Consider the following 56,530-nt stretch of genomic DNA (forward strand, 5'->3'; position numbering starts at 1 on the left):
CGTCATCTATGATATAATAACTTCATACGCACCCGTAGCTCAGCGGATTAGAGTACTTGGCTTCGAACCAAGGGGTCGCAAGTTCGAATCTTGCCGGGTGTACCAAAATAGCTCGTCATTATGACGGGTTTTTATTTATGATGATCATAAAAACACTAGTCGAGCGACTGAGCTAGCTATTCAATGGCGGATTCTGAATTCCCGGCGGCATTTGCGCAGATTGCGAACCTAAAATTTGGCGAATTTGATCAGCGGTGATAATTGTAGTTGAGCCAGGTGCGACAGTTCCCGCCAGCATTTGCTTGGCGACGGTATTCTCGACAGCTCGCTGGACAACGCGGCGCATCGGACGAGCTCCCAATCTTGGATCATAGCCAGCCTCGACCAACAATTTCTTACCTTCTTCCTCGACCGCAACTTGAATTTTTTGCGGCGCCAAAGTCTTATTAACTCCTGCCAAAATCAAATTGACAACCTGCAGCAACTCATCTTTTCCTAGCGGACGGAATAGAACAATTTCATCAAAACGGTTCAAGAATTCTGGACGGAATAAATTGGCATTAATCAACTCGTTAATAAATGTCTGCTCGAATTGTTCCAATTGATAGCCCCGCTCAATATATTCACGAATTCTATCCGCGCCAGCATTTGACGTCGCAATTACAATCGTATCGCGAAAACTAATTTCTCGGTTATTTTCATCGCGAAGTATTCCTTCATCCAAAAGCTGCAAAAGCGTCGTCAAAACCTGCGGATGGGCCTTTTCAATTTCATCCAAAAGCACGACAGAGAACGGACGCTTCTGAACTTGAGCGGTCAAACTTCCTGGATCTCTCGCGCCATCCGCAATTAACCTAGCCACGTCATCTGGTCTAACAAATTCGTTCAAATCCAAGCGAATCATATTGCCTTCGCCGCCAAAATAAACATCCGCCAAAGCTTTAGAAAGCTCCGTTTTACCAACACCAGTCGGACCAAGAAACAGGAACGCGCCAATCGGTCGATTCTGATTTCTAACACCTGTGCGCGCGCGGCGAATAGCATCAGAAACAACTGTCACGGCTCGCGTTTGATTGATCATTCGCTGATGAATTAATGACTCCAAGTTTAACAATTTTTCCTTTTCGTCACTCAAAGATGCTACCGAAATTTTTATACCAAGAGTTTTTTCGATCGCATCGTCCACAGATTGCGCAGTCACTAGCCCGCCGCTGGCGTAACTTGCCGCCGCTTCCAAAATTTTCAACGCCTTACCTGGCATCACCAAATCTTGAACATAACGATCACCAACACGATATGCCTCCGCCAGCGCCTGATACATATATGTCACTTTGTGCTGTGCCTCAAATAAAACCAATTGATCGCGCATAATTTTCATAGTTTCAGGTTCGTTTGACGGCTGAATTGCAATTGTATTCAAAGCGTGAGCAAGCTGTGGCTTAGTCTGAGAAATTTGCAAAAATCGCTGATCGTCCATCGTTAAAATCATCCTAAGTCTACCCGCCTCCAGAATTGGCAATAACACATTACTCAAGTCAACCGAACCAACGCCTTCTTCGAAGAATAATTGCGCATTGTCCAAGCATAAAATCACGTTTTTCGACAAGAAAGCTTCGTTCAAAATCATCGTGACTAGATTTTCCAATTCCCCGCGACCCGACGCCACACTAATCAACGACGACGCGTCAAGCATAAAAACTTGCTGATACATCAGAGAACCAGGAACGCCTCGATGTCCGTCAATCAGCATTTCCGCAAACGCCGACACGACAGTACTTTTTCCTGCACCATCAGCTCCAACTAGCGTAATATTCTGCCGCCCGCCAGAACTAAACGTTTTAAGCATCTGTCCCAACGCTTCCTCGTGTGCAGCCAACTTAGTTGTAAACGCGCCGCCAGATACACTGACGCTAACATTCTGAGCAAATCGACTCAGCAGTGACGTATAACCAAAAGACCAATCCCTAGCAATTCCGCCCGTATTTAGCGGCTTCTCTTTATATTGATCAATCAGCGCCTTTATTCGCTCGTACCATCGAATAGCCTCCTCGATATCATGAAAATCGATCTTCATATTCGCCAGCAAAGAATCGTGCTGTGGCAATTGCTTTACTATCGCCGCCGCCAAAACCGCGCTAGTAATCTTCGGACTTTCCGTGCTCTGCCAGATTTCAATCGCCGCCTTCCAAATCAGCTCCGTTCGATTCGGATCGTCGACGGAAATATTACGCAAGAAATTCGGCGTCAATCCCAGTCGCACTGCCAAAAATTGCCCGGCTCGCGTACCTGTAATCGCCTCAGCAATATCAATCGGCGTCGGTCTGCGCGGCAATTTGCCCAAAACGTCTGCCGCCATCACATCGTCAATTGTCTTAGGATTTTTACTAATCTCCGCCGTCTTAAGATCTTTTTCCCACCAAATCGACACCATAATCATTGGACCGCTCAGACCAAATAGCAGCCAGCCAATCGCCCCGTGTTCAATCAACGACCACAGACCAAGTAGCACCATCATAATGCCGACAGCTATCGCCACGATATGCCAAGCATTGCCGAACCTTACAGAGAATCGTGCCTTCTGAGCTCGTAAACTATCGTAATTAAATCTCGGCTCTATTTCCATACAGAAACTCCCATTTGCCATAAAATAATTCCGATAAACGGCATCAGCGGCAGCGCCAGCCACATAATAATTCCTACAATCATCCACAAAAATCGTAGCAATATCATCAATATCCCAATAATTATCACCATAGAGCGCACCACCGCACCAATTGCTCGCGAGAACATTTTGTCAAAAAACGCAGATAGTTGCACGGATAAGTCGCCGCCAACTGGAGCGGCTGAAATCTGGCGAAACGGATTGAATAAGGTTTTCAAAAGTAGCCCGACTGAGAAAAAATCTGCGGTTCGTAAAACACCCAGAAAACTTTGTCGGATATATTGCAACAAGCCATTGCCATACCACCACTGAAAGATACCCACCAAAAACATATTGATATTGTAGCACATCGGCCCGGCAGAGTATAATAGACAATATGGCAAGACAGATGATTAGTACTATTATTGGCAAAAGCGTCAAGAAAGTCGCTAAATTACGCGGTGGCGGTTCAGCCTTGCCGGGTTTGGTGATTGAAAAAATTGACCCAAAATTTATTCAGAGAACGTTGGCAGATTTGCCGCAAGGCGTGGTGATTATCAGCGGAACGAATGGAAAAACGACGACGACAAAAATTGTCGTAGAACTGTTGGAATCGGTCGGGTTAAAAGTCTTCACGAATCGCACTGGTAGCAATTTTTCCCGAGGCGTGGCAGCAGCGCTACTTGATGAGGTTAATATTCGCGGCAAGCTGGACGCTGACATTGCGGTTCTGGAACTAGACGAGGCTTGGGCGGTCAAGTTTGTGCAAATTGTTCGTCCGCGCTTTTCCCTGCTTCTGAATGTTATGCGCGATCAATTGGACAGATTTGGAGAAATTGACAATACAGCCGCATTGCTTCAAAAAATAGCTGAAGCCACCAGCGACACTGTCGTTCTCAATCGTGACGATCCACGGATTTTTAAGATTAGCGAACATATTCAGGCTAAAAAAGTTTTCTTCGGCACAACCAGCGAATTGCTTCAATTGATGCCGACAGACGACACTCTAAAATACGGAACCGCAACCGCAAATCAAAGCGTAGCCGCTGATGTTTTATTGAAAAAGATTAACGCTCAACAGGCGACTTTTCAAATTGACAATAAAGAAATTGACGTATATCTACAACTCACTGGAGTTTACAATCTTCTCAATGCGGCGGCGGCGGTTGCCCTGGCTCGACAAATCGCGGGACCGGAAATTACCGCTACGATTTTATCTGCGCTGGAAAACATAAAGCCGGCGTTTGGTCGTGGCGAAACGATTTATCTAAACGGCACGCCGATTGAGCTTATTTTGGTGAAAAATCCGAGCGGCTTTCGGTTGGCACTTCTGTCGTTCGCCAAAAATAATAGTGCTACGATGATCGCCGTTAATGACAATTACGCCGACGGACGAGATGTAAGTTGGTTCTGGGACGTCGATTTTTCGCTATTAAAAAACGTAGCAATGATCAGCGGTGCGCGTGCTTACGATATGGCTTTGCGACTTCAATATGACGACATTCCAATTGGGAAAATTGACACCAATATTTCGAAAGCCCTGGAAGATTTCATTAATACTAATCCCGATGAGCCAAAACAGATTTTTTGTAGCTACACAGCCATGACAGCAATTCGTCGCTTGCTGAGCGAAAAAACCGACGTGGAGGAAATATCATAATGAAAATAACAATTGCACAACTTTATCCACGAGATATGAATCTTTATGGCGACTGGGGCAACACGCTAGTCATGAAAAAACGGCTAGAGCGACGCGGCTTCGAAATTGAGATTATCGACCACAATCCGGGCGATTCAACGGATTTTTCTAAAGTTGATATTTTTGTTGGTGGCGGCGGACAAGATTCTGGGCAGACGATTATCCAAAACGATCTTCTGGCACGAGCTGACGAACTACGACAATTAGCAAAAGACGGCGTGCCGATGTTGATGATTTGCGGAATGTACCAATTATTTGGTCGATTTTTCCGAACGCTCAAGGGCGAGGAAATTGTTGGCGCTAACATTCTGCCAATTGAAACGATTGCTGGCGACGAGCGGATGATTGGTAACATTGTCATTAAAAGTCAGGAATTTGGAGATATCGTTGGCTATGAAAATCACAGCGGACAAACTTTCTTAGATAAGACCGCCAAACCTCTTGGGCAAGTTATTAAAGGCGCCGGCAACAATATGACCGACGCAAACGAAGGTGTTCGCTACAACAACATCATTGCCACTTATCTCCACGGTCCGATTCTACCTAAAAACCCGCAAATTGCAGACTTTCTTATTGGCGAGGCGCTAGAGCGACGCGGCGTAAGTTCAGACTCGGGATTGGGAAAAATTGACGATACTTTAGCGAATAAAGCGAGAGAGATAGCGTTAAAATTATCCAGATAATTCATGAAAAAAATCCGTATATATCTTAAAAAGCTATATGCATTTTTTCATCAAATGCCCGGCTGGGTTTGGCTAATTCCAATCTTAATCTTAGCCATCAACGTTCGACTTACCTATTTAACAAAAGCCGACATTTGGCATGACGAAGGATATACGGCGGCCATCATTCAGCAGCCAATCAGAGAAATTATCGCCATTACGACCACGGACGTCCACCCGCCGCTTTATTACGTTATTATGCACGTTTGGCAATTGATTTTCGGCAATTCCGTAGCTTCGCTCAGAGGATTTAGCGTTACGTGTGGAGTTCTGACGATTGCTCTATTATTTCTATTACTCCAAAAACTTTTTTCTAAAAGAATCGCCGTATTTGGAAGTTTTTTAGCAGCGCTAGGACCGTTCTTAATTCGCTATAGCGACGAAGCCCGAATGTATGCACTGGCGGCACTTTTGGCCGTAGCAATGACATACGCATTTGTCGTGGCAGTCGAGCACAAAAATAAGAAGTTTTGGTGGGCGCTATATGGAATTTTAGTAGCGCTCGGTCTTTATACACAATATTTTCTAGCATTAATACTACCCGCGCATTTCGTATATATTTGGCTAAAACTTGGCGGAAATCACACTGCCATAAAAAATATATTTAAGGATAAAAACGTTTGGCTGGCCGCAGGAACATGCTTTTTACTATTCCTTCCCTGGTTACCAGTTATGATCTCCCAAACCAGCCGAGTAAGTGGCGGCTTCTGGATCCCCGAAGTCACCAAATTCACCATCCCGACAACACTATCGATGTTCTTAACTTATGACGACAGAATTGTCTGCTATTTTGGGTTGCTACTGCTGCCAATTATAATCGCAATTTCATTCATCCTAGCCAAAAAATGCCCAAAATACCAAGCAGCAATTTGGATTTTAACAATTTGGCTGCTGCTGCCGATGATCATCGTTTACATACTCAGCCAGGGTCGACCAGTTTACTTAGATCGATATTTCACTTATTCAGCGCCGGCGTTTTACGGCTTGACCGCAGTATTCATCGGGCTTATTTTTTCTAATAAAAAACGGTGGTCTATTGGAATATCTATCATTCTGACGTTGTTTATCGGTCATTACATGTGGCATATCGGCGGTAAAAACATTGTAGAATCGTCTTGGAATAACACCAACACAGCCATGAACCATATAAATGGAAATATCCGGAGTAGTGATGCTATTATCTCTGGCGAGATCTACACTTATTTTCACACTTCCTATTACAACCGCACAAATAAAGAAATTATACTTCTGAAGCCGAAAGAAGAGCTGGGCTGGGTTGGCGAATGGGGATTAATTAAAAAATTGAATACTCCAGAAATTAGTTCTTTAGAGTCAGTAAAATCTCCAAGAATCTGGCTCATTCTTCGCGAAAAAACATATGACGAATATAAAAAACAAGTTCCACCCTATTGGCAATTAAAGCAAGAATTCCATGATGGCGACTTGATTATTGGATTATACGAAAATAAAAAATAACTGGTTAAATGCCAGTTATTTTAATACATTGAACGATTTCAATTGGTCGGGGTGAAAGGACTCGAACCTTCGACCTCACGGTCCCAAACCGCGCGCGCTAGCCAACTGCGCCACACCCCGAAGATATCTCTATCATTCGTTCTGATCTATCTTAACATATATCACTAAATAAGTACAGAATAAATTTGCAAACAAACTTTTATATCTCATGAAGCATAAAAATAACTTGGCAAGTAGCCTACTTCAGGATAAGATATATTGTATGAATTACACAAAACCGTATACACCTCCAACGCTAACCGTGGACGCAGTAATTTTTCAAGTAAACAACATTACCCTGGAAGTGTTACTATTAAAACGACCAAACGAACCTTTTAAAGGAGAATGGGCCCTCCCTGGAGGGTATAACGCCAAGGGCGAGACAACTACAGACGCGCTCGAACGCGTAATTTTCCAAAAGACAGGCGTAAAAATCAAAGACGACCTACGATATATTGAACAGCTTTACACTTTCGATACGATTAATCGTGATCCACGAGGACATGCAGTGTCTGTAACCTACATGGGCTGTGGACGCAATATTACATACAATGAAGATTTAGAAGTGGCATTTTTTGATGTAAATAAATTGCCAAAACTGGCATACGACCACGCCAACATCATTAAATACGCCAAAGAACGCCTAATTGCCAAAATGACATACACCAATTCGGCATTTGCTTTTCTGGATCGAAGATTTACCTTAACACAACTGCAAACAGTTTACGAGATAGTTTTTGGTCGTGAATTTGACAAGCGTAATTTTCGAAAAAAATTCCTCAGCTTAAACTTAATTCATGAAACTAATGAGTTGTGGCGAGACGGCGCGCATCGTCCAGCAAAATTATATGAGTTCAATTCAAGTAAACTCGAGAATTTAGATCGTAGCTTAGACTAACCTCCCTGTAAAAATCTAGAAAATTTATATTTTTTATAAATTAGTGTTGACAATACAATAACTGGCTATTAGACTAGATAGTAAGTGTAAGCTATACATTAAGTAAGGAGGATCTTAACATTATGGAAAAGTCTAACTATATATTTGTCGGGGTTGACCCACAAAATGATTTTATCGATGGGAGTCTTGCCGTTGCCGAAGCAGAGCAAATCATCAAACCTATCAACTCCATTGCCGACGAGATACGAAAACACGACGGCACGGTTGTATTCACCCGAGACTGGCACCCCGAAAAAACACCGCATTTTGACAAATGGCCAGTTCACTGCGTAGCCAACACCAGAGGAGCTGATTTTCACGAAGACCTAAATATTCAGCCTAGTGATATTATCATCAATAAAGGCGTCGGTCAGACAGACGGATATTCTGGATGGGAGGGTAAAAGCGAAACAAACAAAACGTTAGAATCTATCATAACGCCAAAAACACCCCATGAAAAAGTTAAAATATTTCTCGGCGGGTTAGCAACAGATTTTTGTGTAAAATCTACCGCCCTAGATATCGCCGAACATTTCAAAGATGACAGGCGTGTTACTACATACCTACTTATAGACGCCATCCGTGCTGTAGGATTAACCCCAACAGCCGAAGAAGAAGCATTATCCGCAATGAAGGAGGCTGGAATATTAGCAATATCAACCGAAGAAGCAAAGAAGATAATTCAGGAGGCAATTTAAATGGAGAAGAGTTCAAAAATATCACAAGGATTAGATTACTACAAAGCAACTATGGGGATGAACGAGTTCTTTAAACATCCTGAAGCGGAAGTTACTTTCACACTGAAAAATCGCTCCCCTAATTTACTGTCAGAGTTTGTAACTCCAGATGAATTGCAAAACAGCCTAAACAATCTAGCTGAAGGATGGCAGCCCAGTGAGATTGCCTACTTAGCCGGACTACAAAGCCAAGACGGCAAAGCGACATTTTCTCAAGAATACCTTGATTTCCTAATAAGTAACCCCTTGCCTCCGGTCAATATCGAATATGATAAACGCGGCGATCTAGCGGTTGAGGCTACGGGAAAATGGCCCCTAGTTACATTCTGGGAAACCGTTATCATGAGCGAGATAAATGAAATATATTTTCGTAACAAACTCGCACGTGAAGGTTACTCTTTGGAAGAAGTGTATGCCGAAGGAGATCGCCGGTTAGACGAAAAGATCAAATTATTAAAAAGCCGCCCAGACATTAAGTTTTCCGATTTCGGCACAAGACGACGCTTTAGCTTTAATTGGCATAGGCACGTAATTGAACGAGTTGCAAATGAACTCCCTGATAATTTTGTCGGAACTTCAAATATATACTTGGCGCATAAACTAGGATTAAAACCAATTGGAACTTTTGCGCACGAAATGCCAATGGTCTACGCTGCACTGGCAGATAAAGCCGGAAACAACCCACTAAGTGGTCACAATCAGGCACTAAGAGACTGGCAAAGCACATACGGCAACGAGCTATCAATTGCCCTAACAGATACATTTACAACCGACTTCTTCTTTGCCGACTTTACGCCCGAACAAATGACTTCGTGGAAAGGATTACGCCACGATTCCGGCGACCCAATAGAATTTGGAAATAAGGCTATTGAAATTTACAAAAAGAACGGAATTGATCCTTTGGAGAAAACTATCGTCTTTAGTGACGGACTTGATGTGGGCGAAATTATTAGGATAGCTGATTACTTTAAGGGAAAGATAAATGTAACATTTGGCTGGGGTACAACTTTGACTAACGACCTTGGAATTACACCAAATAACTTTGTTATGAAAGCTACAGAGGTTGATGGGGTATCTACGGTCAAATTGAGCGACACCCCTGGCAAACATACAGGTTCAGGTGATAAAATTAGAGAGTATAGTGAACGTGTAAAAGCAGCTCTGGCGGAAAATGCACTGAATAATACTCTAATTACTGTATGAAAAACAATGCCAATATCTATAAATCGTAAATTATGGTATAACGGTCCAAATTACACTGCAGACAGCGTAATAATCAGCCCAATCGCACAAAAAATTCTTTTGATAAAACGATCTAGCGGTGAATGGGCGTTACCTGGAGGATTCATCAATTCCAAAGAAGATTCCTTTACCGCAGCAATTCGCGAAACAAAAGAAGAAACTGGAACAATAATTAGCGACAGTCCAATATTAATATACAAAGGGCTGGTTAATGATCCACGCAACAGCCAGACGTCATGGATCGAAACCAGTGCGTACTTGTTCATAGTCAACGAACTATCAGAGGTGTCAGGACGAGACGATGCTATCGACGCAGCCTGGCTACCCCTCAATAATTTGCCTAAATTATACGCATCGCATGATGAAATAGTAGCTAGGGCTATTGATTATTTGTCTTGTCGGTCGCTAGTTAAGATAGCAGAGTTTTCCGAAAATGATCGCAATATTAACGGCGGTCATATGCAATACGACAAAATTATCGCCACAAAAAATGGTCATTCGGTATTTATTAAACAAACATCGACTAAATATGGCGACGTAAAACGAAATAGACTGCGCCAATATCTGAGAAAAGAAGCGTTCACAATATCCTATCTGCGATGCCATGGATATAGTGGAATTCCATCCAGATCAATACTGCGAGACGATGACACTTTCATCATGGAGACAATGACGCCCAACGAAGGTTGGCTATGGCGAGCAAAGAGCGAAACGCTAGACGCTTATATCAAATCAGCGAAGGAAAAATTTGACGAGTTGGAAAATATACCATTGCCGCCTGATACTTTTGACATCGAATCGTCACGCGATAGTTTTATTAAAGAAGGATGGGGCTCGTTAGACGAGCAGAAAATAGCTAAATTGAGAGAGTTGTCATTAGGATTCTTGGACAGATTAACGCCCCATAGCCAAAATATAGCTAAGAAATTATTAGCAGACTTACCCACCTTACTAAATGCTGGAGGTCGACATAGCGATATAAAAAAATTAGTTTTTTGTCATCATGACATTCGACAATCAAATATGGCTTGGCACCCCAAACGCGGCACTAAGTTGATCGACTGGAGTTGGTCTGGACCTGGAAAATCCGGTAGCGACATCACTAGCCTACTAATCGACCTACATAAAAGCGGTCATAATATTTCAAACTATTACAAAGAAATAAATTTAGATCATTGTCTAACCTTAATGGGTTTCTGGCTAAACCATGCAACGTGGCCATATCGCGGCGACGACACTCTTAGATTTCAACAATTTTTATCGGCGTTAAGTGCATACGAAATATATACAACTATTTAAGCATTCACAGCCTCAATCTCAACCGACAGTACTTCTTTTTTGATTGGCAAAGATTGACCGGGCTCGAACGTATAAACCAATAATTGACCGAATGACATCTCTACATTCGCCATCTCAGCCTCTGGAACTTGATCAAGATGTTTAATTAAGGCCCGAATAGAATTGCCGTGAGCCACCAATAAAATATTCTCTCCATTCTGCAATTTCGGCAAAATCTCTTGCTCGAAATATGGAACAACTCGTGCATAAACATCTTTCAAAGTTTCGCCGCCCGGCACTGGATAATCCCAACCGCGCCGAATGCCATTAAAAGCCTCTTCGCCAATCTCCGCTTTAACTTCCCATTTATTTTTTCCAGTTAAATCACCATAATCACGCTCGTTTAACTCAGTTGCATGCGTTGTTGGTAGATTTTCGACTCCGCACCCTTCGAGTAGCGCCGCCAAAGTTTGTTGTGTACGTTTTAATGACGAAGTGTAAGCCTCATTAAATGACAGACCTTTCAATAAAGCGCCCAATCGCACGGTGTCATTATGACCCTTTTCCGTCAAATTAACATCTGTCCAGCCAGTCCACTTACCGAGCAGATTCCACTCGCTCTCACCGTGCCGACTAATAACTAATATTCCCATTATTTCCCTCCAATCATCGGCGCAAAAAATTCTACAACTTCTTTTTTCACGCCGTCATTATCAATAATTTTCGTATTTACGTAACCGAATTTATCAATTGCCCAAAATCTGATTGCCCAGAGCAGCGACATGTCTTCAAAATCAACCTCATTTTTGGCAATAAATTTACTAGCCACAATTTCCGATTCCTGCAATTTTATCTCAGAAAAGGCATCGTTTTCTAACTTCGTAAAAAACACAAATTGATGTGTCAAAAACTCATCAGAATGACGCGAAGCAACCATTGCAAGCTTCAAATCCTTAGGATCGACTTGAATGTCAACTTCTTCTTTCACCTCGCGCACCGCCGCTTCCAGCGGAGATTCTCCAGTGTCAACAATGCCGCCGGGCAGCGACCAATGGTCTTTATAACCAGCCTTGACGATCAATAGTTCGCCCTGCTCATTTTCAATTAGCACCGCCGCACTAGAAAAACGCCTATCCAAACTTGCCAGCCAAGCCCGTCGCTCTTCATCTGTAAATTTCATTATTTAGCAAACTCAATTGCTCGCGTTTCGCGAATCACGTTAACCTTAATCGTGCCAGGATATTGCATTGTCGACTCAATTTTCGTCGCAATATCTCGCGCCAATTTAATCGCCGACAAATCATCAATCGTCTGAGGTTTCACAATCACACGAACTTCACGGCCGGCAGAAATCGCGTAAGCCTTATCAATTCCCTCAAAGCTGGTAGCGACATTTTCCAAATCGCGCATTCGCTCCGCAAAATTCTCAGCAGAAACGTTACGCGCACCTGGACGCGCAGCCGAAGCCGCGTCGCAAACTCGAACAATAATCGCTTCCGGTGTCGTTGCCTCGATATCATCGTGGTGTGCTTCGATCGCGTGGACAATTCTCTCGTCCATACCATATTTACGAGCCAATTCCGCACCAATGTGATGATGTTTGCCCTCAATTTTATGCGACACAGCCTTACCAACGTCATGAAGAAGTGTAGCAATTTTCGTAATGCGCACGTCCGCACCAATTTCCTCAGCAATCATCCCCGCAATTTGCGCCATCTCAGTCGAATGCTTCAAAACGTTCTGCCCAAAGCTGGTACGAAACTTCAGCTCACCAAGCAGCAACAACATTTCCTTCGGAATTCCAACTACGCCAGTTTCACGCATAGCATCTTCACCAGCTTGTCGAACTTCTTTTTCAATCTGTTTTTTAGCCTTAGCGACCACTTCTTCAATGCGCGCAGGATGAATACGACCATCCTTCATCAGCATCTCAAGACTCAAGCGAGCGACTTGTCGGCGAACAGGATCAAAACTCGACAAAATAATCATACCAGGCGTATCGTCAACTAAAATATCGACGCCAGTTTCGCGCTGCAGCGCCTGAATATTACGCCCCTCCTTACCAATAATTCGACCTTTCATCTCGTCATCGGTCAGTTTGACAGCAGTCACCGTGCGCTCGGCAGTCACCTCACTACTCATTCGCTCCATCGCAGTCACCAAAATCATTTGTGCCCGCTCTTCAGCGTCATCCATTGCATCATGTTGTAGTTTCGACACCAAACCGACCAAGTCTTGCTTAATGTCGCGCTCAGTCATCTGCATTAACTTATCAGCAGCGTCTTTTTTCTTCAATCCAGCGATTTTTTCCAATTTCTCTTGCTGTCTGGAGCGGATGTCGCGAATTTCATTTTTAAGATTATCAACTTCATCCTCATGCGCGCGCAATTTTTCTGCTCGTCGATCAAGCTCTTCCAGCTTATTGTCCAGGGTCTTCTCGCGATCCGCCAAACGATTTTCGGTCTTTTGCCACTCCTTGCGACGTTCATTTTCAATCTTAAGCGCCTCGTCCTTAGCCTTAAGGACGATATCGCTCGCCTTAGTTTTCGCATCTGCCAGATCTCGCTCAATCTGATTTTTACCGTTAATTTGGCGAGTTCGCTGATATCCAACAAGACCAGCAGCACCCGCGCCAGCTCCAATAGCCGCGGCAATAATTACTTCTATCATTATCATTCCTTTCCGATCAGCCGCCCCTGAGTGTTCGTCTCAAGGAAAAATATCAACAGCCAATCAACTTCAAACTATCTAATCCGGCGAATCAAAAATCACAAACCGCCGTAATTTAATTATACACGGTTTTGACGGTTTGGGCGATAAAAATTATTTTCGCGGCGCAGTGATATTCGCAGCAGCACCGTACTCTGGCATAACAATTTTTTCATTCTCGCCAGAACGTAATTTATCCAAAGCCAAATCACGCCAATTGTCACCCATCGCGCCAACAATAGGAATATTCAAGCTGTCCGCCAAAGTATTCACAACCGTCAAACCAATTCTTAGCCCCGTAAAACTTCCTGGTCCTTTCATCACGCCAATGCCGCTTATCAGATGCAAATCGCCAGTTTTTTCTTCCAAAAATTTCAACAAATTCCGCGCCAACGTTCGCCCAGCTTCCCATTCAAAATCCTGACGATTTTCTCCATTGACTATTGTCAAAAAACATGTTGATGTTGAAGTATCCAATAAAATTATCACGCCATATTCTCCTTTATTTTTCCCAAAAGTTCATCAGATTTTTTGCCGCCAGGATAAAATTCCACAAGCCGCCCTTCTTCGCTAATCGCAGTAATTTTTATCACCAACCGATCACTCGGTAATGCATCATCGACAGCGCCAGCCCATTCAACTACAACCACCGAATTAGAAGCCGCCACTTCGCGAATCTCCTCGCTCATAATTCCAGCATTTCCCAATCTATAAAAATCGTAATGCGCCAAACTCAAACCGCGAGGCGAATCGTACACACGCGAAATCGTGAAAGTTGGACTCTGAACTGGCTCGTTGATCTCTAAAGCTTGCGCAATTCCCTTCGTCAACGTGGTTTTCCCTGCGCCAATATCACCAACCAATTCCAAAACTTCTCCACCAGAAACAGCCCGACCAATTGCCGCGCCCAATTCTCGCATTTTCTCTTCACTAGAAATATTCACTCTTTTATTATACTATGCTAGCTTTTTTTTGGCGATGATAGTACAATAACCATAAGAGTTATGCGTGTTTCAGACCAGACAATTGAGAGTATTCTGAAACAAGGTGGGGTTGTTGATGAGCCGCAGCTTGCTGATTTGAAATTGATCGCTGAACGGTCGAAGCAAACATTGCAAGAGACCGCTATTGAACAAAAAGTCATTTCTGAGGAAGATTTGACAAAGTTGATCGGCGATTATATCGGTGTGCCTTTCGTGCGAATTGAGCCAAAGGATATTCCCGAAGATGTATTGAAACGAATTCCTGAACATATCGCGCGCCAGTATAATGTTGTGCTTTTTGAAAAAAACGAGGACGATAGTTTGTCGCTTGCGATGGAAGACCCAGACGACGTGCAGGCGTTGAACTTTATTCAGAAAGAAATTGGCTACAACACTAAGGTTTTCCTAGCAACAAAAAGCAATATTTTGGACTGTTTGGAAAATTATCGCGGCAATATTAACGCCGAGCTTGATGAGGTTATCGCAGTCCAAAAAGACGCTTCCGCCGAAGACCAAAACGTTAGTCAAGATGATTTTGCGGAAAATTCACCAATTGCCCAAACTGTTAATTTACTACTGGAATATGCCATAAAATCCAACGCTTCCGACATTCACATTGAACCGCGCGAAGATTACGTTCAGGTTCGTTATCGAATTGACGGTGTTTTGAAAGAAGTTAACAAATTGCCACGAAACGTTCACGGCGCTTTAGTGAGCCGCATTAAAATTCTTTCCAATCTGAAAATTGACGAACGCCGCGTACCACAAGACGGCCGATTTAAGATAAAAGTTTCAGGAAAACAATACGCGCTTCGCGTTTCGACATTGCCGATCGCTGACGGCGAAAAAGTGGTTATGCGTATTCTGGATGAGTCCAACCAGGCTGTTAAACTGGATCAGCTTGGCTATTGGGGTCTGTCGCTCGCAACCGTAAAAGACGCAATGGCTCAGCCGAACGGAATGATCCTGGTGACTGGACCGACTGGATCGGGAAAGTCAACCAGTTTGTTTAGCGTCTTGTCTGAACTCAATACTCCAGATGTCAATATTTCCACAATTGAAGACCCGGTAGAATATAAAATTCCAGGAGTCAATCAAACCCAAACCAACGCCAAAGCTGGAATGACCTTCGCATCAGGGCTAAGGGCGCTACTTCGCCAAGACCCAAACATCATCATGGTCGGAGAAATTCGCGACGGAGAAACCGCAAACCTTGGTGTTCAAGCGGCGCTGACCGGACACTTGGTGTTCTCTACCCTGCACACCAACAACGCTGCAACGTGTTTGCCACGTCTGCTGGATATGGGAATTGAGCCATTCTTGATCGCTTCAACCGTAAAGGCGGTGATTGGACAACGACTAGTTAGGCGCCTGTGCATGAATTGCCGCCAAGAATACACTCCAAACGAAGAAGAAATAAAGTATATCACCGAGATGTTTAAGATAAACACCGAGTCGATTAAAAAAATTCACAATCTCGAAGAACAGGCTTTTGAGGATAAAATTGGCGGCGACACGCCCATGGGATCAACCGATTCAGGAATTGAACGATTATGGAGGCCGAACCCAGAAGGCTGTGATGAATGTGGACATAATGGATTCAAGGGGCGTGTTGGCATTTACGAGGTTCTTGGCATTTCCATCCCTATCCAAAAAATGATTACCGCCAACGCCACCAGCAACGATATTCAAGATCAAGCGATTTCCGAAGGCATGGTGACGATGCAGATGGACGGACTTATTAAATCACTGCGCGGGATCACCACCGTGGACGAAGTTTTGAGGGCAACAAGGGAGTAACATTATGCCAATTTTTGAATATTTGCTTGTCAATAAAAAGAAAGAGACTGTCTCTTCAACAATTGAAGCAGCCGACAAACTGTCTGCTATTAACAATCTAAGGTCACGCGGACAATTGATAAAAATTGAAGAAAAAGGCGCAAAAAAAGAGCTTAGTTTTTCTTTCGGCAAGAAAAAGAAAGGTGCCAAAACTGAAGAATTGGTGATGTTTACTCGCCAATTAAGCGCCATGGTTTCAGCTGGCGTTCCTATTCTTCGTTCCCTTAACTCTATGGCAAAACACGCCGAAAGCGCCAATTTCCGAGACACGATCAACGCCGTGATTAAAGACATTGAAGGTGGTATGTCTTTTGCGGACGCCCTGAGCAAACATCCAGAGACCTTCAATGATATTTATGTAAACATGGTTGCTGCGGGTGAGACTGGAGGTATTTTGGACGATATTTTAAAGCGCCTGGCTCTACAGCAAGAGAAGAATTCATCCATGAAGAAAAAAATTAAAGGCGCCATGACATACCCGATCGTACTTTTAATCATTACAATTATCGCCTTCTTCATCTTGATGATCTTCATTATTCCAGTCATAGGTAAAACTATTAAAGACATGGGCGGACCCGACGCCAAATTGCCACTTCTTACTGAGATTATGCTCGGAATTAGCGATTTTGTGGTGTCATTTTGGTATATAATCATTCCAATATTTGTCGGAAGCATTTGGCTATTGATTCGCTACATTAAAACCCCAAAAGGTCGCGTAAAATTTCACAATATCATCATCAAGGTTCCAGCTGTCGGTCCAATTGTTAAGAAGGTGGCAATCGCCCGCTTTACTCGAACCTTCTCCGCTCTTATCGGCGCGGGCGTGGCCGTGCTTGAAGCGCTGGACGTAACTTCGCGTGCCGTCGGAAATGTCGCCTACGAAAAATCCCTAAAAGAAGCCACCAGGCGAGTCCAAAACGGTGAAGTCTTGTCAAAAATTATCGCAGAGCAGGACGATTTATATCCGCCAATCGTAGCACAGATGTTGTCTGTTGGTGAAGAAACTGGACAAACAGACAAGGTTCTGGTTAAAGTTGCCGACTTTTACGAGGAAGAAGTTGACACCGCGATTGACGGCGTTAGCTCTATTATCGAGCCAGTGATGATCGTTGCTATGGGTGTCGTTATTGCCCTGGTGGCGGTTAGTGTTATGGGCCCAATTACAAGTATGGCGGGTCAAGTTAAGGAATAATAGTTTTTCAAAAAAGCTTATGTTATAATACCGATATATAGGTGGGAAAATAATAACGTGTCGAGCATATTTTATAGAAAAAAACCAATTATCGGCCTAGATATCAGCCGAACAAGCATAAAAGTAATGTCGATTGATAGAAATCGGATGCTGGTTCATGGATATGGATCGATTAACCTCGATTCTCAAAAAAGCGACGGAAATTCTGCAGACAACACTGAATATTTGGCGCAGAATATCAAAACATTATTGAAGAAAAATGTCGTAGGACAAATTAACAGCAATCGCGTAGCGCTGGGCATACCGACCAACCGAACATTCTCACGGACATTTAGCCTGCCCGTGAAAGAGGAGAGTAATATTCGCAGTGCGGTAAATTTGGAAGCCGAACAATACATTCCAGCGCCATTAGATTCTCTTTATCTAGACTATCGAATCATCAATCGCACGAAAGATGAACTTAGCGTGCTAATGTGTGCTGCACCGAAGAAAATGATCGACAGCATGCTAGATGCCGCCAAGCAATGCGGTTTAGAAGTGGCGATAATTGAACCCAACATCAGCGCAATCGCTAGACTTCTGAAGCGCACAGAAGAAGGAATGCTTCCTACTGTTATTGTCGACATAGGCACGTCAACTACAGATATCGCAATTCTAGATTCTGATATACGCGTGACGGGCGGCTTAAATGTTGGTGGCTATTCACTCACCTTAAATTTAGCTAAAAAAATGAATGTACCGATTGAGACAGCTCATCAATTTAAGGTATTAAACGGATTAAACCCCGGCCCAAGGCAAGCCAGAATCGCAGGAGCCTTGCAACCAAGCCTAGAAAAAATGACCAACGAAGTTAAGCGCGTTATGCGATATTACACAGACCGCTTCCCTGATGAGAAAAAAATCGAGCAAATTCTCATAGTCGGCGGCGGTGGTAACCTTCCAGGAATTGGTGATTTTTTCACAAACGAGCTATTAATGCCAGCGCGCGTGGCAAGCCCGTGGCAAATGCTCAATTTCGATGGACTAGAGCAGCCAGCAAAACAGCTTCGCTCCCAGCTATCACCAGTTGCGGGACTAGCCTTAATCAAGCAGGAGGATATTTATGATTAACCTTCTCCCTCCTCAAGAAAAAAAGCAAATCAGCGCCGGGCGAGTAAACGTCATCTTAAGACGATACTGCATCATATCATTGATATTTGCAGGTTTGCTATTCTTAACTATTGGCGGATTTTATCTATTCTTAGAAAATAGCCGCACCTCAGCTCAAGCTAACATCGACGAAGGAAATGCTAAGCTTGCTCAATACCAATCGACGCAAAAAGAAGTTAGCGAGTTTAAGAAAGATCTCGACTCAGCTAAGGCGATCATTAGCAACGAAGCTCATTACTCTACAATTATTCCAAAAATTGCACAGTACATTCCATCAGGTATGGTTTTGGATTCTCTGGCGCTAGACACTTCAGCGTTAGATAAACCATTGTCATTAACAGCTCTTGGGAAAAATAGGGATGACGCCATCCGAATAAAAACCAGCTTAGAAAAGTCAGAAATATTTAGTGACGTTCACTTGGAGACTGTTGTTTATAGCGATGGAAACCAATCGTCGGACAAGCCTGCAGATTATCCAATCACTATAACAATTAGCGTTACACCAAAGCCAGAGGTCTTAAAGCAATGAAAAAAGTTCTAAATGCCAGTATCGCGCGAATTGTCCTATCGTTATTATTACTCATAATATTATCAGCAATGGTAGGACTAGTTATTTTCGCCTATTCATTCCTAAGTAAAACATCAGAAGAAGTCGGAAAAATGCAGACCGAAGCAACTGCAGTTGATGCAAAAATACAAAGTTTACTAGCATCAAAATCTCAGCTCGACCGCAATTCCGACACAGTTAAAAAAGCAAAAAATATCGTCTCAGAATCGAAACTTTATCAATATCAAAATCAGATTATTCAGGATTTAAATACCTACGCCGACCGCGCTGGCATTCCGATTAAAGCTTTCTCTTTCCAAAACGAACCAACAACTTCTACTAAGACAGCGAGATCTAGCAAGCGAACATCCGCCAGCCCCGCTGGAGTGAAAAGCACTTTCGTATCAATTCAATTGGGAGATCATATAGATTACACGAAATTCCTACATTTCCTTAGCCTTATTGAAAAAAATGTCACTCGAATGCAGCTTTCAGGCGTGTCAATTTCCAGAGGCGCAAATAATCATGAAATATCAATCCAATCACTTGAAGTAAAGGTTTATACACGATGAGTCCATCAATATCAGAACAGCTCGAGCCAATCGTAAAATCACTATCCAAATTCCTGTGGCGATTTCATGTGATAATATATAGTGTTGTCGTAATCGGAGGCGTAGCGATCGCGATATTTCTTTTGAGCGGACTTTTAGCAGTTCCTACCGAAGAACCACAAACCGCATCAATAAGCTTTGATAAAAAAACCATGCAAATTATTAAAGACTTCCGACCGTCAACTTCAGCAAGCGACTCGTTTAGCCTGCCAGCTGGTCGCTCCAATCCGTTTGCCGAATAGAACGTAACCGTTTATAATATAGTCATGCTTATATCCGCAGATCGCTTCCTTAATATTCCCGTCATGAGTCTTCAGACGGGATCCGAACTGGCGCGAACATCGCGGGAAATTATCAATCCGAGGAATCTGTCTATAATCGCATATGAGCTCGAGGGGCGACTTTTGGACCAACACCCTAGTTTACTTCGCATTGACGACGTCAGAGAAATCGGGCCGCTCGGTATGATTATCGATTCAACCGACGAGATTATCGGCATTGATGATGTAATTACTATAAAAGAAATTTATGACATCAATTTTACATTAAAAGACAAGTTGGTTATTGATGAAAAAAATAAGAAAATCGGAAAAGTTATCGGATATACGTTGGCGGCTGGGAATTTTATTATACAACAACTCCGAATTCGACGACCGTTCTTGAAAAGTTTTGGCGACACAGAGCTACTTATTCATCGTTCTCAGATTATAAGAGTAACCGACGATAAAATTGTTGTAAAATCAGCAACTATCTCGCACATAGCCGAAAAAACACCTATTCCGCAGATAAATTCATACGAAAATCCATTCCGCAAGCAGCCTCGTCCGCAACCAGAATCTACAAAAGTCGATTAATCATTTGGGTTTTCAAGAGCCTTCTTAATATCGTCGTAAGAAAAACCCTGCCTAGCCAAATATTGCATTAACTTCTGCTGATCGCTATATCGATAACGTTTTTTAGCAATAACCTTCCGCAATTCCTCGTCATCAGAGCGAATATTCTCTTTAACTAACGACTCAATCGTTGTATTATCAATTCCCTTTTGCGCCAGTTCCAATTTCAAACGACGAATACTAGCACCTTTTTTCATGAACCGCTGCTCAAACCAAAATCGGGCAAATTTTTCATCATCCAAATATTTTTTCTCAATAAGACGATCCAAAACGCGCTCAGCAATCTCCGGCTTTATTCCAGGGCGTTCAATAATTTTTCCAGTTTTCGCTGAACGTCGACGAGTCGCTAGCGTTTTCCGACGTAGATAATCGCGCACTTCTTTGATAGCTCGCGGACGCATTAAGCAGTACTCTATAGACCTAGCATACAACTTGCCAAACTGGCTATCGTCTTCTAGTTTCGAAATTTCCTCTTCCGTATATTCGCGACCAATCTTAATACCCAGCTCGCCGACCTGAAATACGTCCAAGCTAAAACAATATTTCCCGTCAACGCTTACATTGACACGATTTTTATCACGAGCCTGAAGAGAAATATCGGTGATTTTCATAAAACTATTATAGCGCTAAAACTATATGCTAACTACTGGTGGACTATTCGACCACCTCAACCACTTTGCCATGCATGCCGTTATAACAAGCAGCAGCACGCGGCTTAATAATAACCGGCAGTTGGCGCGGAATGACGCTCATATCGACATCACCAAGCGTACCAGCCTCGACGCACCCAATCGTAATGTGTGGACGGAATCCATCGATATCCAACCCCGGATGAATATCATCCAGCATTTCAAGCAACTTCCGACGCACTTCAACCATCCAGGAGGTTTTCTGTACACGCAATTCAACCCAAACACAGTTACCAGCTTCATCTGGCAAGAAGTTAACACCGTCAAGCACCAGTTTATCTAGGGACGGCAACGCAGCGGCAGCTAACTTGAGACGCGGTATATCCTGCTCAGTTACATTGATCAGCGTTGCGTGCGGAATAAACTCACCGAAATCAAGATTCATTTTTTCCGATAATTCTCGAAGGTAAGCGGTCTGCTCATCATCAAAGACCAGACTGACTGACGCCACATGTTTTTCGACTGGATATGCAGTATCTGCTGCGCGCATTAGTTTTCTGCTTCTTTTACCTTGTCGCGTACCTTCTGATCAATTTCCGCCAGGACTTCAGGATTTTCCTTCAAGTAAGTCTTCGTTTTATCGCGCCCCTGACCAATCGTTTCGCCGTTATATTTATAAAACGCACCCGACTTTTCAACTATACCGTGCGTTGCCGCCAAATCCAGAATATCGCCAGTTTTACTAATTCCCTCGTTGTACATAATGTCAAATTCAGCCACGCGGAACGGCGGTGCAATCTTATTCTTCACAACCTTAATTTTTGTGCGGTTACCAATAATATCATCGCCAACTTTGATCTGACCAATTCGACGAATGTCAATTCGCTGCGACGCGTAAAATTTCAACGCATTACCACCGGTTGTCGTTTCAGGATTGCCAAACATCACGCCAATTTTCATACGAATCTGATTGATAAAGATCACCGTAGCTTTTGACTTATTAATAATTCCCGTCAATTTACGTAGAGCCTGACTCATCAATCGAGCCTGAAGACCCATATGAGAATCGCCCATATCGCCATCAATTTCAGCCTGTGGCGTCAAGGCAGCCACCGAGTCGACTATCACCAAATCCACCGCATTCGAACGAACCAACGTCTCCGTAATTTCCAATGCTTGCTCGCCGTTATCTGGCTGAGAAACCAACAAATTTTCCGTGTCCACGCCCAGACGCTTAGCATATGCTGGATCGAGAGCGTGCTCAGCATCAATAAACGCCGCCGTTCCGCCCTGCTTCTGAATTTCTGCAATAGCGTGAAGCGTCAATGTTGTCTTACCTGAGCTTTCTGGACCATAAATTTCTATGATACGACCTTTTGGATATCCGCCACCGAGCGCCAAATCCAAACTCAAAGCACCAGAAGGAATTACTTCAACATCGACTTTATGAGCCTCGCCCAATTTCATAATTGATCCGTCGCCAAATTGCTTGGTGATTTGATCCATCGCTAGACCAAGCGCCTTAAGTTTGCCTTCATCAACTTTTTTATCCGATGCCTGACTTGACTTTTCTGGATTTACTGTTTTACTGTCTGATTTTGCCATAGCATTCCCTCCTTAGTTACTTCCTTTATTATACCGATTTGTTGCAAGATTTGCTATAATTACATTCATGAATAAGCGAAACGGTTTCACTATTATTGAACTTTTGGTTGTAGCGACTTTCTTGATTATCATCGCAATCTTAGGTTTCTCACAATATACAAAATTGACCAACGAATCAAACAACGCCAAAAAACGCACCGCGATTAACGCCATGCATTATAGCCTGGAAGAAGGTTTTTACGTTAAAAATGGCTATTACCCAGAGAAGTTAGAAGAAGGTACGCTTCCGACTATGGATCCCGAGTTGTTAAAAGATCCGCAAGGTAAGAAAATTGGCGAAAAAGACAGCAGCTACCGTTATGAATCTTCAAATTGTAATGACGGAAAATGTAAGTCATATAAACTCGTTGCGACGCTTGTTGATGAAGACGACTACGTAAAAGAAAGTCGCCACAAATAATTAACTAATCATCACAAACAGGGCGGCCATTCTTAAAATCTTCAATGGCATTATTGATTATCGCAATTTGCTTACGTGGATTTGCCACAAAATGAAATATATATGTTGTTTCCTCGCCTTCGGTACTGAGACGAATCGTGCCATAGTTGAAAAGAGTCTGAATAACGCCTGATTGGAGGAAGCTTGCATCTTCAATACTGCCTAAGCTCACCGTTTGCTCGTGCCTATAAAATAAGCTACCTTGGATTTCCTGAATCACACTTTCGTTGGTCATGTAAAAATGATTCTGCAAATATATCCACAAGGACACCGCACCACCAAGCGCAACCAGCCCAATAAGCAACATTGCCACGCCAAACACATCGGTCAGCGAAGGCATCGGCGAAATAATTGCGTCACGAGCAATTGACGGATAAAACATCACAAACACCATGATCATCACCACCAAGAAAACCGAGATTCCCGTCGGGATTAGCATGCCAATTGGATGGCGTTTAATATCCAAAATAATATATTCGCCTTCGCTCAAATTGAGATTCGGGTATTGCTGAACTGATTTTTCATGCTTTTGCTTCAGGTCGTCACTAATAGTAAACGGCTTCGGGTCAATATCCCTGGCAACATGTACGACTTGCGGTTCATTAGCATATTGACTACGCAATCGCGGATCAAAATTCTCCCCATCAATAATTTCCGGTTTTGCCGTCACATAAGAATTCGTCTGCGCCACAACCGGAGCTGGACGACCAGTCTGCGGCGGATGATGGTATAGTGGTCGACCATCAGCATCGTATGCAACGGGCTGCGTTAAATCTTCTGACGAGGATGTTTGTGGATTCATGCCTATATTATAACACGACAGAACTTAAGATAGCCTTGTTTTTGCTCATGGCGGCTCCTAGTTAAGTTTGCTTGGTTTTATTAAAGCACAAAAAGCCGAAGAATACGATAACTATCTTCCCAAATGTTGCTTTGCCTTAATCGTCACTCGACGACCACGCGGTGTGCGCTCAATAAAACCAATTTGTAGCAAATATGGTTCATAAAAATCCTCAATTGTCGTCGCTTCGTCACCAGTCAGTGCCGCAATTGTCGTTAAGCCGACAGGATTATCACCATAATTTTCCAGGATCGATTGCAATAAATTACGATCAGCCGGATCCAAGCCCAACTCATCCACTTCCAGCATTTCCAAAGCGTTAGTTGTAGTTTTTACATCAATTATTCCGTCACCATTAACGTCGGCGTAATCACGAACTCGCTTAAGAAGCCTATTGGCAATACGTGGCGTCAAGCGCGCTCGCGTCGACAATAAATCTGCCGCTTCACTTCGAATTGACGATTCCAAAATCTTCGCACTACGCGTCACAATTTTCGCAATATCCTCTGGCGTGTAAAATTCCAAACGATAAATATGCCCGAACCTATCACGCAAAGGTGCCGCCAAACTTCCGGTTCGCGTCGTCGCGCCAATCACCGTAAATCGCGGCAAATCTAATCGAATTGATCGCGCTGCCGGACCTTTTCCAATCACAATATCCAGCTTAAAATCTTCCATTGCGGAGTACAAAATTTCCTCCACTGATCGCCCCAACCGATGAATCTCATCGATAAACAGAATATCACCGTCCGACAGATTAGTCAGAATTGACGCCAGATCGCCCGCTTTTTCAATAGCCGGACCGCTGGTAATTCGCAAATTCGTGCCCATTTCATTAGCAATCACCGTCGCCATAGTTGTTTTACCAAGCCCCGGCGGACCATATAATAATACGTGATCCAACGGCTCACCACGCTTTTTGGCTGCATCAATTGCCAAACGTAAATTTCTCTTCAATCTCTCTTGGCCAACATACTCAGAAAAACTCTGCGGACGCAAACTAACTTCAATTCGCTGCTCTTCAGAGTCGTCATCATGCGAACTTGTATCAACTATTCTTTCAATTGCCATAAACTAATTATAACATTTATAGTACAATAGAATTGTCTACATCTAGAACTCAACGTTTCAAACGTATTGTTTACGCATATAATGGGCAGCCGTTATTCGAGCGTAAACTCTACGTTCTAGGTGTAGACAGCCAAATTTAACGGCTGTCCTTTTTATTGGACAGCAAATCTCATAGGAGGAGATTATGGATAAAAAAGACAAAAGACCAGTTTTTAAAAAATGGTGGTTTTGGATAATTGTCATTATTGTAATTGGGGGGATTTACGGATCATCCCAACAGGATAAAGGTACTGTTATAAGTTCAAACGGCAACTCTGTTTCTGACAATAAAAAAACCGAGAAGACAAATTTCAAAGTCGGCGAAACTATCGCTTTCGATGGCAAGGAGGTGACTGTTAAATCAATTGATCGCGACTGGAAATCAGATAACCAGTTTATTAAGGCTAAAGACGGAAAAGAATTCGTTAAAGTGAATGTGTCAATTGTCAACAAATCAGATAGCGAGCTATCATTTAATACGTTCGACTGGAAAATAGAAGATGCGAATGGCGCTATTGAAGGACCGAGCGCTACAGCTTTCACGACGAACGACAATCTGAACTCTGGCACCTTGGCGATCAACGGCAAAAAAGAAGGTTCTGTCATATTTGAAGTAGCGAAAGATTCCACGATTAAAATTCACTACCAGCCTTCATTTTGGTCAAATAAAAAGATAGTCATTGAGCCTTAGAAAATTTACCTATTCTTTAAAAGGGCGCTATCTTAGCGTCCTTTTTATTTCTTCAACGCCTCAGTTACTCGCTGAGAAGTTGGTAAATTGACATCGACATTTTCAAGCGCCTTAGTGGCGTCCGCTAATGTATAGCCCAAAGCCATCAATGCCTCCAAGGCCTCATCAGAAGTGTTTAATTCAGTCTGTAGCGGGGTTTCCGTTCGTCCGTAATGAGTCGGTAAACCAACTTTATCGCTCAGATCAACCACTACTCGCTCGGCGGTTTTTTTGCCAACGCCAGTAGCCTTTTGCACAAAACCACTGTCAGCATTAGCAATAGCATTGCGCACTTGCTCGGCATCACCCAAGCTCAAAATAGCCAGCGCAGCCTTCGGACCAACTCCTTGAACCGTGATCAGCATTTCAAATAACTTTTTCGCCGCCAAACTCGAAAACCCAAACAATTCCTCAGACTGTTCGCGCACGTGATGATAAGTGTAAAATTTCACTTCCTGATCTAATATTACCGCGTCAAAATCATTAGTCGCCACGCTAACTTCATATCCAACACCATGAACATCAATGACTAACGAGCCATTAAACTTCTCAGCAACTTTTCCAAAAACATGTGCAATCATATTTCAATTATACCCGATTCATCGCCGCGTGTGTAATTGCTGCAGCCAAAGCGTCCGCGCAGTCATCCGGCTTCGGAACATCTTTCAGACCTAAATTAAGTCGCACCATTTCTTGAACCTGCTTTTTATCAGCCTTGCCATAGCCGGTCAAAGTTTGTTTTATTTGCAGTGGCGTATATTCAGCAATCGGCATTCCAGCTTTTCGCCCAGTCAACATCGCCACACCGCGCGCCTCCGCCACAGAAATCGCCGTCGTAACATTACGCGCAAAAAATAGCTTTTCAATCGACATGACATCAGGATTTGTTTCGGCAATAATCTCTGTCAGGCTATCGAAAATATCTTCAAGCCTTTCATCAATTGGCGTATGTGCCGGCGTCGTCACAACTCCCGCCGTGACCATCTTGAACTTGCCACGAGAAAAATCAATCACACCAAACCCCAAAATCCCCGTTCCCGGGTCAATCCCGATAATTCTCATATCTTTATTATAGCAATTATTTACCGCTTGCGGATTTAATGCTTTCGCGGATTTTTCGTACAAATTGCGAGATTTCCCATCGCCATTGCCATACGCCATAACCGACAGCCAGTAAACTCACGCCGCCAAATACCCACCAGCCCCAAGTAGCACCAGCAACCTGCTTAACTTCAGCCGCCGCCGAGCCAACAGTTGGCATATTTGCAGATTTTATCTTTCGGCAACGCTTAGTTTGTGGGTTGCGCTCAAATCCTTCTGGGCATTCTTTTGCTATATCGTCAGTGGAGGCAATTTTCTTACATCGACCCGTAGCTGAATTGCGGAATTGACCTTCTGGGCAAGGCTTCAAAGTTTTTGCCGCAGCCGATGCGATAGATCGACATCTGCCAGTTTCTTCACTACGATAATAGCCATCTTTACAAGGCGTAATAGTTTTTGCCGCTTCAATTTTTCGACAACGGAGAGTTTCTGGATGACGATATTGACCAACAGGACAAGGGCTTTCAACGGGCGGAGTGGCAATTTTCACACATCTACCCAGCGCATTTCGCTCGTAACCATTCTGACAGTCTGGATATTCCTTAAAGATATTCTCAGAATTTTCAGTTATCATAAACGTTTGCATCCACTCATCATCAATCAAACTCCACGAAGAGCTTTTCGCTAACTTCTCATATTCAGCGGAATCAATTTTCGAGCCAGCCTCATCTAATAAATAAACTTTTCCTTTTGTTTTTGGCAATTTCAGATTCGTGTTTTTTATTTTGATCACTAAAAATTCGCCAGGATTTAATTCGATATCACCGATATTTTCACGAACGCCAGAATCGCCAACCGTCAATTTACAGCCTGTCGTAATGACGGTTTTTTCGCCAGAATTAATAATTTCAATGAATTGCTCATCAATGTTCGATGCGATTTCACTTAGCTTCAGACCTTCACATTTATTCAACTCCTTTGGAGATTCAGATTTGGAATCTGGGGTTTTGCAATTTGGTCGTGAATACGGCACAATTTCCTGATTATCAGAACCTTTACTCGATAAAAAATCAGTGGAATTATTTTTCGAATCAATAATATTTTCACCAATAAAACAGCGCCAAACAATTTTCACACCACCTTTAATTGGTGAGCCTGCAGACTTTGAATTATTTCCCCAGCCAACGGTATCTGCGACCGACCCGTCCGAACGCGACAACACGACCGATCCATCATTTTGAGCCAAACCCAAATTATTATCAAACTTTATGGCGCCCGCCAACATCTTATCGTTCGACAAGACCAAAAATCCGTTCGCCAAGATTACTTCATCCTTGAAAATCTTTCCAACGGTTTTAGTGCCAGATCCAGCGTAATACTCTATTTTCCAACCAGTCAAGTCAACATTCTGATTCGTCGGATTATATATCTCAATGTATTTTTTATCCTGACTAATCTTTGAAATTAATATCGTCGCATTTTCTTCTGTTCTTTCATCTGACTTATCTATTTTTGGTGGCTCAGATTCGGGATTTGGCTCAGACTTTGAAGACTCATTGGCGGCAGGATTTTCGCTCGGACTATTTGTAGACGAATTCTCCGTTGGAGTCTCGGGATTTTCACTTGATTGAGAAGGTGAATTGCTATCGATCTGATCCTTGTCAACAACTGGATCTTTCGCTTCCTCAGCCGATTTAAGACTATTATCAACAGTCTGAACGTCATCAACTTTCGACTCTTGAGTAGCACTTGAAACACCTTCCGCCAAAACCAACGGCGACGGCATTATTAGCGCCGCGGCTAGTATCATAAGTAGTGTGTTGCGCAAATACTTCATGCTCGCTCCTTGCTTATGGTTAATCATCTTTAGTTTATCGTACTTTTTGTCAAATTAAAAATCGCCCCAAAAAAGGAGCGATTCCTTAAAGCGATAATTTTATTCCGCTGTGACATCCGCATTTGTATGAACATTCACAACGTCATCCAAATCATCCAACGCATCAATCATCTTCATCAATTTCTGCGCAGTTTCCATGTCGGCAATTTCTATCGGCGTATTGGCAATATATCGCAGTTCCGCATCTTTAACCTTCAAGCCTTGTTCAACCAATTTATTTCGCACACTCGCCAAATCTTTCAACTCCGTATACACGATAATTTCGCCGTCTTCCTCGACAGCATCTTCGGCGCCAGCGTCCAAAACCGCTAGCAACAAATCTTCCCCGCTACCTTCGATAGTAATGACGCCTTTGCGCGTGAATTGGAACATCACACTACCAGCATCAGCAATTCGCCCGCCATTTTTAACCAACGCAGTTTTTACCTCTGGCAATGTTCGATTGCGATTATCTGTCGCCGTTTCAATAATAACACCCACGCCGCCAGGACCATAACCTTCGTAAGCAATTTCCTCCAAAGCCGCTGCGCTCTTATCTGCCACTCGGTCAATTGCTCGCTGAATGTTTGCACTAGGCATATTTGCGGCCTTAGCTTTTTCAATTGCCATCGCCAAACTTGAGTTCAGCGCTGGGTCTGTGCCGCCACGTGCTGCAATAGCAATTTGATTACCCAATTTCGTAAAAATCGCGCCGCGCTTAGCGTCAACAATCGCTTTTTGTCGGTGAGTTGTAGCCCATTTACTGTGTCCTGACATATTTTCTCCTAAAGTTATTTGCTATTTCAATCTGTTACTATTATACACTACTCCACAATATTTATCTTAGCGAGGTCTAATTTAGTTTGCTTTTTCATCCAAATCATTGCCAAAATTAGTGCCACATATAAAGCCGCACATTGCCACAAATTGATACTAACTTCCATTTGAGCCCATTCAAATCCAGCCGTCCAATTGGTGACTTGAATCATATAGCCAAGTAACCACGTCGTCGGAATTGCAATCAACACGCCAATCATCGGCACAAAAACCATCACGCCCGACATAAACGTCAGCAGCATCGCTAGCGGTACAAACGGCAAAATCAGCATATTCGCAATTAACGCCACATTGCTAATAACCCCAAAACTCATCATAAGTAGCGGCAATGTCATAATTTGCGCCGACAAAGTTTCAATTAAAATCTGCCGAAACGCGCCCGGCTCTTTATTGCCAAAAAAGTAAGAGTGTAGGAGCGGCGCCAACATAATTACTCCCGCAAACGAAGCAAAGCTTAATTGCCAACCCAAATCACCCCAACCAAATTGTGGATTTATCAATAGCGTGATTGCCGCCGACACAGGAAGCAGAACCAGCGGATGAATTGTCCGACCATAATACCACGCCGCCAGACTCAGTCCCGCCACCAAGCCAGCTCTCGACATACTAGGACTTAATCCGGTCACCGCCATAAAACCAATTATCATAACAGCCGCGCTGAGCATCGCTAAATATTTTGATCGCTTGGCGAATAATCGTCGCGCTAAACGAACTAAAATTGTCAAATTGTAGCCGCTCGCCACCACGATATGCGTTAATCCGGCAATTTTCAAATTGTCACTTAATTCAGTCGGCATGGCACGTCGCAAGCCCAATAAAAATCCCAGCCCCAACGCGGACTCTGATTCCGGAACATGCTCACGGACCCGCCTCGCAAACCAATCGCGAACTCCCACCGCCACATCACCCGGAACTGGTCTTTCGGCGCTAATAATTTTCGCCCGATATATGCTTGCTGAAAAAGCCCCAAATCCCGCCGTCATTTTACCCTTAACTCTCACAATATCACTGCGCTTAATTGAGTTTTTATCTGGCGTCGTCACCCAAATTTGTCCCGACAATTTTTCATTATTCATCTGCAAATTGCCCAGTCTAAGAACCGTTTGGCTATTTTTATCGAGATCAGGATCCTCCAAGACTTGACCTTGGATAATTGCGACTTTTCCGATTAACGAATCATAAACCTCCACGCCTTTTCTGCCAATTTCACCGCGCCAAAGACCAATCAAAACTCCAGAAATAATTGCTAAAATCACAAAAAATCGCCAGCGCCAAATTGCCACAATTACGAAAATAGCCAGCCCGACCAATAAAAATAATGGATTCGCCGCAAACGACCGCGGTATGTAATGGATGGAAATTACGCCAATTGTCAAACCGAGGCACCACACCGCCACCAACCAAGAAATATGCAACTTATTAAATAGCCAACTATTCATACTTAAAGTATATCTGGATCCGAAGCCATAAAAAAGACTCCGCCAAGGGAGTCGATTTCAAATTTGGAGGGTCCACCGGGGCTTGAACCCGGGACACCCTGCTTAAAAGGCAGGTGCTCTAACCAACTGAGCTATGGACCCATTCGGAATATCCGCTTTTTTCATCCTAGCACAAACCAGCATAAAGGTCAATGCTTAGCGAGTTTATGTCCGCCAGTATGTAGTGAAAAAATGTCAATTAGACCACACACCAGACCAAACGTAGCCACATACCGCCAATTATTCGCGAAAATCTTATACAGCTCCAGCGCCTGTCCGTCTAGTGATATATATTTTCCCAGAGGAACCACCAATAGTGCTGCCGTCAAAAACGCGATTCCCACCGCCGAAACAATTCTCTCATGTTTCTTCTGGTATCTCGGACCACTTAAAAGAAGCATAATTAACGGAACCAACGTTAAGACTAATCCCGAAATTACACCATTTGGCAATAAACCAGTTTCCAATTTCAAGCCATCCAGCAATCCCGTCAGCCAGCTGCCCCACCATTCTGATAGTAAAAATCCCGTCGCCAACGCCAACGCCAATGGACCGAATCTTCGGGATAAAACAAATGTAACCGCAAAAACCGCTACTAAAATTGCTCCAAATAAAATTATCACACTCATTTATCCTCCTCCAAATCAAATTTTACCGGTGACCCAACTACAGCGTTTGCCCGCTTAGCAACACCCGCCTTCACCTCCAACACGTACTTTGCCGGAACCGGTGGCGTATATTTTTCATACGGCTCAGCATCTGGCTTGACGTTATGCTTTATGTAGACGACGCGCTTTTTATCATTAATCCAAATCATATCAACCGAAAACTTCATATCTTTCATCCACATTTTATGACGATCGTTATAGTCAAATACGAACAGCATGGCATAATTCTCATCAATTCCCAGCCTTCCGGACAGACCTTTCCGCTGCGATTCTTCGTCATTAGCAATTTCCGCCCGAAGCATCGTCTTATTAGGGTAAATCATTTCCGTTTTTGGCGAAACCGTTCGAAAAGCATAAAAAATTGCCCCACCAATAACCATTAGCATACCGCAGATAAATATCCATTTGATGACAGTTCGAATTACTGTCGAGTGACGAGGCTCATCCATAAACCTATTATAACAAGTTTATGCTTAAGCGCCGATTTTATCTTTTTTATTGCCACGCTTGGCGTTTCGATCGATGTATTCAATTATCTTTCCAGCCACATTTCGGCGAGTAATTTTCTCAATTCCAAACCCTGGGCTAGCATTAACCTCCAACACCAAAGCTCCACGACTTGATCTCATGAAATCGACTCCGGCAACTGTTAATCCCATTGCCTTAGCGGCTTTCACACACATTTTACGTTCAGAATCTGTCAATTTTATGCTGGTTCCTTCGCCGCCCTTGTGTAAATTGCTACGGAAATCATCGTCCAAGCTCTGACGCTTCATACTAGCCACCACTTGACTACCAACCACAAACGCACGAATATCGACACCAGCCGACTCTCTAATAAACTCCTGAAGTAACACATTCGTGCCGTCAGAGTTGGTCAAATAGAACGCCTGCAGAACCGACTTGGCAGCCTTCTTAGTTTCCGCCAGAACCACGCCATTTCCGTGCGTGCCGCGCGCTAACTTAATAATCGCCGGCATACCACCAATCTCTTCAATGAGCGAATCAATGTCAGTCGCGTTTCGAGAAAAGACCGTCTTCGGAATCGACACGCCCGCTTTAACTAATAACTGCGTTGAGCGCAATTTATCCCGCGCCCTAGTAATTGCAATCGAGCGATTCATAAAAAACGCTTTCGGATACATCATCTCCAATTGACGCAAAACCGCTGTTCCATATTTTGTCATGTGGCTCGCGATTCGCGGAATTACTACGTCAAATTCACCAATTTCTTTGCCTTTATAAATAACCGTCGGATGCTTTTCGTCAATTGAAACGTAGCAGTTTTTATATTTAATAACCTTGACTTGATGACCGCGCTTTTCAGCCTCTTCTTTCAGGCGAAGCGTCGAATAATTAATGTTGCCGTTGGATAAGATTGCAATTCGCATTATTTTTCTTCACCTTTCTGATGATATTTTTTATAAAATTCGTATGGATTCAATTTTACTTCTTCATTAAGACTAGCAGTTACGAACGATTTTTTCCTGCGAACATTTTTTCTTGAGACATCCACTAGGAATTTTCCAGAAATTGACCGTCTGCCAATTAACACCGGAAATTCATTCTTTGATCGATCAGACAAATTCATTAACATTTTAATTTTTCGTCCACCAAGCTTCACCCAAAAATGCGTTCGATAACGAATCTGATTTTGACCCATTGCGGAGCGTACGCTGGCTACAGAATAATCAGTTCTCTTAAATACCTTACCATTATAATACAGCGAACCTTCGCCAAACAGGGAAAATTTCAATATCCCATCTTTATCAATGTGAATATTACTCGCCCAAACCGCACTGGAATCGGCGCCCGTATCAATTTTAGCTGGGACTTTTTGCGCTCGCTTGCCAAAATCCACAAGCTCAGTCGACCCAATAATGGCTTTTTCTTTCATACGTCAATATTATGGCATAAAAACTATCTTTTTGCAATATCTTGCCTTTTGCTTCTTTGAGCTCTCGCTACCACAATTATCACCGCTACAATGATAGATATACCAGCCAAAATAGCTAATACATAAGTGTATCCCGACAATAGGTATATCAAAGCTAATGTCACACATACGGCACCCCAGGTCGTAATCAGTCGTTTGTTAAGTACCAGCCCCACAGCGACCATCAATGAATGCTCTATTAGGAATAATATTTCCATAACGCCGTCTCCTGCTAACGCCAGGATGAGGGTCGGCAGACTAAGTACAGAGAGAGCCAGTACTAGGTGTGCTATCGTAGACTTATGAATATACCCCAACCAACGCCACGACATCACCGCTCCCGAAAGAATTGCCGCTGACCACAAATATGGTATTGTGATAGCGTGAACGGGTAAGGCTAGGTTTTTAATAGTAAATAAAACGCCGCACAAAATCAGGATTACACCTGAATCAAAATATAAAATATTCTTTTTAGGAACACCTTCGAACATCAAGGCTATACCGTTAATTATCCACACCAGCGCTGCCAGAATCACTGACGCCACAGTAGCGCTAACTGATGTAGCAATAGACAATAAGACTACCGACCAGCCGATGGCGCTATAGAACGAAGAGTAATACCAACGACTCGACATCTTTCTGATTCGCGCAGCAATAGCCAAGCCGTAAAACACCGCAAAAATGACCAGGGCAACGACTGACATGAATTCGAGCGGAATAGTAAACCATTGAGCTATAAGGCAAAGTAACAACGCTAGACTCGGGTGCGCAGCTATTGTCATTATTCGCCAATCTCGTTTAGCAAGTACCGCCATATAAAGAGCTATCGTAGCCGCTAGCCACCCCAATATCTTGAACGACAAATCATATGTTGCCAGTAGATTAATTGCCGGAAACGCTATCGCTGGAACTGTAGCGGCGCACAGCGTCATATCACTAATGATTGACGATTGCCTATTCGTTCGCAACAGCCAGTACAAAGACCCAAAACCAACTAGACTCACCCATGCAGCAATTGCGAGATTGTCATTAAACGGTACATTCAACCAATGCAGGGACAATAAAACAAAGATGATTGTCGTAAGATATGCCCCACCCAAATAAACCTCTCTACGACATCGGTAAAATGCATAATATAGTGACACCACTAGCGGCAACCAAACTATCGGATGAATTGACGACAATACAACAATGACAGCTACGTCAATAATAGAATATAGAAACAGCTCACGACTTTTGATGGCCGTGTTGCCATGACGACGATAAAGCCATTCTACTATTAATAGCGACGACACATTTATCCACGCCATTAAAATAGAGACGTTTTCACTAGACACCGAAAAACCTAAAGCTAGCAAAAATACCGACAACATTAAAGAGGTATGAACTCCAACTACAAACTCATAAACTTTTTCGCGCCATACAGCCACACTCATAATGCCAGCACCGATAGCTATCGCGCCCGATAGACACATCAGGGCTTCCTCTGTCGCATAAGTGGCTATCATCGCTGAAGTAAACATCGCCATTAATAGCCAAGTTGACGCAGCGCCATACACTAAAGCAGCCTGACTTTTACTAATATTCGGACGCTTCAAAATTAGCAATCGGCAAATAACTGGCAGTGGCGTCATGAATAGAAAAATTAGATACTGTACGCGTGGTGCTATAGCTATATCAATATTAAATAGTGTTATACCAATCGGCACCAATAGAATCCCAGATATCACAACCATAACACCGAAGCGGACACGACGTAACAAAAAAAGGATTGCAAGACTAATCGCTGAAATAACACTAATAAAGGTAAAGGCAACCGTCATTAGTAGCGAATCTCCAGAACCGATCACGCCAAACAGAGCACTTAGTGACACAGCAAAACTAGCCCACAATACTATTTCATGATGTCTATCGTACTGTTTCTGAACGTACATTGATACAGCGGACCAGATTATATTTCCAAGCGCCACTAACCCTAAAATCACACTTACAACCAACTGATTATCGTCAGATAAATACATTGCGAAACTAGCAGCCATCACCATTAACAATAAGCGAGCTGTTGTCAACTCATAAGTACGCATCTTTTTAGACTTCTCAACAAGAGCAACCGTAAAGTAATATGCAACGCTAGCGAATAACAGTACACTAATATCTAATGTGCCCATATATGCCGACGAGCTAAGCGCGATAAACATCGTCATCGGCACGATAAACGGATTTACAATGTTTAACGGTTCGACGAACTGACGAGGAAAGCGACTAGAAAAATATGCAGCCACAGTCATCAAACATCCAAATAACAGCATTACAACGTAATACCAGACCAGCTGCGCATGCACAACAGCCGGCAAACTAGTCGTCATCGTAAACATCGATAGTAGCGATACATAAGCAAGCGGTCTACTATTCAATCTCACCGTAGCATCAACACACAAAATAGCACCAATTACAGAGGTAATAAGCCAGCACCATGCGAGGTCGATGCCTAAAAGCAAGTTCATAGTCCAGCCACCAATTGGCACAGCAGCCAAGGCCGTACCAATAAGCGCTGTCGACGCAGATTTTAATATTGGCAAGCGAGCATACAATATCTGACCAATAATATAATAAATAAAAATAAACAGCCACACCAATCCAAACCTAAGTTGGATAGATAGATTAATTGCCTGGGCTAGAAGCAATATTCCCGCAGTCAGAAGTAGCGATGCCGTATATAGCGCTATATTAATTGTAGTCTTACGGCCCCTCTCCTTTTCCTTGTCATCAATATGTGGTGTCCGTTCAATATTATTCTCAACAGGCGCAGCAACCGTATTTACTCTCTCTTCAGATGTGGAAATACTAGTAGGAATTATATTATCGAGATTCTCATTATTACTGATATTTAACGGTGTATTCGCAAGCCGTGAAGCGGCGTTTTGATTCTCAGTGACAAGTCTTATTTGACCGTTGTCATTCTCAATTTTGGCACATCCATTTTGTGCATCACGCACGCCATCCCAATATCCCTGCCGATAATCTTCGGAATAATTAGACGGCTGGCTATCACCTCTCTGTAATAATTTTATTAGCTTAATTACTACAATAATAACTATTATCAGAAAAATTAATCCCATACCTTCAATCCCTCTTATGTTAGCTTCAGTATAACACAGGATTTTTTCTCGACAAATATACTAGGAAAACAGTCCTCGTTTTTTAGCGCCCTTAAATTGCTCCAAAAGCTCCTTCTGTTTCTTGGTCAATTTGGTTGGCGTATCAACAATAACACCCACAATATGCGGACCACGGGATTCACTATGTAAGTGTGGCACGCCATGACCTGACAACTTGAAGTCGGTGCCGCTCTGAGTGCCTGCTGGGATTTTCATCGTTATTATGCCATCCACAGTCTCCACATCAATTTCCGTTCCCAGCGCTGCATCAACCATAGAAATATGTTCTTCGCTAAGAATAATATTGCCTTCACGAGTGAATTTTTTATGCGCCTTAACGCGAATATGGACATACAAATCACCTCTGCTACCACCAGCAACTGCTTCGCCGCGATCGCGCAGACGAATTGTCGCGCCATCATCAATTCCCGCCGGAATTTTAATAGTGATATCCTGATTCTGTCGAGTCGTGCCTTTTCCTCGACAAACTGAACATTCTTTTTCAGGAACTTTTCCCTTGCCGTGACAAGTTTCACAAACAACCGCCTGCTGAATTTGCCCAAACAGCGAATTCATCGTTCGAGTTTGCTGACCCGCACCCTTACAAGTTGGGCACGTTTTCATTCCAAATCCAGGCTCGGCGCCATCGCCATGGCAATGTTCACATTCAACATCCAGCATTAAACTAATTTTCTTTTCTACACCAAATACCGCGTCCTCGAAACTTAGTGTTACGCTAGTTTCAACATCACGCCCACGCGAACGACCATTTCCAGCACCGCCAGTTGCACCACCGAAGAATTGGCTAAAAATATCACCTAGTCCACCATCACCAAAATCAAAGTGAACGTTTTGACCGCCGAATCCACCAAATCCTTCAAACGGACTACCAGAAAAACCGCCACCAGACGCGCCACCAACGCCAGCATGACCAAATTGATCATAACGCTGTCGCTTCTGTTTGTCTTTCAGAACTTCATAGGCTTCATTAATTTCCTTAAATTTAGCCTCGTCGCCACCCTGCTTATCAGGGTGATATTTAATTGCTAATTTACGAAAAGCCTTTTTTATCTCATCTTCAGAAGCGGTCTTTGGAACGCCCAATATTTCATAATAATCACGCTTGCTCATACCTTGTATATTATACGCGTTTAGCACTCTCAGCGCAAGAGTGCTAAGTCCAAAAAAGGCCGCTCTTTTTATCGAGCAGCCTTCTTTGTAAATACGTTAGGTTTATTTTTCGTCGACAATTTCGCCTTCGACCGGCTCGTCTTTATCAGACTTTTTGTCGCCAGCTTCGTCGGCTTTTTTATCGTCGGCTGATTGTTGATACATCTTAGCCCCGATTGGCATAATCGCGTCGTTCAAGGCTTTAATTGCAGCATCTAATTCGTCCTTATCTTCAGAATCTTTGTGCTTCTCAGCCTCTTCGACAGCCTTTTCAATCGCTTGCTTGTCGTCGTCAGAAATCTTATCCTTGAATTCGTCCGGCATTTTCTTTGCCTGATAAATAGCGTTTTCAAGCTGATTCTTCGTATCGACAGTTTCGCGCTTTTTCTTATCTTCGTCCGCGTGAAGTTCGGCTTCTTTTTGCGCCTTCTCAATATCTTCCTTGCTCATATTGCCAGAGTTTTGGATAGTGATTGATTGCTCCTTGCCGGTTCCCTTGTCTTTGGCTGTAACGTTAAGAATACCGTTGGCATCAATGTTAAAGGTCACTTCAATTTGAGGCACACCGCGTGGTGCTGGTGCAATACCGTCAAGCACAAATCGACCCAAACTCTTATTGTCATTAGCAAACTCGCGCTCACCCTGAAGAACGTGAATTTCCACCTGAGGTTGGTTATCCGCAGCCGTCGAGAAAACTTCGCTCTTGCTTGTTGGAATTGTAGTGTTTCGATCAATCAACTTCGTCGACACACCGCCCATCGTCTCAATTCCAAGAGAAAGCGGAGTCACGTCCAGAAGCAACACGTCCTTAACGTCACCAGCCAAGACACCACCTTGAATTGCAGCACCAACAGCCACAACCTCATCTGGGTTTACGCCTTGCATTGGATCTTTTCCAAAGAAATTCTTTACACGCTCGACCACGGCTGGCATACGAGTCATTCCACCAACCATAACTACATTGTTAATGTCGGACTTAGAAAGTTTGGCATCCTTCAAAGCCTTTTCTACTGGACCATCCAAGCGATCCAATAGATCCTTAACCAAATCTTCCAACTTAGCGCGACTCAAGCTCATCTCAAAGTGCTTTGGACCATCGGCGTCAGCGGTAATAAATGGAATGTTGACTTCATATTCCGTAACCGTTGACAATTCTTTCTTCGCCTTTTCAGCCTCATCCTTCAGACGTTGCATTGCTGCATTATCTTTACGAAGATCAATTCCTTCCTTTGATTTGAAATCATCCAAGAAGTAATTGACAATAGCGTTGTCGAAATCCTCGCCACCAAGGTGCGTATCACCATTGGTTGCTTTAACTTCAAACACGCCATCACCCAGCTCCAGCACAGACACGTCAAACGTACCGCCACCAAGGTCGAACACTACGATAGTTTCGTCGTTCTTACCCTTTTCTAGACCATAAGCCAAAGCCGCAGCTGTCGGTTCGTTGATAATACGCTTAACTTCCAATCCAGCAATTTTACCAGCGTCCTTAGTTGCTTGGCGCTGTGAATCGTCAAAGTAAGCTGGCACCGTAATCACTGCTTCCGTCACTTTTTCACCCAAGAAAGCTTCGGCGTCAGCCTTGATTTTACTAAGAATCATTGCTGAAACTTCTTCTGGCGTGTATTCCTTATCGCCCATTTCGACTGCCACGCCAGTACCTTTTTTAACAATCTTGTACGGCATGATATCCAAGTCTTTTTGCACTTCCTTGTCGTCAAACTTACGGCCAATCAAACGCTTAACGCCGTAAATCGTGTTTTTTGGGTTTGTTACGCGCTGACGCTGAGCAACTTGACCAACAAGTCGTTCACCCTTTTTATTAACCGCAACTACAGATGGCGTAGTACGATTACCTTCGGCATTAGAAATCACCTCTGGTTTTCCAGCTAGCATATATGCAAATGCGCTGTTGGTTGTACCGAGGTCAATACCAATAATTTTACCCATATGATTCCCCTTTCTGTTATGATCACATCTGGTCTATATCTTATATTCATTCTAGCACTCTTTCGTGGCGAGTGCCAACTATCTCAGTATAAATAATTAGCACTCTCGTGTCAAGAGTGCTAAACATAGTTTTTTCTTAATCAAATTATTGACGAGTGACTTTTACCATTGCGTCGCGAATAACTGAGCCGTTCAAAGTATAGCCAGCGCGAAGCTCCTCGGCAATAACTTCCTTATCGCCATCCGTCGTCGATTCGTCAAATTGAACAGCCTGATGAAATTCAGGATTAAATAAAGTTCCGGGTTTGGCGTCAATTTTCTCCAAACCAATCTCCTTCAACTGCTTGTCAAGCTGCTTACTAAGACCAGCCACACCCTTAACCCACGCATTATCTTGAAGTTCCTCTGGGACGTTGACAACAGCTCGCTCAATTGTATCAATGACTGGCAACAATTTCATCACCGACTTAGTTTGCCCCAACTCATGCGCTGATTGTTTTTCCGCCTCCACGCGCTTACGATAATTCTCAAAATCCGCTCGAGTTCGCTGCAAATCCGACGTCAGCTCAGCAACTTCTTTCTCTAAATCTTCAACTTTTTTATTCTTCGTCATTTTTTCCTCCTTTTAAACGGCCAAAACGGCTCGTCGCCATACGTACAGGGAAAAAGCACTACCATAGCCATGAAAATAATAATCAAAATAATCACTACTAGCCACGTTGGCAAGCCGCTCAGTAGTCCACCAATCCATTCAGCCATTACAATACCTCCTCTAGCATCGCGCCCGTACGACGCACCAGCTCCATCGTTCGACGATAATTTTGTCGCGTCGGACCAATCACACCGATGTAATTATCGCCACCAGACGATGACTTAAATTTACTTATAATCAACGTAGCGCCACTGCTTTTACCGATTGGATTTTCGCTACCAATAAACACATTTAGCGGTTCGTCCGGCGCCGCTTCACGCAGCCACGGTTCGATATTGTCAATCAATTTAGCAACCGCCTGAACATGATCGCCATCACCAAACTCTGGCTGACTGAACAACTGAGTCATTCCGTTCATATACAAACTCGAGCCAAATGACGCAAAACCAAAATTGCCAGTCATTTCCACCAAACCATCAACCGCTCGGCGAATCGCTTTGTCTGAAGTATCAACATTTGAATTGACGTGCGCTTCAATTGCCTTCGTGCTGCTATCAATACCGCTCGGCAATTCCGTCATTTGCGCTGCCGTGATTCCATTGACATAAAAACGATATCCCTTGTCTGTCGGAATTCGACCTGCGCTCGTGTGGGGCGCCTCAATAAATCCCATCTCCTCAAGCTTTGCCATTTCACTGCGAATCGTGGCACTGCTCACGCCAAACAGTTTGGCTAGCGTTACACTACCAACTGGCGCCGCAATTTCAGCGTACTGTTCGATAATAGCGACAAGGATTGCTTGTTGACGTTCGGTCATAGTCCAATTATATCGCAAATCTAGCACTCATACAAGCAGAGTGCCAAGCCTTATCGTCTTTCCGTAAAGTAGCGCGCCGCATCTGAAGAGAACAACATCATGATCATAATATGCACGCCAATCGAAGTCAAAAGCAGCATAATCGACGCATTAATTCGCCCAATTGTCACGGATAAAGATTCGGTGACAATAGCTAATGTCGCCACAGAAAGTAGTGAGATTCGCGCCCGACTACTTCCTCGAAGCAGCAGCCCAACCAACACGATTTCCGCCACGACCAGCAGAACATTAAAGCCAGCCATCATTGACAACATGGTATTCGCAGCATTTATATCAATTCCGTCAATATTCGCAACTTGCACCAAAGTCGTCGGCCAGCTAGAAAAGTCCACCAGCATTTGCCCAATTGTGAATAACGACGCCAGAATCATCAATCCGCCGCCAATTAAAATCTGCGGCGGTCGGCGGCCCCAAAGCTCTTCCAATAGGGTTTCGTGATTTCGCGGATGACGATCATAAATTGTGCCGTCCATAATCACCCCGAGCCGTGTTGAAGCCGTGACATTATCGTCAGTCTTTATCCGACCGACTTCCAAAATCGGCAAATCGCCATCAGTGCGAATGGAATCTCCGAAACCGTTGCGCGAATGATAGCCCGTTGAAAAATCCTTTAATATCGTCACTCTAACATTTTTATTGTTACTTTTAACCGACTCAATGATATAATCCCGTTCAATATCAATATTCTCGTCAATTTTATGTGTGAACTGAAAAGTAAATAAAGAAAAGCCAATACTCTTATCGTACGTACCAGCCGCCAACCAATCAACTCGATGACCGCCAGGAAGAAGCCAGCCAGTTGGGCATCGCCAAAACCTAACGTGATGGCGACGCCTTGGATTGCCGTCAACTTCCTGCTGATAGGCAAAGTCTTGCCGCCTACCAAACAAAAATGCTGGCGACACTGGTGCATTTGGATAACTACGACCACTCAGCACCGTAAGTACCATTTTCCAAGCCGACCTCGGAGTTATGTCATCCGCCAGAACCCAGCCAGCCTCAGTCATTGCCTTATGGAGCTTTTCTTCCGAGCCGCGCACGCTCAAATTGACGGGGTCACTTAATACTCCGTCCGCCGTTCGCGTCCTGCCGATAAAATAATTCGGCACGTACATATTACTCAAAATTCGATGAAGTCTAGGCAACGCCAAATACGCCACAATTATCCACACAACAAAGAATAAGCCAACCAGCCACCAGCCGCCCGTCGCCCAACCTTCTCTAAGCACTAACCACGCCAACCAAAACGACGCCAAACCTGCAAAGATAAAGAAGGATTGGTCTAATAATGTAGTCAAGGTCTTCGAGGAACGATCTTGCCTGGCTGCTATTTTTTTTGGAGTTTTTACCGAACTCATAGATTAATTATATCATTGAGGAGATTTCGAGCTACCAAACGCGCCTCGTCATCCTGACGCTTAAACACGTCGCCGCGCAAAATAATTTCCTCAGTCACTCGAATTGCTCGCTCCAAATCGTCATTGATAATCACGTGATAATACGGAACTTCAAGCGCGTAAGCCAACTCTTTTACCGCCGAGGCGTGACGCTTTGGCCACTCCGCTTGAAAATCTTCTTCAGTTGCGTAACGTTTTTTTAATCGCTCAATCCAAGTTTGGCTATTTGGCGGCACAATAAAAATCGCAATGCTATCTGGCGCCAGTCGCTCATATTCCTCCACGCCCTGAACGTCAATGTCAGTAATTGCCACGCGGTTCTGATCATGCGCCAACTTCAGCTCAGCCACCGATGTCCCATAAACCGTACCGTGAACAAACTTTGCCTCAATAAATTCATTATTTTGTAGCATATTTTCGGCAGTTTGCGAATCAATAAAGTGATAGTCAATTCCATCCTGCTCGGCGCATCCGTTATTTGTGCGTGGCGCGCGCGTAGTGTGCGAAACGATATCGCGAAACTCGGGCGACTTCAGTAATTGTTTTTTTATCGTGTCTTTGCCTGCACCAGAAATTCCCGCGAGCAGCGCAATTTTCGTACTTTTAACCAATTCAATTGTTGATTCAGTTGGCTGATAATTTGTAATAAGATCTTCAATATTTGGCATAATATTTACCTATAATAACTCATCAAGTACAGATTGCCAATTGGGAAATTCAGAACTTCCAAAACGAATAAGCCGACCAGAAAACTCGCCCGCACCATTCGCCGTCCGATCGTCAATCAAAATATCGCCTCGACTCAAATTCTTTGCTGACGAAAAAATAACCTTACGGAAGAAAACGTTATCCGAACCTTCGCCGCCAAAATACTTTTTCACCCACGCCAATTTATCACCCAAAGCCGTCGGATTTTCCCACGGAGAAGAAGATAAAATATATAAATCATATTTGTCTTTCAGGGCGTAAACCGCCTCGATAGCTCCAGGCACTGGATCCATCAAAGAAAAAATTCCTGGAATATTATCGTGCTGACCATCAAACTCATCAATCAACTCAGGCGATATCTTCGTTAAAGCAGATTTGAAATCCGCCAAAACACCATCCATATCAATATAAACAATAGGTTTTTTCATAGTTAATCCCTTTTTAGCATCACCATAAATGCTTCGCTTGGTATGTCGACTTTACCAAAGCGTTTCATTCGTTTTTTACCACGCGCTTGCTTGGCGAGAAGCTTCTTTTTACGACTGACATCGCCGCCGTAAAGATAGCCCGTAACATCTTTTCGATAAGCGCCGATATTTTCCCTGGCAATAAATTTACCGCCAATTGCCGCTTGCAATGAAACCTCAAAACTCTGACGTGGCACGACTTCCTTCAACTTCTTAACAATCTCACGCCCCAAATGCTGCGATTCCGACCGATGGCACATCACGCTCAGCGAATCAACCATCTCACCTGCCACATAAAAATCAACTCGCACTAAATCTTCCACTTGATAATCCGACAATTCATAATTAAACGAACCGTAACCGCTGGTAATCGACTTCAATTGGTCATAAAAATCCGTTAACAAATTCGCGAGTGGCGCCGCAAATGAAATCAGCGCTCGCTCGTCAATGTAACTCAGGTTTTTCTGGCGACCACGCTTACTCACGATCAACTGAATCACCGCACCGATGTAATCCTGCGGCACAACAATTTCACCATCAATCCACGGCTCGCGAATCTCTTTTATCTGCACTGGGTCGGGCAATTCACTGGCGGATTTAATATCCAATTCCTCGCCATTCGTCAAACTAACTTGATAATCAGTACTCGGATTGGTCACAATTAAATCCAAATTATACTCACGCTCCAATCGCTCGCGAATAATATCCATATGAAGCAAACCCAAAAATCCAATTCGTACACCATAGCCCAAAACCGGCGAATTCTCCGGCTCGAATTGCAGCGCCGAATCGCTCAGGCTCAACTTTTCAATCGCCTCTTTCAAATCGTTATAGTCTTCGTTGGACACCGGGAAAAACCCCGCATAAACGAAGGGCTTGACTTCTTTATAGCCTGGAAGTGGCTGGACGGTAATTTTTTCAGTCATAACTATTTGTTATTATATCAGTTCAATGTTTTTATATAAACGCACAATAAATCGCTCCTTGCGTGCCTACTTATTCTCAGCAAATTATTCCTTACACACTGAGGTCTAACCTATAACTGCTCAAAAATCTTATGAGCTTGATTCTTGCCAATAACCTGAGCCAGTTCAGCGTAACTCATCCACCGACCGCGTTTAGCTTTGTCGCGACGATAATCCTTCTCGTCAGTAATATCACCCTTAACTATCACATCAACATTACGCCAAGCGACCCAAGATATGTCATCGCTCAAAAAGCTATAATCTAGATGAACATAATTTTCGTTGACTAGTTTATAGCCCGACGATGAAAATCCGCGCGCATACAACTCGCGGAGAATAGCATCTGCTAGCTCGGCAAAACTGTCAACCGTAACACACAAAAAGTCATCGTATTCCTCACCGATTTCATATGATCGCCCATTCATAAAAATACTATACGAATCATCGTCAACAATTTTCTCATCCAACCACACACGGCGGTCGCGTGTTACTGGAATTACACGACATCTAATCTTCTCTGTAAAGTTTTTGAAATTGCTCATAATTGCCAACAACAGATATATCAATACCTATTTCGTGCATTTTATTACATCTGCGCTTTTCAATACAGTATATACTATTTCCACTGTCGCGTCTGGTTGATCTTGTGCTTCTCAAAATACACTTCCGCCAAATTGACGTCAAACCGATTTGCCAATTCCATCAAATAGTTCAGCACGTCCGCAAACTCCTCGCGCAGATTGTCGTGGTTATCAGGTCTTTTTTCTCCCTTAAATCCTGTCTCTTTGCGAATCGCCTTCGCCAGCTCGCCAACTTCCTCGGCTAACAATAAGAATACTTCAGTGACAGAATTTTTATCCCAACCTTTCTCCTTACAAGTTTGATCGAGGTGTTTTTGTAATTCAGTTAAGCTTATTGTTTGTGGATTCATGGTTTTTCCTTCTTTAATCTTAATTAACTTACACTTGATGGAATATAAACATAGCAGGAAGCAAGAATCTGCTCGCTATCCAATCCTATTTTTAATTACTATTATACTCTGATTTATCAAACAATATATCACTTTGGTTAAATATTTTTTCCTGTGATAGTCCAAAATCTCTACCAGCAACTTTTTTATGAAGTTGCTGGTTTTGTTTATATAACTTTTATAAAGAAGTAATAAAAGTTAAACCGCCTAATATCACTCCCGCTGCATTGGGAATGATGAGGATCCAGTCTTTTTTAGGTTCTTTTGTCCAACCATAGATTACCCAAATTAAACAAGAAACTGCTGCGAATAGTGGTTGGAATGGTTGAGCTTTTTCTCCTTGTAGGTTAGCGATAATTTGTGGAATATATGCAATAAAGACAAGGATCCCAATAAAAGCTCCAATAGATCCGACAAAGCGATTAATTTTTTGTTTAGACATATAATACCTCATGAGGTTTTATTATATTATAAAGGAAAAGATGCTGTCAATAATTTTGTGTAAACACTCTAGTAGAGTCTTCAAACAAAGTAACTAAGTAACGTTCCAGAGCCTCCTCGTTAGGAAAAAGAACCTTCTATTTCGTTTGACGTTTGATTTCTTTATTAAGAGACTTAATGAGTTTTGTCGAATAAATGCTATGCCAAATCTGGTAAGGAAACTGATTTCAGCAATCATACGCGTCAATACTACGAACCAACGCCAAAAAAATTCAGTTAAGCTTATTGTTTGTAGATTCGTGGTTTCCCTTTTTAATCTTAATTAAAATATCTCCCCAGTGTTACCGTATCGCCAACCCGCGCCTCGCGTGTCGTTTTCAGGTTCGTCACAATATAGCCAATTTCGCCAGTTTCAAGCGAAGGGTCGGGTTGCATGGCTGGGTTAAGATGACCGACTTCCAGAGCTAGTCCATCTGCGCCAGTCGCCATCATTCGGATAGACTCACCCTTTTTAATTCGCCCGTCAACCACCCGCACGTATAAAATCACGCCACGATAATCGTCATAATAGCTATCAAAAATCAGCGCCCGAGTTGGACCATCAACCTCGCCAGTTGGCGCCGGAATTTTATCAACAACCGCATCCAAAACCTTATCTACGTTTTGACCAGTTTTAGCAGAAATATGAATAATCTCGCTCTCGTCGCAGCCCAACAAATTAATGACTTGCCTAGATACGCGCGGTATATCGGCGGCCGGCAAATCAACCTTATTCAAGACCGGAATAATTGTCAAATCCTGTTCCATCGCCAGATAAACATTCGACAATGTTTGCGCCTGAATTCCCTGGCTAGCATCAACCACCAATATCGCGCCCTCGCAAGCCTGCAAACTACGCGAAACTTCATAACTAAAGTCAACATGTCCCGGAGTGTCAATCAAATTCAGATCGACATTCTTATATCGCATTCGCACCGGCGCCAACTTAATAGTAATGCCTTTTTCCCGCTCCAAATCCATCGAATCCAGCAACTGCGACTTCATCTCGCGCTTTTCTACCGTCCCAGTCATCTCCATCATTCGATCAGCCAGCGTAGACTTACCGTGATCAATATGAGCAATAATACAAAAATTCCGAATATTTTCCATTAACCCTTAAACTCCAATCGTCCAAATAACACTTTTTTCAATCGTGCAAGAATCGGGTCAATTTCTGGCAATTTTAGCCACTTTGAAGCCGCGGCATACGCGCCAAAACTAACCAATGAAATGATAACAAATTTCGGAAAAGCGCTAAAGAAACTGTCGTCATGATAACGAAACGGCATAATTAGCACGGCAATATAACAAACCACGCCCGTAACAATTCCAGCGAGTATCATCTTAAAAATCGCTCGCACGAACGTCATGTCGAATAATTTTGGCATTTGACGATTCATAACCGCCAAAAGCACAACCACTTCCAAAACCGCCACTGTTGATTGAGCCCAAGCCAATCCATACGCGCCCATTTTCAAGACCATCGATAGAACAATTGCTAAAATTATATTCAAAGTAATCGAGAAAATTGAAATGTATAGCGGAGTTTTCGTATCTTGGCGGGCGTAAAATGCTCGCGCGGCCATGTGGTAAATAGTTCGGAATAAAATTGCTACAACCAAACATCCCAAAATTCCCGCGATTAGTTGATTACCGCCATTGCGGATAAAATGCACGACGTATCCCCTGGTAAAGAAAATCACCACCGACACTGGAAGCGCCATCCAAAAAATAATTCTCAGCAGGGAACGCAGGTCTTTTTGAAATAGGTCATTTCGACCTTCGCCCAAATGCTCAGTCAATTGAGGAAAGGCGGCATTTGAAATCGCCACGCCAATAAGGTTGATCGGCATCATATGAAGAGTCAAAGCCTGTTGGTACGCCCTAACCGTTCCGTCAGCCAAACGCGAAGCCAAATTTACCTCAACCAAGCTAACTACATAATCCATTCCTTGATCAACAGAGCGCGCCGGCAGTAGAGATAAAACTTTCCTAAATCCCTTATTTCGCCAATAAATTTTGAAATTGTAATCAAACCCAAGCCCAGCCAAGCCAACCGCACTGACGATCAATTGTAAAAATGATCCTAAAACCACACCCAACGCCACACCCATAATGCCGCCGTCAAAAATCTGCCAACCGAATAAATTGACGCCGCCAGTAAACCACACCGTACCGATAATAATACCGACGTTATATAGCATTGGCGCCAGCGCACAGAACATAAATCGCCCAACCGCTTGCTGAATACTAGCAATCACCGCCGCAACCGCAAAAATAAACGGATTAACCGCGATCACTTGCATCATACTAACCGCCAAAGCATGGCCAGACTCGCTCAGACCAGGCGCGATTAAATACTTCATCAACGGATCGGCAAAGATAATAATCAACACCGACGCTGTCATGGTTATTAGCGCCATAAAATTGATCATGCTCGAGCTAATTTGCCAAGCAGACTGCTTATTACCCTTGACCCAGCGCTCATTAAAAACTGGAATGAACGTCACACTAAGCGCACCAGAAACCAGCACTGCAAACATAAAATCTGGCACCATGAAGGCTGCCGTATAAGCGTCTAGTCCAACCGGGTATCCCGCCAATGCTCCGTTTTCGCTCGGCATGTAGGCGGAGTTCAGCAGACGATCACGGAAAAACCCCAACAAGCTCGACAACAACGTCGAGCCCGCCAGGATCGTAGCAGCCAATTTCACATTAAGCCGCTGATTTATTTTCGTAACTGTACTACGAACGCGCCCCATAGTATTTTACGAATGCAGTTTAGCCTCTTTTGGTAACTTAGTGCCTTTAAGAATCTCGTCAACCTCAGATTCCTCCAAAGTTTCTTCCTTCAGTAGAGCCTCGGCCAACTTATCAAGGAACGAACGATTCTCTTTCAATACCAACATTGCACGATGTTTGGCTTCGGTAATCAATTGCGCAACTTCCTCATCAATCATCTTCGCAGTCTCATCAGAATACGGGCGCTCTCTGGTCATTTTATCAAACATCAAGCCACCGTTATCTTCGTGGAATACTTGATCGCGCAAGCTCTTGCCCATTCCTTGCTCAATCACCATATCGCGGGCAATTTCAGTCGCTTTTCGCAAATCCGAACCAGCTCCAGTAGTGATTCCGTCATCACCGTAAATCAATTGCTCAGCAATTCGTCCGCCCATTGCCCGAGCCAAAATATCTTTAAACTCGTAAACATTCGTGTAGCTCTTATCTTCTGGCGGCAAGAACCATGTTACTCCACCAGTACCGCCGCGCGGAATAATCGTAACCTTGTGGACTGGGTCAGAATCAGGCAAGACGTGACCAACAATCGCGTGACCAGCTTCGTGGTAAGCCGTCAACTCTTTCTCGTGATCGTTCATTATCTTAGTCTTGCGCTCTGGACCAATTGCCACACGCTCAAACGCCTCAGTTAATTCGTCATTTGAGATCTTCTTCTTGTTGCGACGAGCAGCAATAATTGCAGCTTCATTGGCCATATTTGCCAAATCCGCACCAGATGAGCCAGCGGTTTTTGCCGCCAATTTATCAAGATCAACAGTTTCGTCAGTTGGCTTTTTCTTAAAGTGAACCTTCAGAATTGCCTCACGATCTTTGCGCTCTGGAAGCGTAATAGTTACACGTCGGTCAAATCGTCCAGGTCGGAGCAAAGCCGGATCCAAAACATCCGCGCGGTTGGTTGCTGCCAAAACAATAACATTAGTCTCGCCATCAAAGCCATCCATTTCCACCAAAATCTGATTCAGAGTTTGCTCGCGCTCATCATGACCACCACCCATACCAGAGCCACGCTTACGACCCACGGCATCAATTTCATCGATAAAAATAATACACGGGGCATTTTTCTTAGCCTTAGAGAATAAATCTCGCACTCGGCTAGCACCAACACCAACAAACATTTCCACGAATTCAGAACCAGAAATCGAGAAGAATGGCACACCAGCCTCACCGGCAACAGCTCGGGCTAGCATCGTCTTACCCGTACCTGGATTACCGACTAATAATACACCTTTCGGAATCTTTGCGCCCAAATCTTTATATTTCTTCGGATGCTTGAGGAAATCAACAACTTCCTGCAAATCTTGCTTGGCGTTATCATTTCCAGCGATATCCGTAAATAAAACCTTTTCTTTATCTTGTCCATACAGGCGAGCCTTACTCTTACCAAAACCCATAGCTTGATTATTTTGACCCTGAGCTTGGCGCATCATAAACATAAAGAACACCACGATAATCAGCACAGGCACGACCATAACCGCCAGGTTCCACATGGTTTCGCCTGTTGTGGATGGTGGAATAACCTTCACCTCCACCTTAGCATCCTTGTTCAAGCCCTGCTCATAAATGCTACTAGATTCCTTGACTGAATGCTCGGTAGGTTTTGATTGATCTTTTGGAGTAATCTTAATATCATTCCCTTGAATCTCCAATTGAGCAATTTTACCGTCATTTGCTCGACGCACTACATCAGATAAGGCAACATCTTTAAGATTTGACGCAGGGAAGAGTGTTGCGTAAAAAATTAACGCTACAAAAATTATAATTGCCCAAAACAATCCAAATCGTAAAATTTGACTTATTCTATTCTTTCCATTTCTTTGAGGCATCTTAACAGCCATTCTCAACTAATCCTTTCGCCTATACTAATCAAACTCTCTTTATTATAACACTTCTTAGCGTCAATTTCATCACAATGCCGCCACCAACTTGCCAGCAAGAGCCAGCTTTTCCAGTTTTTACAGCAATTAGCATACGCTCCAATTGAGAACCCAGTAACGACACATCATAATGTCGCAAAACGTAATAATATAGCAATTCTTGTGCGACATTATCATCTATCATCGTCAAAAAATACCGACCCAGGACTTCTCCATCAAACTTCTCTATTTCCTGCTCAATTTTTCCTCTTAATTCTCTCTGTTTTCGCCACGCCTCATACACTCCAAGTTTCTGATATTCATCAAGCTCACGATTTATCTTGCGCCTAAATTTATTCCTTTGATACGCATCGCTTTGATTTGTCTCATCTTCACACCATTCCAATTTTTGGCGAATCGCATATTCATAAATTCTCTGCTTCGTCCAACCATTCATCGGCCTAACTATCTGACTATCACTCATCCCCGCCAAGCCTCGCCACCTGGAACCGCGCTTAAGATTCATCGCTACAGTTTCAATAATGTCATCTCGATGATGTGCCGTCACTATCACGCCATCAAAATCCGTCGCCACGCCACGCAAAAAATCATAACGTCTTCGGCGCGCTAATTCTTCGCTAGCATCAGCCCCCAGTTTTTCGCGCCGACAAACAAATTGTATTTTATATCTATCAGCTAAAGCCTCGACAAATCTAGCATCGCTCGCCGAATCCTCACGAATTCCGTGGTCAAAATGAGCGACCACCAAATCTTTTTCCGTTCGCGACATCAAATCCAGCAAAACTACCGAATCAATCCCACCACTGACTGCGATAATATATCTCACATATCCATTATCTCACAATTTACCTAAAACGTATTTGGCAAATTTTATACTATCTGTTACAATCAATGCAGTGTGGCACCGTAGCTCAGCTGGTTAGAGCGCAGGACTCATAAGCCTGAGGTCGGTGGTTCGGGTCCACCCGGTGCTACCAGAAATTATCTTTCCTCGCCAATACGGCGGGGAATTTTTTATAGATACTGAATTAAATTAGCTCAAGCTCTTCAGATTGAACGCCATCCAAAGCCGCCAATCGTCGCGACACAAAACTATCCAATTCCCATGAATTACGCTGACGCTCCCACGTTGCTAAATCCTTTTTTCGGGTTACTTCTAAAAATTCAGCTAATTCACTGGTGTTGATTTCCATATTTTTTCCTTTTTGTGTTAATTATTTAACTGTCTTTATACTATCATAAATTTGACAAAAAAGCAATACCTTTTTCGGTCATTATTTACCTTTTCATTCCGCTTGTGGTACACTGGTAGAGAAGGATTTATACACAAAAATGACCCCTGTAACAATCTCATCACTAGCCACCATAATTTTTGCAGCGATTATTCACGCTAGTTTTCAGCTTAGCGTCAGTGTTTTAACGTTACTTAGCGGGCATTCAATTGGCAAAAAAACCGCCCAGAGAAAAATTTTTCGTATGAGCAACAGTTTTGCACTTGGAGTCGCAATGATTACCTTGTTACTTATCAGCTCAATTTCCTATTTCTTATCACTATTCATCCACCATGCCACCAGCGCAGAGCAACTCGTTGCCGCCGCCTCTTCAGGGATGATGTTTGGCTTAGGAATCGCAATTTGGGCATTCTACTTTCGACGACAACCAGGAACTTCGTTATGGCTTCCGCGTAATTTTGCGGAATATTTAAACAAGCGCACCAAAAAAACCAAAAATTCCATAGAAAGCTTTGCTCTGGGAATAATTAGCGTTATTGCAGAAATTGTATTCATCATCGCGCCAATTATCGCCGCCAGTCTAGCTATTATCACCCTACCAAACCCTTTCTTGCAAATCATCAGCATAGCGATCTACGTCATCGTGTCCACACTGCCGTTATTTGTCGTTATCGTCTTAATCGGCAGCGGACGCAGCATCTCTAATTTACAGCGTTGGCGAGAAGATCATAAGAGGTTTTTGCAATTCGCCAGCGGTGGTAGCTTATTAATTTTAGCGGCATTCCTATTCGTTGATCGCGTTATTGGCGTCGTTAGCTACGGAGGCAATTTATGGTAAAGCCAGGTCAAATTGACGTCATCAAACAAGGAAAACGACCACCAGAGGAGTTTAGCCCAGACAAGCTCCACAATTCCATAATTGCCACTTGTCTAAGCGTTCGTACGCCAGAAGGTCAAGCTCAAGACATCGCAAAAACCGTCACTTTGGGTGTTATGAATTGGTGCGAAACTCACCCAGAAATAACCTCTGCCGATATCCGCCGCCAAGCACAACGCATTATGAAAACCCTGCATCCCGACGCGGCTTATTTATATAAAAATTATAAAACCATAATTTAGGAGATTTGATGTCGCAAAAACCAACTTTTGACTATGATTATATAGTAATTGGTAGTGGCGCTGGCGGTTCGCCCGCAGCCAGCATATTAGCGAGTGCCGGAAAAAAAGTTGCTGTTGTAGAAAAATCAACATTCGGCGGGGAATCACCAAACTGGGGAGATGTACCAACTGGATTTTTAACTCATGCTCTTAACGTTTATCAAACAGCCAAAGATGCCGCTAAGTTTGGGTTGCGCACTAACTCGGTTGGGTATAATTACCCTTCTCTACTCTCCTGGAAAGATAAAGTCGTAAAGAGAACTGGAGCTGGCGGCAATCGCTATTATTACGAGAAGCAAGGTATTAGTGTTTTTGCCGGCAATGCGCATTTCTTGAGTCCGAACGAAATAGCCGTCAATCGCAGACATTTGTCCGCTCGCAAATTTCTCATTGCAACTGGATCTGATTGGCAAATTCCAGAAATACCTGGATTAAATACCACTTCTTATCACACTCCAAAAACTATTTTTAGCTTGAAGCGCCCACCAAAAACCATGTTCATTGTTGGCGCGGGGGCTACGGCACTAGAATTGGCACACATCTTCTCCACCCTGGGAACAAAAGTTTACGTAGCAGAGAAATCGTCCAGAATATTATCGACATTTGACCCAGAAGTCAGCGCTTTGGTTACAAATGACGCAAAAAATCGCAATATTTCAATCTTAGCTCGCACTAAGATTATCGCCATCCAAAAATCGTCTATACAAAAACGCGTCACTTTTCTGCAGGGGCGAATAGAAAAATCTGTGCGCGTTGATGAGATTCTAATTGCCGACCAACAATTGCCTGCGACAGATTTAGGCTTAGAAAACGCTGGCGTAAAATATACCGAAAATGGCATTTTGGTTAATTCTTACCTGCAAACTTCCGCTCGGCATATTTTTGCCGCAGGAAATGTAACTGACGCCAATATCCAAACCCACACAGCTTTAGCGCAGAGTCGTATTGCGGCTCATAATTTGCTACATAATAATAAGATTAAATTCAATGATTCCCCGCACCTACAAGTTGCATTTACTCAGCCAGAAATAGCTCAAATTGGAATGAATGAATACGATTGTAAGGCGAAAGGAATAAGCGCAAAAATAGCAATTGTTCCGCTCACCACTACTGTACGCAGCAATATTACCGACCAGCGAATAGGTTTTGTGAAATTGATCGTTGATAAGAAGCGAGTTGTCGTAGGCGGAACGATCGTCGGGCCACACGCTAGCGATATGGCAGCCGAGTTAGCCTTGGCTGTTCGACATAAAATTACCAGCGAAGAACTAGCGTCCACTCCGCATTGTTTTACTTCTTGGTCAGAAGCCGTGCGAATTGCCGCCGGAAAACTTCTATAATTACCTCTGATGCGCTATAATAAGTCTCACGGGGGCGTAGCTCAGGGGTTAGAGCAGTCGGCTCATAACCGATTGGTCGCTGGTTCGATCCCAGCCGCCCCCACCACAGTCTGAATTTGATAATCATAAGATGAATATTTTTACCATTCCTGCTACAATATTATGTGGTAGATATTAAATTTGCAAAAATGAACAAATTAAAACTCAAACGATTAATTTACAGAATACAGCACGACTATTTGACCCTAAATAATGTCGTTATTGCTGCTGCGCTTTTAATTGCTATGAGTTGGGCTTGGGGCTCCATTGAATCAATGCAAAAAAACTACGAATTACAACGCTCTATTGACAACAAACGCCAGCAAGTGGAAATAGAAAAACTGCAAGTCGCCTTGCTGGAATACGAATCGAAATATTATCAAAGCGAAGAGTATCAAGAATTGACTATTAGACAGCGCACAGGAAAAGGTTTACCCGGAGAAAAACAGCTCATCACCCAATCTTTCGAAAGCGCCATTCCTGCCCAAAAACTTGCGTCGAGCGCGAAGCGAACAGATAGTAACTTTCAGCAATGGATGAACTTTCTATTTGGCGGCAATAGTCACAAACACTAAGGTGTTGCAATTATTACGCTAAGCTGATATCATAATTATGTATCGCGGGGTAGAGCAGCCTGGTAGCTCGTTTGGCTCATAACCAAAAGGTCGTAGGTTCAAATCCTACCCCCGCCACCAAGAAGGGTTTTTCAGGCTCTGGAGAGCCTTTTTTGGTTGGTAGCACTCTGTAAAATACACTGATTTCACTGGTTCCAAACCTATGGTTTTTATAGTCATATATCAACCCCTGTGGGGAATAATATGCTTTGGAATCTTATCCTAGCGCCCGGCGAAGCCAGTACCCATTGTCTATCTACATCTCGCATGATCTCAAGAGCAACATCAATATCAGTCTCTCGTATTGCTTGCTGACGCTCTAGGCGCTGTAGCTCGTCGGCTATCATTACCTTATCGTCATCATACGCATTTATTAGATCTGTTTTTCATACAACAATCCAAACACAAAAAGTATCAGTACCCAGCATGACCTATCTTGACAAAAGATGATTCTAGGATTTATCTCTTAAGGAGAGATACTTCTGTTTCAAGCTTACGAGATTCTTCGTCAAGGCGAGCCTGGGCAGAGTCTTTATCGTCATAGAATTCTGATTTTGTTTCAGCATAATTTCCCAAACCGAAGGGTTTATAATAGATAATTTGATATCGCTTATCGTCTAACTCCCACAGCTCAAGCGAAGTGTATAGGTCGTGCTTTATTGCTCCACTTAGCCCTAACTCATGCCGTAAATACCACTCACTAATCAGCGTTCCTTTGGGGATATTTGAG

General features: G+C 43.3%; 60 protein-coding genes, 6 tRNA genes and 1 pseudogene (1 of these 67 only partly in view). 24 read left to right on the forward strand and 43 right to left on the reverse strand.

Features of this window, described 5'->3' with window-relative positions:
• Window positions 1-28: 28 nt before the first annotated feature.
• Window positions 29-105 (forward strand) — tRNA-Arg (locus tag LRM47_RS01550).
• A gap of 67 nt (window positions 106-172) precedes the next feature.
• Here LRM47_RS01550 and LRM47_RS01555 read toward each other — a convergent pair.
• Window positions 173-2,623 (reverse strand): AAA family ATPase, encoded by a 2,451-nt coding sequence (locus tag LRM47_RS01555; protein ID WP_243822554.1) that lies wholly within the window; start codon window positions 2,621-2,623, stop codon window positions 173-175.
• Window positions 2,614-2,994 carry a hypothetical protein gene (locus tag LRM47_RS01560; RefSeq protein WP_243822555.1) on the reverse strand — a complete coding sequence of 127 codons (381 nt, stop codon included), beginning with the start codon at window positions 2,992-2,994 and terminating at the stop codon, window positions 2,614-2,616. Before LRM47_RS01560 ends, LRM47_RS01555 begins: the two co-directional genes overlap by 10 nt.
• A gap of 44 nt (window positions 2,995-3,038) precedes the next feature.
• On the opposite strand from LRM47_RS01560, the gene LRM47_RS01565 reads away from it, so the two are divergent.
• Genes LRM47_RS01565 through LRM47_RS01575 form a run of 3 tightly spaced genes read left to right on the forward strand, consistent with a single transcriptional unit; the run spans window position 3,039 to window position 6,538 of the window.
• A complete protein-coding gene (locus LRM47_RS01565; RefSeq protein WP_243822556.1) occupies window positions 3,039-4,301 on the forward strand; it encodes a Mur ligase family protein in 1,263 nt (420 codons plus the stop codon).
• Window positions 4,301-5,023, forward strand: coding sequence for a type 1 glutamine amidotransferase (locus LRM47_RS01570; protein WP_243822557.1), 723 nt, complete (start codon window positions 4,301-4,303; stop codon window positions 5,021-5,023). Before LRM47_RS01565 ends, LRM47_RS01570 begins: the two co-directional genes overlap by 1 nt.
• Before the next feature lie 3 nt (window positions 5,024-5,026).
• Entirely contained in the window at window positions 5,027-6,538 is a 1,512-nt protein-coding gene (locus LRM47_RS01575) for a glycosyltransferase family 39 protein (RefSeq protein WP_243822558.1), read from the forward strand.
• Window positions 6,539-6,581: 43 nt separating this feature from the next.
• On the opposite strand, the gene LRM47_RS01580 is transcribed toward LRM47_RS01575, so the two are convergent.
• Window positions 6,582-6,658, reverse strand: a tRNA-Pro gene (locus LRM47_RS01580).
• Window positions 6,659-6,800: 142 nt separating this feature from the next.
• On the opposite strand from LRM47_RS01580, the gene LRM47_RS01585 reads away from it, so the two are divergent.
• From LRM47_RS01585 to LRM47_RS01600, 4 genes are all read left to right on the forward strand, one after another.
• Entirely contained in the window at window positions 6,801-7,475 is a 675-nt protein-coding gene (locus LRM47_RS01585) for an NUDIX hydrolase (RefSeq protein WP_243822559.1), read from the forward strand.
• A 122-nt stretch (window positions 7,476-7,597) separates the two neighbouring features.
• On the forward strand, window positions 7,598-8,212 hold the full coding sequence (locus tag LRM47_RS01590; RefSeq protein ID WP_243822560.1) for an isochorismatase family protein: 615 nt from the start codon (window positions 7,598-7,600) through the stop codon (window positions 8,210-8,212).
• A complete protein-coding gene (pncB, locus tag LRM47_RS01595) occupies window positions 8,213-9,454 on the forward strand; it encodes a nicotinate phosphoribosyltransferase (RefSeq protein ID WP_243822561.1) in 1,242 nt (413 codons plus the stop codon).
• Window positions 9,455-9,460: 6 nt separating this feature from the next.
• The gene (locus LRM47_RS01600; protein ID WP_243822562.1) at window positions 9,461-10,792 is read left to right on the forward strand and encodes an NUDIX domain-containing protein; all 1,332 of its coding nucleotides are present in this window, start codon (window positions 9,461-9,463) and stop codon (window positions 10,790-10,792) included.
• On the opposite strand, the gene LRM47_RS01605 is transcribed toward LRM47_RS01600, so the two are convergent.
• The 5 genes from LRM47_RS01605 to tsaE form a co-directional block, all read right to left on the reverse strand.
• Complete coding sequence (locus tag LRM47_RS01605; RefSeq protein ID WP_243822563.1) at window positions 10,789-11,424, reverse strand: 2,3-bisphosphoglycerate-dependent phosphoglycerate mutase; 636 nt, start codon at window positions 11,422-11,424, stop codon at window positions 10,789-10,791. The two genes, LRM47_RS01600 and LRM47_RS01605, sit on opposite strands and share 4 nt — an antisense overlap.
• The gene (locus tag LRM47_RS01610; RefSeq protein WP_243822564.1) at window positions 11,424-11,951 is read right to left on the reverse strand and encodes an NUDIX domain-containing protein; all 528 of its coding nucleotides are present in this window, start codon (window positions 11,949-11,951) and stop codon (window positions 11,424-11,426) included. The genes LRM47_RS01605 and LRM47_RS01610 overlap by 1 nt, the downstream gene beginning before the upstream one ends.
• On the reverse strand, window positions 11,951-13,441 hold the full coding sequence (gene rny / locus LRM47_RS01615; RefSeq protein ID WP_243822565.1) for a ribonuclease Y: 1,491 nt from the start codon (window positions 13,439-13,441) through the stop codon (window positions 11,951-11,953). The genes LRM47_RS01610 and rny overlap by 1 nt, the downstream gene beginning before the upstream one ends.
• Before the next feature lie 153 nt (window positions 13,442-13,594).
• Window positions 13,595-13,969 carry a tRNA (adenosine(37)-N6)-threonylcarbamoyltransferase complex dimerization subunit type 1 TsaB gene (tsaB, locus tag LRM47_RS01620; protein WP_243822566.1) on the reverse strand — a complete coding sequence of 125 codons (375 nt, stop codon included), beginning with the start codon at window positions 13,967-13,969 and terminating at the stop codon, window positions 13,595-13,597.
• Entirely contained in the window at window positions 13,966-14,424 is a 459-nt protein-coding gene (gene tsaE / locus LRM47_RS01625) for a tRNA (adenosine(37)-N6)-threonylcarbamoyltransferase complex ATPase subunit type 1 TsaE (protein WP_243822567.1), read from the reverse strand. Before tsaE ends, tsaB begins: the two co-directional genes overlap by 4 nt.
• A gap of 60 nt (window positions 14,425-14,484) precedes the next feature.
• Here tsaE and LRM47_RS01630 point away from each other — a divergent pair, with 60 nt between their 5' ends.
• The 7 genes from LRM47_RS01630 (at window position 14,485) to LRM47_RS01660 (ending at window position 20,655) form a co-directional block, all read left to right on the forward strand.
• On the forward strand, window positions 14,485-16,263 hold the full coding sequence (locus LRM47_RS01630) for a GspE/PulE family protein (protein ID WP_243822568.1): 1,779 nt from the start codon (window positions 14,485-14,487) through the stop codon (window positions 16,261-16,263).
• A gap of 4 nt (window positions 16,264-16,267) precedes the next feature.
• On the forward strand, window positions 16,268-17,494 hold the full coding sequence (locus LRM47_RS01635; protein ID WP_243822569.1) for a type II secretion system F family protein: 1,227 nt from the start codon (window positions 16,268-16,270) through the stop codon (window positions 17,492-17,494).
• Window positions 17,495-17,551: 57 nt separating this feature from the next.
• The gene (gene pilM / locus LRM47_RS01640) at window positions 17,552-18,604 is read left to right on the forward strand and encodes a type IV pilus assembly protein PilM (RefSeq protein ID WP_320412890.1); all 1,053 of its coding nucleotides are present in this window, start codon (window positions 17,552-17,554) and stop codon (window positions 18,602-18,604) included.
• Window positions 18,597-19,172 carry a PilN domain-containing protein gene (locus LRM47_RS01645; RefSeq protein ID WP_243822571.1) on the forward strand — a complete coding sequence of 192 codons (576 nt, stop codon included), beginning with the start codon at window positions 18,597-18,599 and terminating at the stop codon, window positions 19,170-19,172. The genes pilM and LRM47_RS01645 overlap by 8 nt, the downstream gene beginning before the upstream one ends.
• 68 nt (window positions 19,173-19,240) lie before the next feature.
• Window positions 19,241-19,762, forward strand: a complete 522-nt coding sequence (locus LRM47_RS01650; RefSeq protein WP_243822572.1) for a hypothetical protein — start codon at window positions 19,241-19,243, stop codon at window positions 19,760-19,762.
• 68 nt (window positions 19,763-19,830) lie between these two features.
• Entirely contained in the window at window positions 19,831-20,043 is a 213-nt protein-coding gene (locus LRM47_RS01655) for a hypothetical protein (protein WP_243822573.1), read from the forward strand.
• A 24-nt stretch (window positions 20,044-20,067) separates the two neighbouring features.
• Window positions 20,068-20,655, forward strand: a complete 588-nt coding sequence (locus LRM47_RS01660) for a PRC-barrel domain-containing protein (protein WP_243822574.1) — start codon at window positions 20,068-20,070, stop codon at window positions 20,653-20,655.
• Here LRM47_RS01660 and LRM47_RS01665 read toward each other — a convergent pair.
• From LRM47_RS01665 to recA, 3 genes are read right to left on the reverse strand one after another with little or no spacing between them, the layout of a single operon-like run.
• A complete protein-coding gene (locus LRM47_RS01665) occupies window positions 20,652-21,305 on the reverse strand; it encodes a regulatory protein RecX (protein WP_243822575.1) in 654 nt (217 codons plus the stop codon). The genes LRM47_RS01660 and LRM47_RS01665 overlap by 4 nt on opposite strands.
• A 43-nt stretch (window positions 21,306-21,348) precedes the next feature.
• Window positions 21,349-21,873 carry a 2'-5' RNA ligase family protein gene (locus LRM47_RS01670; RefSeq protein ID WP_243822576.1) on the reverse strand — a complete coding sequence of 175 codons (525 nt, stop codon included), beginning with the start codon at window positions 21,871-21,873 and terminating at the stop codon, window positions 21,349-21,351.
• Window positions 21,873-22,928, reverse strand: coding sequence for a recombinase RecA (recA, locus tag LRM47_RS01675; protein ID WP_275973395.1), 1,056 nt, complete (start codon window positions 22,926-22,928; stop codon window positions 21,873-21,875). The genes LRM47_RS01670 and recA overlap by 1 nt, the downstream gene beginning before the upstream one ends.
• Window positions 22,929-22,995: 67 nt before the next feature.
• Between recA and LRM47_RS01680 the strand changes: the two genes are divergently transcribed.
• Window positions 22,996-23,388: a type II secretion system protein gene (locus LRM47_RS01680; RefSeq protein ID WP_243822577.1), complete on the forward strand. Its 393-nt coding sequence runs from the start codon at window positions 22,996-22,998 to the stop codon at window positions 23,386-23,388.
• 4 nt (window positions 23,389-23,392) lie between these two features.
• On the opposite strand, the gene LRM47_RS01685 is transcribed toward LRM47_RS01680, so the two are convergent.
• Both LRM47_RS01685 and ruvB read right to left on the reverse strand, forming a co-directional pair.
• Window positions 23,393-24,229: a PH domain-containing protein gene (locus tag LRM47_RS01685; protein WP_243822578.1), complete on the reverse strand. Its 837-nt coding sequence runs from the start codon at window positions 24,227-24,229 to the stop codon at window positions 23,393-23,395.
• Window positions 24,230-24,340: 111 nt separating this feature from the next.
• On the reverse strand, window positions 24,341-25,339 hold the full coding sequence (gene ruvB / locus LRM47_RS01690; protein ID WP_243822579.1) for a Holliday junction branch migration DNA helicase RuvB: 999 nt from the start codon (window positions 25,337-25,339) through the stop codon (window positions 24,341-24,343).
• A gap of 184 nt (window positions 25,340-25,523) precedes the next feature.
• Here ruvB and LRM47_RS01695 point away from each other — a divergent pair, with 184 nt between their 5' ends.
• Window positions 25,524-26,069 carry a DUF4352 domain-containing protein gene (locus LRM47_RS01695; protein WP_243822580.1) on the forward strand — a complete coding sequence of 182 codons (546 nt, stop codon included), beginning with the start codon at window positions 25,524-25,526 and terminating at the stop codon, window positions 26,067-26,069.
• Window positions 26,070-26,113: 44 nt separating this feature from the next.
• On the opposite strand, the gene ruvA is transcribed toward LRM47_RS01695, so the two are convergent.
• The 28 genes and pseudogenes from ruvA to tilS all read right to left on the reverse strand — a co-directional run bounded on the left by ruvA (window position 26,114) and on the right by tilS (window position 52,243).
• Entirely contained in the window at window positions 26,114-26,689 is a 576-nt protein-coding gene (ruvA, locus tag LRM47_RS01700; protein ID WP_243822581.1) for a Holliday junction branch migration protein RuvA, read from the reverse strand.
• A 7-nt stretch (window positions 26,690-26,696) separates the two neighbouring features.
• Window positions 26,697-27,170 carry a crossover junction endodeoxyribonuclease RuvC gene (gene ruvC / locus LRM47_RS01705; protein ID WP_129631598.1) on the reverse strand — a complete coding sequence of 158 codons (474 nt, stop codon included), beginning with the start codon at window positions 27,168-27,170 and terminating at the stop codon, window positions 26,697-26,699.
• Between the two features lie 16 nt (window positions 27,171-27,186).
• Window positions 27,187-28,986 (reverse strand): lamin tail domain-containing protein, encoded by a 1,800-nt coding sequence (locus LRM47_RS01710; RefSeq protein WP_243822582.1) that lies wholly within the window; start codon window positions 28,984-28,986, stop codon window positions 27,187-27,189.
• 99 nt (window positions 28,987-29,085) lie between these two features.
• Entirely contained in the window at window positions 29,086-29,802 is a 717-nt protein-coding gene (locus LRM47_RS01715; RefSeq protein WP_243822583.1) for a YebC/PmpR family DNA-binding transcriptional regulator, read from the reverse strand.
• Between the two features lie 47 nt (window positions 29,803-29,849).
• Entirely contained in the window at window positions 29,850-31,301 is a 1,452-nt protein-coding gene (locus tag LRM47_RS01720) for a ComEC/Rec2 family competence protein (protein WP_243822584.1), read from the reverse strand.
• 64 nt (window positions 31,302-31,365) lie between these two features.
• Window positions 31,366-31,442: transfer RNA gene (locus LRM47_RS01725), tRNA-Lys, on the reverse strand.
• A gap of 47 nt (window positions 31,443-31,489) precedes the next feature.
• Window positions 31,490-31,969, reverse strand: coding sequence for a hypothetical protein (locus tag LRM47_RS01730; RefSeq protein WP_243822585.1), 480 nt, complete (start codon window positions 31,967-31,969; stop codon window positions 31,490-31,492).
• Window positions 31,966-32,457, reverse strand: coding sequence for a DUF192 domain-containing protein (locus tag LRM47_RS01735; RefSeq protein ID WP_243822586.1), 492 nt, complete (start codon window positions 32,455-32,457; stop codon window positions 31,966-31,968). Before LRM47_RS01735 ends, LRM47_RS01730 begins: the two co-directional genes overlap by 4 nt.
• Window positions 32,458-32,481: 24 nt before the next feature.
• Window positions 32,482-33,399 (reverse strand): RimK family alpha-L-glutamate ligase, encoded by a 918-nt coding sequence (locus LRM47_RS01740; RefSeq protein ID WP_129631616.1) that lies wholly within the window; start codon window positions 33,397-33,399, stop codon window positions 32,482-32,484.
• On the reverse strand, window positions 33,399-33,905 hold the full coding sequence (locus LRM47_RS01745; protein WP_243822587.1) for an ATP-dependent zinc protease family protein: 507 nt from the start codon (window positions 33,903-33,905) through the stop codon (window positions 33,399-33,401). Before LRM47_RS01745 ends, LRM47_RS01740 begins: the two co-directional genes overlap by 1 nt.
• 23 nt (window positions 33,906-33,928) lie before the next feature.
• A complete protein-coding gene (locus tag LRM47_RS01750) occupies window positions 33,929-37,063 on the reverse strand; it encodes a hypothetical protein (protein ID WP_243822588.1) in 3,135 nt (1,044 codons plus the stop codon).
• Window positions 37,064-37,123: 60 nt separating this feature from the next.
• Complete coding sequence (dnaJ, locus tag LRM47_RS01755) at window positions 37,124-38,233, reverse strand: molecular chaperone DnaJ (protein ID WP_243822589.1); 1,110 nt, start codon at window positions 38,231-38,233, stop codon at window positions 37,124-37,126.
• A 102-nt stretch (window positions 38,234-38,335) separates the two neighbouring features.
• On the reverse strand, window positions 38,336-40,225 hold the full coding sequence (gene dnaK / locus LRM47_RS01760) for a molecular chaperone DnaK (protein ID WP_243822590.1): 1,890 nt from the start codon (window positions 40,223-40,225) through the stop codon (window positions 38,336-38,338).
• Window positions 40,226-40,370: 145 nt separating this feature from the next.
• The gene (locus LRM47_RS01765) at window positions 40,371-40,838 is read right to left on the reverse strand and encodes a nucleotide exchange factor GrpE (protein WP_243822591.1); all 468 of its coding nucleotides are present in this window, start codon (window positions 40,836-40,838) and stop codon (window positions 40,371-40,373) included.
• Window positions 40,835-40,984 carry a hypothetical protein gene (locus LRM47_RS01770; RefSeq protein ID WP_165000066.1) on the reverse strand — a complete coding sequence of 50 codons (150 nt, stop codon included), beginning with the start codon at window positions 40,982-40,984 and terminating at the stop codon, window positions 40,835-40,837. Before LRM47_RS01770 ends, LRM47_RS01765 begins: the two co-directional genes overlap by 4 nt.
• Window positions 40,984-41,694: a transcriptional regulator gene (locus LRM47_RS01775; RefSeq protein WP_129631658.1), complete on the reverse strand. Its 711-nt coding sequence runs from the start codon at window positions 41,692-41,694 to the stop codon at window positions 40,984-40,986. Before LRM47_RS01775 ends, LRM47_RS01770 begins: the two co-directional genes overlap by 1 nt.
• Before the next feature lie 50 nt (window positions 41,695-41,744).
• On the reverse strand, window positions 41,745-43,112 hold the full coding sequence (locus LRM47_RS01780) for an LssY C-terminal domain-containing protein (protein ID WP_243822592.1): 1,368 nt from the start codon (window positions 43,110-43,112) through the stop codon (window positions 41,745-41,747).
• Window positions 43,109-43,819 (reverse strand): guanylate kinase, encoded by a 711-nt coding sequence (locus LRM47_RS01785; protein WP_243822593.1) that lies wholly within the window; start codon window positions 43,817-43,819, stop codon window positions 43,109-43,111. Before LRM47_RS01785 ends, LRM47_RS01780 begins: the two co-directional genes overlap by 4 nt.
• A 9-nt stretch (window positions 43,820-43,828) precedes the next feature.
• Window positions 43,829-44,287, reverse strand: a complete 459-nt coding sequence (locus LRM47_RS01790) for a 5' nucleotidase, NT5C type (protein ID WP_243822594.1) — start codon at window positions 44,285-44,287, stop codon at window positions 43,829-43,831.
• A gap of 2 nt (window positions 44,288-44,289) precedes the next feature.
• On the reverse strand, window positions 44,290-45,252 hold the full coding sequence (locus tag LRM47_RS01795; protein WP_243822595.1) for an elongation factor 4 family protein: 963 nt from the start codon (window positions 45,250-45,252) through the stop codon (window positions 44,290-44,292).
• A 110-nt stretch (window positions 45,253-45,362) separates the two neighbouring features.
• Window positions 45,363-45,833, reverse strand: a complete 471-nt coding sequence (locus LRM47_RS01800) for a hypothetical protein (protein WP_243822596.1) — start codon at window positions 45,831-45,833, stop codon at window positions 45,363-45,365.
• Between the two features lie 74 nt (window positions 45,834-45,907).
• Window positions 45,908-46,222: a dUTP diphosphatase gene (locus tag LRM47_RS01805; protein ID WP_243813177.1), complete on the reverse strand. Its 315-nt coding sequence runs from the start codon at window positions 46,220-46,222 to the stop codon at window positions 45,908-45,910.
• Window positions 46,223-46,439: 217 nt separating this feature from the next.
• Entirely contained in the window at window positions 46,440-46,703 is a 264-nt protein-coding gene (locus LRM47_RS01810; protein ID WP_061582780.1) for a SemiSWEET family transporter, read from the reverse strand.
• Window positions 46,704-46,749: 46 nt separating this feature from the next.
• Window positions 46,750-46,926, reverse strand: a pseudogene (locus tag LRM47_RS01815) (transposase); the annotation flags it as partial.
• A 94-nt stretch (window positions 46,927-47,020) separates the two neighbouring features.
• Window positions 47,021-47,851 carry a GTP-binding protein gene (locus tag LRM47_RS01820; protein WP_243822597.1) on the reverse strand — a complete coding sequence of 277 codons (831 nt, stop codon included), beginning with the start codon at window positions 47,849-47,851 and terminating at the stop codon, window positions 47,021-47,023.
• Complete coding sequence (murJ, locus tag LRM47_RS01825) at window positions 47,851-49,503, reverse strand: murein biosynthesis integral membrane protein MurJ (protein ID WP_243822598.1); 1,653 nt, start codon at window positions 49,501-49,503, stop codon at window positions 47,851-47,853. Before murJ ends, LRM47_RS01820 begins: the two co-directional genes overlap by 1 nt.
• Before the next feature lie 6 nt (window positions 49,504-49,509).
• Complete coding sequence (gene ftsH / locus LRM47_RS01830; RefSeq protein WP_243809811.1) at window positions 49,510-51,378, reverse strand: ATP-dependent zinc metalloprotease FtsH; 1,869 nt, start codon at window positions 51,376-51,378, stop codon at window positions 49,510-49,512.
• 28 nt (window positions 51,379-51,406) lie between these two features.
• On the reverse strand, window positions 51,407-52,243 hold the full coding sequence (tilS, locus tag LRM47_RS01835) for a tRNA lysidine(34) synthetase TilS (RefSeq protein ID WP_243822599.1): 837 nt from the start codon (window positions 52,241-52,243) through the stop codon (window positions 51,407-51,409).
• A gap of 74 nt (window positions 52,244-52,317) precedes the next feature.
• On the opposite strand from tilS, the gene LRM47_RS01840 reads away from it, so the two are divergent.
• Window positions 52,318-52,394, forward strand: a tRNA-Met gene (locus tag LRM47_RS01840).
• 51 nt (window positions 52,395-52,445) lie between these two features.
• Here the strand turns inward: LRM47_RS01840 and LRM47_RS01845 are convergent.
• Window positions 52,446-52,610, reverse strand: a complete 165-nt coding sequence (locus tag LRM47_RS01845; RefSeq protein ID WP_164999847.1) for a hypothetical protein — start codon at window positions 52,608-52,610, stop codon at window positions 52,446-52,448.
• A gap of 139 nt (window positions 52,611-52,749) precedes the next feature.
• Between LRM47_RS01845 and LRM47_RS01850 the strand changes: the two genes are divergently transcribed.
• From LRM47_RS01850 to LRM47_RS01875, 6 genes are all read left to right on the forward strand, one after another.
• Window positions 52,750-53,487, forward strand: coding sequence for a hypothetical protein (locus LRM47_RS01850; RefSeq protein ID WP_243822600.1), 738 nt, complete (start codon window positions 52,750-52,752; stop codon window positions 53,485-53,487).
• The gene (locus LRM47_RS01855) at window positions 53,481-53,768 is read left to right on the forward strand and encodes a hypothetical protein (RefSeq protein ID WP_129631704.1); all 288 of its coding nucleotides are present in this window, start codon (window positions 53,481-53,483) and stop codon (window positions 53,766-53,768) included. Before LRM47_RS01850 ends, LRM47_RS01855 begins: the two co-directional genes overlap by 7 nt.
• A gap of 8 nt (window positions 53,769-53,776) precedes the next feature.
• A complete protein-coding gene (locus tag LRM47_RS01860; protein WP_243822601.1) occupies window positions 53,777-55,147 on the forward strand; it encodes a dihydrolipoyl dehydrogenase family protein in 1,371 nt (456 codons plus the stop codon).
• A gap of 30 nt (window positions 55,148-55,177) precedes the next feature.
• A tRNA-Ile gene (locus LRM47_RS01865) sits at window positions 55,178-55,253 on the forward strand.
• A 58-nt stretch (window positions 55,254-55,311) separates the two neighbouring features.
• On the forward strand, window positions 55,312-55,761 hold the full coding sequence (locus LRM47_RS01870) for a hypothetical protein (protein ID WP_243822602.1): 450 nt from the start codon (window positions 55,312-55,314) through the stop codon (window positions 55,759-55,761).
• A 43-nt stretch (window positions 55,762-55,804) separates the two neighbouring features.
• Window positions 55,805-55,881 (forward strand) — tRNA-Met (locus LRM47_RS01875).
• Window positions 55,882-56,259: 378 nt separating this feature from the next.
• Here LRM47_RS01875 and LRM47_RS01880 read toward each other — a convergent pair.
• Window positions 56,260-56,530 carry the 3' portion of a hypothetical protein gene (locus LRM47_RS01880; RefSeq protein WP_243822603.1) on the reverse strand. The gene runs 146 nt beyond the window's last position, so 271 of the gene's 417 nt are visible here — the last part of the coding sequence; its start codon lies off the right edge, out of view — the gene reads right to left on this strand; its stop codon occupies window positions 56,260-56,262.

The organism is Candidatus Nanosynbacter sp. TM7-076 (assembly GCF_022828325.1).
Lineage (GTDB): Bacteria > Patescibacteriota > Saccharimonadia > Saccharimonadales > Saccharimonadaceae > Nanosynbacter.

What these genes read in the sequence shown, in the direction of transcription:
- LRM47_RS01590 (WP_243822560.1), top strand. Translation starts at nt 7,598, where the DNA reads ATGGAAAAGTCTAACTATATATTTGTCGGGGTTGACCCACAAAATGAT.
- LRM47_RS01720 (WP_243822584.1), bottom strand. Translation starts at nt 31,301, where the DNA reads ATGAATAGTTGGCTATTTAATAAGTTGCATATTTCTTGGTTGGTGGCG.
- LRM47_RS01670 (WP_243822576.1), bottom strand. Translation starts at nt 21,873, where the DNA reads ATGCGCGCAGCAGATACTGCATATCCAGTCGAAAAACATGTGGCGTCA.
- LRM47_RS01775 (WP_129631658.1), bottom strand. Translation starts at nt 41,694, where the DNA reads ATGACCGAACGTCAACAAGCAATCCTTGTCGCTATTATCGAACAGTAC.
- LRM47_RS01565 (WP_243822556.1), top strand. Translation starts at nt 3,039, where the DNA reads ATGGCAAGACAGATGATTAGTACTATTATTGGCAAAAGCGTCAAGAAA.
- LRM47_RS01740 (WP_129631616.1), bottom strand. Translation starts at nt 33,399, where the DNA reads ATGCGAATTGCAATCTTATCCAACGGCAACATTAATTATTCGACGCTT.
- LRM47_RS01585 (WP_243822559.1), top strand. Translation starts at nt 6,801, where the DNA reads ATGAATTACACAAAACCGTATACACCTCCAACGCTAACCGTGGACGCA.
- LRM47_RS01745 (WP_243822587.1), bottom strand. Translation starts at nt 33,905, where the DNA reads ATGAAAGAAAAAGCCATTATTGGGTCGACTGAGCTTGTGGATTTTGGC.
- rny (WP_243822565.1), bottom strand. Translation starts at nt 13,441, where the DNA reads ATGATAGAAGTAATTATTGCCGCGGCTATTGGAGCTGGCGCGGGTGCT.
- ruvC (WP_129631598.1), bottom strand. Translation starts at nt 27,170, where the DNA reads ATGAGAATTATCGGGATTGACCCGGGAACGGGGATTTTGGGGTTTGGT.
- LRM47_RS01630 (WP_243822568.1), top strand. Translation starts at nt 14,485, where the DNA reads ATGCGTGTTTCAGACCAGACAATTGAGAGTATTCTGAAACAAGGTGGG.
- recA (WP_275973395.1), bottom strand. Translation starts at nt 22,928, where the DNA reads ATGGCAAAATCAGACAGTAAAACAGTAAATCCAGAAAAGTCAAGTCAG.
- LRM47_RS01820 (WP_243822597.1), bottom strand. Translation starts at nt 47,851, where the DNA reads ATGGAAAATATTCGGAATTTTTGTATTATTGCTCATATTGATCACGGT.
- LRM47_RS01730 (WP_243822585.1), bottom strand. Translation starts at nt 31,969, where the DNA reads ATGAGTGTGATAATTTTATTTGGAGCAATTTTAGTAGCGGTTTTTGCG.
- LRM47_RS01860 (WP_243822601.1), top strand. Translation starts at nt 53,777, where the DNA reads ATGTCGCAAAAACCAACTTTTGACTATGATTATATAGTAATTGGTAGT.
- LRM47_RS01780 (WP_243822592.1), bottom strand. Translation starts at nt 43,112, where the DNA reads ATGAGTTCGGTAAAAACTCCAAAAAAAATAGCAGCCAGGCAAGATCGT.
- LRM47_RS01695 (WP_243822580.1), top strand. Translation starts at nt 25,524, where the DNA reads ATGGATAAAAAAGACAAAAGACCAGTTTTTAAAAAATGGTGGTTTTGG.
- LRM47_RS01765 (WP_243822591.1), bottom strand. Translation starts at nt 40,838, where the DNA reads ATGACGAAGAATAAAAAAGTTGAAGATTTAGAGAAAGAAGTTGCTGAG.
- dnaJ (WP_243822589.1), bottom strand. Translation starts at nt 38,233, where the DNA reads ATGAGCAAGCGTGATTATTATGAAATATTGGGCGTTCCAAAGACCGCT.
- LRM47_RS01605 (WP_243822563.1), bottom strand. Translation starts at nt 11,424, where the DNA reads ATGGGAATATTAGTTATTAGTCGGCACGGTGAGAGCGAGTGGAATCTG.
- LRM47_RS01685 (WP_243822578.1), bottom strand. Translation starts at nt 24,229, where the DNA reads ATGAATCCACAAACATCCTCGTCAGAAGATTTAACGCAGCCCGTTGCA.
- LRM47_RS01845 (WP_164999847.1), bottom strand. Translation starts at nt 52,610, where the DNA reads ATGGAAATCAACACCAGTGAATTAGCTGAATTTTTAGAAGTAACCCGA.
- LRM47_RS01795 (WP_243822595.1), bottom strand. Translation starts at nt 45,252, where the DNA reads ATGACTGAAAAAATTACCGTCCAGCCACTTCCAGGCTATAAAGAAGTC.
- LRM47_RS01650 (WP_243822572.1), top strand. Translation starts at nt 19,241, where the DNA reads ATGGTAGGACTAGTTATTTTCGCCTATTCATTCCTAAGTAAAACATCA.
- ruvA (WP_243822581.1), bottom strand. Translation starts at nt 26,689, where the DNA reads ATGATTGCACATGTTTTTGGAAAAGTTGCTGAGAAGTTTAATGGCTCG.
- LRM47_RS01785 (WP_243822593.1), bottom strand. Translation starts at nt 43,819, where the DNA reads ATGCCAAATATTGAAGATCTTATTACAAATTATCAGCCAACTGAATCA.
- LRM47_RS01555 (WP_243822554.1), bottom strand. Translation starts at nt 2,623, where the DNA reads ATGGAAATAGAGCCGAGATTTAATTACGATAGTTTACGAGCTCAGAAG.
- LRM47_RS01610 (WP_243822564.1), bottom strand. Translation starts at nt 11,951, where the DNA reads ATGAAATTTACAGATGAAGAGCGACGGGCTTGGCTGGCAAGTTTGGAT.
- LRM47_RS01560 (WP_243822555.1), bottom strand. Translation starts at nt 2,994, where the DNA reads ATGTTTTTGGTGGGTATCTTTCAGTGGTGGTATGGCAATGGCTTGTTG.
- LRM47_RS01855 (WP_129631704.1), top strand. Translation starts at nt 53,481, where the DNA reads ATGGTAAAGCCAGGTCAAATTGACGTCATCAAACAAGGAAAACGACCA.
- dnaK (WP_243822590.1), bottom strand. Translation starts at nt 40,225, where the DNA reads ATGGGTAAAATTATTGGTATTGACCTCGGTACAACCAACAGCGCATTT.
- LRM47_RS01735 (WP_243822586.1), bottom strand. Translation starts at nt 32,457, where the DNA reads ATGGATGAGCCTCGTCACTCGACAGTAATTCGAACTGTCATCAAATGG.
- ftsH (WP_243809811.1), bottom strand. Translation starts at nt 51,378, where the DNA reads ATGGCTGTTAAGATGCCTCAAAGAAATGGAAAGAATAGAATAAGTCAA.
- murJ (WP_243822598.1), bottom strand. Translation starts at nt 49,503, where the DNA reads ATGGGGCGCGTTCGTAGTACAGTTACGAAAATAAATCAGCGGCTTAAT.
- LRM47_RS01800 (WP_243822596.1), bottom strand. Translation starts at nt 45,833, where the DNA reads ATGAGCAATTTCAAAAACTTTACAGAGAAGATTAGATGTCGTGTAATT.
- LRM47_RS01645 (WP_243822571.1), top strand. Translation starts at nt 18,597, where the DNA reads ATGATTAACCTTCTCCCTCCTCAAGAAAAAAAGCAAATCAGCGCCGGG.
- LRM47_RS01680 (WP_243822577.1), top strand. Translation starts at nt 22,996, where the DNA reads ATGAATAAGCGAAACGGTTTCACTATTATTGAACTTTTGGTTGTAGCG.
- LRM47_RS01805 (WP_243813177.1), bottom strand. Translation starts at nt 46,222, where the DNA reads ATGAATCCACAAACAATAAGCTTAACTGAATTACAAAAACACCTCGAT.
- LRM47_RS01660 (WP_243822574.1), top strand. Translation starts at nt 20,068, where the DNA reads ATGCTTATATCCGCAGATCGCTTCCTTAATATTCCCGTCATGAGTCTT.
- LRM47_RS01665 (WP_243822575.1), bottom strand. Translation starts at nt 21,305, where the DNA reads ATGAAAATCACCGATATTTCTCTTCAGGCTCGTGATAAAAATCGTGTC.
- LRM47_RS01710 (WP_243822582.1), bottom strand. Translation starts at nt 28,986, where the DNA reads ATGAAGTATTTGCGCAACACACTACTTATGATACTAGCCGCGGCGCTA.
- LRM47_RS01570 (WP_243822557.1), top strand. Translation starts at nt 4,301, where the DNA reads ATGAAAATAACAATTGCACAACTTTATCCACGAGATATGAATCTTTAT.
- pncB (WP_243822561.1), top strand. Translation starts at nt 8,213, where the DNA reads ATGGAGAAGAGTTCAAAAATATCACAAGGATTAGATTACTACAAAGCA.
- LRM47_RS01575 (WP_243822558.1), top strand. Translation starts at nt 5,027, where the DNA reads ATGAAAAAAATCCGTATATATCTTAAAAAGCTATATGCATTTTTTCAT.
- ruvB (WP_243822579.1), bottom strand. Translation starts at nt 25,339, where the DNA reads ATGGCAATTGAAAGAATAGTTGATACAAGTTCGCATGATGACGACTCT.
- LRM47_RS01790 (WP_243822594.1), bottom strand. Translation starts at nt 44,287, where the DNA reads ATGAAAAAACCTATTGTTTATATTGATATGGATGGTGTTTTGGCGGAT.
- LRM47_RS01635 (WP_243822569.1), top strand. Translation starts at nt 16,268, where the DNA reads ATGCCAATTTTTGAATATTTGCTTGTCAATAAAAAGAAAGAGACTGTC.
- LRM47_RS01770 (WP_165000066.1), bottom strand. Translation starts at nt 40,984, where the DNA reads ATGGCTGAATGGATTGGTGGACTACTGAGCGGCTTGCCAACGTGGCTA.
- LRM47_RS01600 (WP_243822562.1), top strand. Translation starts at nt 9,461, where the DNA reads ATGCCAATATCTATAAATCGTAAATTATGGTATAACGGTCCAAATTAC.
- LRM47_RS01850 (WP_243822600.1), top strand. Translation starts at nt 52,750, where the DNA reads ATGACCCCTGTAACAATCTCATCACTAGCCACCATAATTTTTGCAGCG.
- LRM47_RS01715 (WP_243822583.1), bottom strand. Translation starts at nt 29,802, where the DNA reads ATGTCAGGACACAGTAAATGGGCTACAACTCACCGACAAAAAGCGATT.
- LRM47_RS01810 (WP_061582780.1), bottom strand. Translation starts at nt 46,703, where the DNA reads ATGTCTAAACAAAAAATTAATCGCTTTGTCGGATCTATTGGAGCTTTT.
- LRM47_RS01750 (WP_243822588.1), bottom strand. Translation starts at nt 37,063, where the DNA reads ATGGGATTAATTTTTCTGATAATAGTTATTATTGTAGTAATTAAGCTA.